Raw genomic sequence first — 55,165 nt, 5'->3', positions numbered from 1 at the left:
CATGTCCTCGCCGCGGACGTTTTCGAACACTTCGACGAAGATTTCTCCGTCGTTGAAGCGTTCGACGCGGGCATCGACCAACCCCTGCTCGACACCGCGGTGCAGGCTCATGCGGCGTGCAATGGATTCGGCAAGCGGAAGGTTTGCGTTCCCAGCGATAAGCTTGGGTTCGTGACGTGTCGGCATCGGCTGAGGTCCCCGGGCAGCAGTGGCAATGTGACAGATTCGTGATGTTGACACCGCTTAGCATGGCCTTACCGTCACGCAAAGATAACAGGGTGGAGAAAGTGCACATGGCCGACATTGACTACTTTTTTGCGACACTGTCGCCCTATTCCTACCTCGCCGGACTGCGGCTGGAGGAGATCGCGGCCAAGCACGGCGCCACTATCGCGTACAAGCCTGTTGACATCATAGCGCTGTTCGGGCGCACCGGCGGCGTGCCCCCCAAGGACCGCCACCCGTCGCGCATCGAGTATCGTGCGCAGGAACTGGTGCGCCAAGCCAAGAAGACGGGCCTGCCGTTCAACCTGCAACCTGCACATTGGCCGACCAACGCAGCGCCGTCCTCATACGCCATCATCGCGGCCATTCAGGATGGATCGGGCGACGTGGGCAAACTGTGCCATTCCTTTCTGCGCGCCTGCTGGGCCGAGGACAGGGACATCGCGCAGGATGACGTGATCCGCGACTGTCTGGCCGGGGCGGGCTTTGACCCGGCGCTGGCCGACAGCGGCCTGCTGATCGGGGCCGAGACCTACGCCGCCAATCTCGAAGAAGCGGTGGACCGCGGCGTGTTTGGCGCGCCTTTCTACATCACGCAAGACGACCAAAGGTTCTGGGGGCAGGACCGGCTTGAGGATCTGGACCAGCATCTGGCGACGCTCAAGGCATGACCAAGGCCAAGCCCGTGCTGCCGCCCGTTCACGTTCGCACTCTTGGGGCGGGCACCCGCATGGCGCTGGCGCTGCATTGCACGATCGCGCATTCCGGTGCGTGGTCGGGTCTGGCGGCCGCTTTGGGCAACCGGGCCACGCTGATCGCACCCGACATGCTGTCGCACGGGCGCAGCCCGGATTGGGACGGGCAGGGAGATTTCTTCGACCTGACCACAGCCCTGTCGCGGGCGCAGCTGAGCGAGCCGATGGACGTGATCGGGCATAGTTTCGGTGCGATGGTCGCGCTGCGGCTGGCCATCGAATGCCCGGACCTGGTGCGCAGCGCCGTTCTGATCGAACCCGTGTTCTTTGCCGTCGCCCACCAAGACGCGCCTGCGCTTGCGGCGCAACACGCGGCCGAGTCTCAGCCCTACAAAGCCGCCCTTGCTGAAGGCGACGCGCCCCGGGCCGCCCGCCTGTTCAACCGCATGTGGGGCACGACCGACCGTAGCCCGCGCTGGCCGGATCTGCCCGAGCGGACCCGAAATGCGATGATCCGGGGTGTTGGCGTGGTTGGCGCGGTCGAGGGGCCGCTGTTCCGCGATACCACTGGCCTGCTGGCCCCGACGGCCATGGCGCGGGCTACGATGCCGATCCTGCTGCTGCATGGTTCGGCCTCGCACCCGATCATGGCCGTGGTCAATGCCGGGCTGCGCGCCCGCTTGCCCGATGCGCTGCAGGCTGTTCTTGAGGGAGCAGGGCACATGCTGCCCATCTCGCACCCGGGCGAGACGGCAGCGCAGATCGAGGCGTTCTGGCGCGCCTAGAGCAGCGCGAGGAACCGGTCGATTTCTTCGGTCGGTGTCGACCAGTCGCAGACGAACCGGCAGGCGAGCATCTCGTCCTCGTCCGGGCCGTCCAGCGAGCCGCCCCACAGGTGATAGACCGCACCGGCCGCGTGCAGCCGCTTGTGCAGGCTGCGGGGAAAGCTGGCAAAGATGATGTTGGCCTGGGGTTCATGCAGAAACTGCGCACCCGCAGCCCGCAGCCCATCGGCCAGACGCGCACAGTTGGCGTTCGCCTTTCGGGCCGATCGCAGCCACAGATCATCGCGCAGATAGGCCGCCATCTGGGCCGACAGATACCGGTGCTTGGAAAACAGATGCGCCCCGCGCTTGCGGCGCAACTCGAACTCCCAGGCCTTGCTTTCGTCGAAGAAGATCACCGCTTCGACCCCCATCAGCCCGTTCTTGGTGCCGCCAAAGCTGACCGCATCCACGCCCGCCTTCCACGTCATCTCGGCCGGAGAGCAGTTCAGCGTGACCAGCGCATTGGTGAACCGTGCGCCATCCATGTGGACGGGCAGGCCGAACTCCTTGGCGACCCCGCACAGCGCCTGCAGCTCGGCCAGCGAATAGACCGAGCCCCGCTCGGTCACCTGCGTGATCGACACCGGGCCACGCTGAGGACCGTGCACGCCGCGGGTCTCTTCTGCGGCGATGGTGCGGCGCAGTGCATCCGGCTGCATCTTGTCGCCGCCCGGAACCAGCGTCAGCTTGGCGCCAGTGTAGAATTCGGGCGCGTTGCACTCGTCCTCATGAATATGCGCGACGGGCGAGCAGAATATGGTCTCCCACGGTTGCGACAGGGTCGCCAGGGCCAGCGAGTTGGCCGCCGTTCCGGTCGCCACCAGATAGACCGCTGCCCCGGGCGCCTCAAAGATGGCCCGAATCCGGTCGCGCACTTCGTTCATCAGATCGTCGGCGCCGTAAGCCATCTGATAGCCCTGATTGGCCTCGGCCAGAGCGGTCAGGACCTCGGGGTGGACGGGCCCGGAATTGTCAGAGGCGAAATGCATCAGGTTGGCTCCTCGATGATGTAGTCTTCCCACTCTTCCTCGGGCGTCTCGAATTCGGACACGGTCAGGCCCTGAACCGAAACGCCTGCGGCGTGGACGCTGTCGGGCGACCCTGACAGCAACGGGTGCCAATCGTACAGGGGCTTGCCCTCCCACAACAGGCGGTAGGCGCAGGTCTGCGGCAACCAGTAAGCGTGTTCGTGAATGTTGTCCGGACGCATGACGATGCATTCCGGTACGAACTGGTGGCGGATGTCATACTGGGTGCAGCGGCAAGTCGCGTCATCCAGCAGCCGGCAGGCGACACGGGTCAGGGCAACCTCGCCGCTGTCCTCGTCCTCGAGTTTGTTCAGGCAGCACTTGCCGCAGCCGTCGCACAGGGCTTCCCATTCACGCGGGGTCATCTTTTGCAGGGGTTTGCGCTCCCAAAAACGTGGGGTCAGCCCGGCGCGGTCGATCGGATCCTTGCTCATGTCGCGGCCAGGATCTTGCGCGCGCGGTCGCAGTCTTCGGTCATCTGGGCGATCAGAGCATCGAGGCCGTCAAAGGTCATCTCAGGGCGCAGGAATTCGACCAAGCCCACCGAGAGGGTCGCACCATAGAGATCGCCGGAGAAGTCGAAAAGGAAGGTTTCGATATTCGGGACCTCGCCATGGAACATTGGCCGCACCCCGACCGAGGCCGCCCCGTGATAGCTGCCGGCATGCGGGCCATCCAGCACGTCGACCAGAACCGCATAGACGCCGAATTTCGGGGGGTGGATTCCTTCGATCGACATATTGGCCGTCGGAAAGCCTAATTCGCGGCCGCGCTGTTCGCCGCCGATCACCTCGCCTTCGATCCGGTGCCAGTGGCCCAGCATGGCCGCCGCGTCCCGCGGGCGACCATCGCTCAGGGCTTGCCGGATCGCGGTGGACGAGACCACGTGAGCGGATTGCTGCATCAATTGGGCGATGGTGACGCCGAACCCCATCTGCCGGCCGAACTGCACCATATCCTGCGCGGTGCCGCTGCGGCCTTTACCGAAACAGAAATCGGCCCCGATCACCACATGGGCCAGACCCAAACCTTCGCAGATCACGTTGCTGGCGAATTCCTCGGGCGTCAGCCCGGCGAGCGCTGCGTTGAACGGCAGTTCGTACAGTTTCTGCACACCCAGCTTCTCCAGCCGGTGCGCACGCGCATTGCCGCGCATCAGACGAAAGGGCGGGGCTTCCGGGGCGAAATATTCGCGCGGGTGCGGCTCGAAGGTCAGAACGCCCAAGGGCGCATCGGGGCATGCCTTCCGGGCCAGATCGATCACCGACTGGTGGCCAATATGAACGCCATCGAAATTCCCGATCGCGGCGCTGGCGCCGCGGTCCTCTGGATCGACATACTTGTAGTCCCGGATGATCTGCATGGGGCTTGCCTAGCGGGACTGTCCACCGGGTTCAAGCGGCAGTTCCAGACCGGGGCTTGGCTGGTCAATAAAACCTGCCGTCAGTCGAACTTCCTCGAGGGGGCCAGAACCATGGCCTCGCCTACCAGGACCTTCTTGCCATCGACCGAGCAGTGGCAGTCCAGCTTGACTCGGCGCTTGGCAAAGTCGATGTCGATCACCTTGACCTCGGCATAGACCATGTCGCCGGGGCGGACCGGCGCAAGGAATTTGAGCGACTGACCCATGTAGACAGTCCCATGGCCCGGAAGCTGTTCGCCGATCACGGCCGAGATCAGACCAGCGGTCAGCATCCCGTGGGCGATGCGCCCTTCGAAAATTGTATCGCGGGCATAGTCGTCATCCAGATGCACCGGGTTCCGGTCGGTCGAGACCTGGGCGAACATCTCGATGTCTTCGTCCGTCACCACTTTGCGCAGGTGCCGGGTCATACCCATTTCGATGTCTTCGATACAGATCGTTCCGCGCGGAAGATTGTCCAACATGTCGCCCTCACTATGCATCGGTCCGGCAACAAAAAATCACCAACGACCCAAGATTGGTAACTTTATTACTTCGCAACTGCAGAAAATCAAGCGTTTTCTGCTTAGCGTAGGCGGCCGATCGTATAGGTTGGGTTAATCTTTTCCTTGAAAATATAATCGCTCAAGGCATCCGGATCCGGCTGGTGCGACGTTTTTGTTTCCGATGCCGCCAGCCCGCCGCTGATGAAAAGGGAATCAATGCCCTCACCCATGGCGCCCGCGATATCGGTATGCGGCCCGTCGCCGATCGCGAGGATCTCGTCGTCTGATATGTCCACTCCCAGCGCGCGAAGGCGGCGCCGTGCCAGATCGTAGATGGGCGGATGCGGTTTGCCGAAATACAGGCTCTCTCCACCCATCTCGGTGTAGAGCTTGGCCAGCGCACCGGCGCACCATTCCCGCACCTCGCCCCGATCGACGACGATGTCAGGGTTGGCGCACAGCAGCTTCAGGCCTTTCTGCTTGGCGTACAGGAAGTCCGGCCGGTTCACGGCCGGATCGGCCATCGGATCGAACGGGCCACAGCAGACGATCCCCTCGGCCTGGTCCAGCGGCACGCGTTCGATGTGGATCGGGTGATCCAGAATTTTCAGTGGCTCGAAAAAGCCCGCGTCCCGATCCCATTCGCCCATGAAATAAACTTTTTCACCAACTGCACCGCGAAACATTGCCGAGCGCGCGGAATCACCGCTGGTCGCGATCGTGTCGTACGCATCCGAAGGAACGTTGAACTGTTTCAGTTGCTCGGCTACGCCAGCTCGCGGTTTTGGTGAATTGGTCACCAAAACCACCTTTCCCCCTTTGCTGCGGTAGGCTTTCAACGCGTCGACGGCCTCGGGGAAGGCGGTGATACCATTGTGCACGCACCCCCACAGGTCCACAAAAAGGGCTTTGTAGCGGTCGGATACCGCGTCGAGAGCAGGGATGATCTGGGTCATGATTGTCTCTTCTGGCTTGGGCCTCGCATCAACCCAAGCCTATGGCAGAGCCGGACCGAATTTGCCAGAGGGGGCTCTGCCCCCGCCGCCTTGGGACGGCTCCACCGGGATATTTGCCGCCAGATGAGGGGCGACACCTTGACTTCATCTGGCCCAAAATATCCCGGAGCGCGAGGCAGAGCCTCGCAAATGAAATGGCACCCGCACAGCGGGTGCCAATCCTTGTGTTTCGGCGAAGTCAGACCTTCAGGTTCGGAATGATCTGCTTCTTGCGGCTCATGATTCCCGGCAGAACGACGGTGTCGCCGTCAACCGAGGCGCCAAAGCTCTTTTCGGCGACGGATTTGACCAAGTCGTTGGGCACCAGCAGGGTGGCCTCTTCATTCAGGATGTCAACGACGAAGAGCAGAACCTGGTCCACGCCATCTTCCTTGGCCACTTCGAGCATCGACTGGGCGAGGCTGTCCTTGCGGTCCAGCACCACGCTCGGCGCGGTGGTTTCCAGAACGGAGACGCGGAACTTGGTGCCGTCGACTTCGTATTCCTTGCTGTCCATGCGGATCAACTCGGCGTCCGAGAAAGACGACACATCGGATTTGGCTGCGAACATTTCTGCGGCGTAGGCCGAGATGTCCAGGCCCAAGTCGGAGGCCAGCTTCTCGGCAACGTCTCGGTCATGTGTGGTTGTGGTGGGAGAGCGGAATTCGAGTGTGTCCGACAGAATGCAGGTCAGAGCGGCGCCTTTGATGGTGTCGGGCATCTTGGCGGCATCGTCGCCCATGAGGTCGATCATGATGGTTGCGGTACAGGCCAGCGGACGCACGGTAATGTCGATCGGGCCTTTGGTTTCAAGCCCGCCGACCAGCTTGTGGTGGTCGATGATGGCCCGGATATCGGCGTTGTTAACGTTGGCCGGCAACTCGGCCGGGTTGTTGGTGTCGACGATGACAACCGGAGCATCGGTCTCGACATCCCCGATGATGCGCGGCTTGGGCAGGTCCCAGCGCTGCAGCATGAAGGCGGCCTCGGTGTTGGGTTCGCCCAGCAGGACGGCCTCGGCCTTTTCGCCTTTGACTTCGTTGAGATACCAGGCCCACAGGATCGGAGATCCGGTCGAGTCGGTGTCGGGGGATTTATGGCCAAATACTTGGATGGTCATTTTGGATTCCTGATGCTGGATGTTTGCGCGCCTTATAGAAGGCGGGGCGGGCCTTGTCACCCGGCAGAAAAGGGCCTGCGACCGTTGGTCTGACGCCCGCCGCGCCTGATCAGAACGGCGCCCGGGTCAGGCTGTACCCGGCGAGTGAGAGTTGGTTCAGCAGCCCGTGCCGCCCGGGCAGGTGTCCGGCGCCAACTGCAACCACTGCGGTTAGGCTGTCAAGCGCCAGAATCTTTTGCATCCAGTTGGCATTGCGCTGGACCAGCATCTGATCTTCGAAACCGGCCCATTCGCGGGCAAACACCTCGGGCGACAGCCCCGAAGCATCGCGCCCCAGAATTTTCGCCAATTGCAGGATTTCGGCGTGTTTCTCCTCGATATACGCGTTGGCCATCGTCGCCATCTGGTCATCTTCGGCCTGCAATGCATCGGCCATGCGAACCAGCGACTGCACCTGGTCTTCCAGGGGGTGGCTCTGGAAGATTGCGATCAGGTCCTCGATCCTTTCCAGGGAATATTGCGGGATCCCTCGCGCCTGCGCCAGTTCGGCCAGGCGCACGTCCATACCGTAGTCGGCGTCGGGCATCTGCAGCATGCAAGGCGGCATGCCCAGCATCATCGAAAGGAACCAGGGCTGCATCTTGGCCGCCATCCACCCAGGTATGCCGCGCGCGGCAAGAGAGGCCGAGATCCGCGCCCAGTCCGATTCGCTCATCATCTCGATCAGGGTGGGGCCGGAGGTGATCAGAACCGGGCTAAGATCCGTCGCCAAGGTCTTTTCAAATTCAGCCATGTCGGATTGGGTGATCTCGAAATAGAATGCGTCGGCCCGGCTCAGCGTCGGGGTCAGCCGCTCGACGATCGGGCCCATGCGCGGGTCGTTGAGGTGGAGTGTGCCGATCAGGTGCAGGACCGTTTCCCCCTTGCGCGCGATCCAGTGGTTGCCTGCGGGAAATGGCGTCCGGCTGACGGCGGCCTCCAGTTCGGCGCGCGTTTCAGGCGCCATGGCCAGCCGCAGATCGTGCCCGTCGCAGTCGGCCTTGCCCACGACAGGGGACAACAGAAACAGTGCAAGCAGGAACAGGCGCATGGAACGATCCGATTGCAGGAAATCTCGCCCGTCCTTAGACCCCGCGCATGCGCCATGCGCAACCCATCCACTGGCATTCCCCGAGATTCCCCGTAGCATGAGCGCATGAACCGCGAGCAGGACCTCTATCCCCCGATCAAAGCGCTTCTCGAGCGCCAGGGCTACGTCGTCAAGGGCGAAGTCGGCGCGGCCGACATCGTCGCCGTCCGGGGCGCTGAGGACCCCGTCATCGTAGAGTTGAAGCTGCGATTCTCGCTGGCGCTGTTCCATCAGGCAGTAGCGCGCCAGAAGATCACCGAGCATGTCTATATCGCCGTTTGCAGACCGACAGGGCGGACGGCAAGGCGCGCGCTGCGGGACAACCTGTCCCTGTGCCGGCGGCTGGGGTTGGGTCTGATGACCGTCCGCGGCGACGGTGCGGTCGATGTCCATTGTGATCCGGGGCCTTACTCGCCGCGCAAGGCCAAGCGCAAGGCTGCCGGCCTGCTGCGCGAGTTCGATCGGTTGCAGGGCGATCCGAATGCTGGGGGCGCCACCCGCCATGGCATCGTGACAGCCTATCGCCAGGACGCATTGAAATGCGCTGCCCATCTGGCCGAAAACGGTGCCACCAAGGGCGCCGAGGTGGCCCGCGCCGCGCAAGTGCCCCACGCCACACGCCTGATGCGCGACAATCACTATGGCTGGTTCGAGAAGATCGAGAAGGGCATTTACGCCCTTTCAGCCGCAGGGCGTGCGGGTTTGAAACACTGGGCCTGCAGTTGGGAAAACGATGACTAATCCGCGCTGGGCGCGGCGAAAAAAATTTTTCATCGGGATTGTTGACAGCTTCCGGGCGACCGCCTAGCTATACGCCGTTAGCACTCGCCGGGTGTGAGTGCTAACGCCTCGCGAAGCCGCGAGGAGGGGATTAACAACCTTTGAGCCTCAAGGAGCTGCAAAGATGGCATTCAAACCACTTCATGACCGGGTGCTGGTGCGCCGCGTGGAAAGCGAAGAGAAGACCGCCGGCGGTCTGATCATTCCCGACAGTGCAAAAGAAAAACCCAGCGAAGGTATTGTCGTTGCTTGTGGCGAAGGCGCCCGCAAGGACAGCGGCGAGCTGATCCCGATGGCCGTTTCCGAAGGCGACAAGATCCTGTTCGGCAAATGGTCGGGCACCGAAGTCACCGTCGACGGTGAAGAGCTGCTCATCATGAAAGAGAGCGACATTCTGGGCATTGTCGAGGCGTCGTCCGCCGCGAAGGCCGCCTGAACGCCTCGGATCATCTGAGACACGCAATTTACCGAAGATACGGAGAGAGACATGTCTGCAAAGGACGTCAAATTCGATACCGATGCCCGCAACCGCATGCTGAAGGGCGTCAACATCCTGGCGGATGCCGTCAAAGTGACCTTGGGCCCCAAAGGCCGCAACGTGGTGCTGGACAAGTCGTTCGGCGCGCCGCGTATCACCAAGGACGGTGTTTCGGTCGCCAAGGAAATCGAACTGGAGGACAAGTTCGAGAACATGGGTGCGCAGATGGTGAAAGAAGTCGCCAGCCGCACCAACGACGAAGCCGGTGACGGCACCACCACCGCAACCGTTCTGGCTCAGGCCATCGTCAAGGAAGGCCTCAAGCAGGTTGCAGCCGGCCTGAACCCAATGGACCTCAAGCGCGGCATCGACATGGCAACCGCCAAGGTCGTCGAAGCCATCAAAGCCGCTGCCCGCGAAGTCAAGGACAGCGACGAGGTTGCGCAGGTTGGTACCATCTCGGCTAACGGCGAAGCTGAAATCGGCCGCCAGATCGCAGACGCGATGCAGAAGGTCGGCAACGAAGGCGTCATCACCGTCGAAGAGAACAAAGGTCTGGAAACCGAGACCGACGTCGTCGAAGGCATGCAGTTCGATCGCGGTTACCTGTCGCCCTACTTCGTGACCAATGCCGACAAGATGATCGCCGAGCTGGAAGACTGCATGATCCTGCTGCACGAGAAGAAGCTCTCGTCGCTGCAGCCGATGGTTCCGCTGCTGGAGCAGGTGATCCAGTCGCAGAAGCCGCTGCTGATCATTGCCGAGGACGTTGAAGGCGAAGCGCTGGCAACCCTGGTTGTCAACAAGCTGCGTGGCGGCCTGAAGATTGCTGCCGTCAAGGCTCCGGGCTTCGGCGATCGCCGCAAGGCCATGCTGCAGGACATCGCAATCCTGACCGGCGGTCAGGTCATCAGCGAAGAACTGGGCATGAAGCTAGAAAACGTCACCATCGACATGCTGGGTTCGGCCAAGAAGGTCACCATTTCGAAAGACGAAACCACGATCGTCGACGGTGCTGGCGAGAAGGCCGAGATCGAGGCACGCGTTGCCCAGATCCGCGCCCAGATCGAAGAAACCACCAGCGACTATGACCGCGAGAAGCTGCAGGAGCGCGTTGCCAAGCTGGCCGGCGGTGTTGCCGTGATCCGCGTCGGTGGCATGACCGAGGTTGAAGTGAAAGAGCGCAAGGACCGCGTGGACGACGCTCTGAACGCAACCCGTGCGGCCGTTCAGGAAGGTGTCGTCGTGGGTGGCGGTGTTGCCCTGGTTCAGGCCGGCAAGGCGCTGGGCGACGTGAAAGGCGCAAACGCCGATCAGGACGCAGGCATCAACATCATTCGCAAGGCCATTGAGGCTCCGCTGCGCCAGATCGCCGAGAACGCAGGCGTCGATGGTGCCGTGGTTGCCGGCAAGGTCCGCGAATCGACCGATCCGGCCTTCGGCTTCAACGCCCAGACCGAAGAGTATGGCGACATGTTCAAGTTCGGCGTGATCGACCCGGCCAAAGTGGTTCGGACTGCTCTGGAAGACGCAGCCTCGGTTGCCGGTCTGCTGATCACCACCGAAGCCATGGTTGCCGACAAGCCCGCCAAGGAAGGCGCTGGCGCCGGTGCCGGCATGCCCGACATGGGCGGCATGGGCGGCATGATGTAAACATTCGAATTCGCCTCGGCGAATTCGACCTCCCGATCAGGGAGCATCTGCTTAAGATGATGCGGGGTCGCCTTCGGGCGACCCCGTTTTTTTGCCGCACGCCGATGCACGCGGCGGACCGGTCGAAAACAGAAGATGTCGCGGGCGAAAGGAATGGGGTAAGTGTCGGCGATGAAACGGCTAAGGAGGGGGCATGCGACTGATTGCTCTGACCACTCTGACCATGTGCGCCTTTGCGGCCAACTCGGTCCTGACCCGGGCCGCCATTGACGATGGCGCCAGCGACCCGGCCGGGTTCGCGGTCGTGCGGGTCATGTCCGGAGCCGTGGTTCTAGCCTGCCTTGTGACGCTGCGCTCTGGCCGGTTGCGGCTGTGGCATCCCCGCCGCATCGTCGGGGCAGGGGCGCTGTCCCTCTACATGGTCGGATTTTCCGCCGCCTACCTGACATTGGATGCCGGGCTTGGGGCACTGATTCTGTTTGGCGTCGTGCAATTGTCGATGTTCGCGGCCAGCAGCCTTAATGGGGCGGCTGCGGATAGGCGGCAGGTGGCGGGAGCGGTGGTCGCGATGGCCGGGCTGACTTGGGTCCTGTGGCCATCGGGCTCTGTTCGGGTGGATCCGACAGGCGCGGCTCTGATGGCTGCCGCGGGGGTCGGCTGGGCCGCGTATTCCCTTGCGGGTCGCACTGAAGGTGATCCGCTGGCGGGTACGGCCGCCAATTTCGTATGGGCGCTTCCGGTCACTGCGACTGTGCTGCTGGCGATCGGTGGCACATGGCACCTGACCCCTTGGGGTTTTGCGTTGGCCGCTCTATCTGGCGGTGTCGCCTCGGGGCTGGGGTATGCTCTGTGGTATCGCATCCTGCCGTTGATGGCCCCGGCTCAGGCGGCGGTCGTGCAACTCAGCGTGCCGGTGATCGCCATCGTCGCGGGGGCGGTTTTGCTGAACGAGGCGCCCGGAGCGCGGCTTATTCTGGGCGCCGGTCTTGTTCTTGGCGGTATTCTGGTGGCGGTCTTGCAGCCGAAAGCCAGCTAGGTCTTTCCTCGGTCGGGATAAAGCATTATCTGGCGGGAATGCGTTTTCTGATCGTCATCCTTCTGTGCCTGGCGCCTTCGCTGGCGCACGCCAAATGCGTGGTTCTTCTGCATGGGCTTGCCCGGACCGAGGCATCCTTTTCGGTCATGGAGGAATTGTTCGAACTGCACGGTTATGACGTCGTGCGCCCGGGCTACCCTTCCACCGACCTACCGATTCCCGAATTGGCGGACCAGACCTTGCCAGCGGCCTTTTCGGCCTGCAACGGCGACACGGCGAACGTGGTGGCGCATTCGATGGGCGGCATCCTGCTGCGCTATTGGCTGCAGGATCATCGCCCGGAAAACCTGGGCCGCGTGGTCATGCTGGGCCCGCCCAATCAAGGTAGCCAGCTGGTCGACGAACTAGGCGATCTCGAGGTGTTCGGCCTGTTGAACGGGCCTGCGGGACTGCAGCTGGGAACAGGCTCCGAGGGCATCCCCCGACGCCTGCCACCGGTGGATTTCAAACTCGGGGTGATCGCCGGGGAAAACTCGTTGAACCCTGTCTTTTCGGCGCTGGTCGACGGGCCGGACGACGGCAAGGTCGCGGTCGAGGAAACCAAGGTCGAAGGCATGGCCGACCACATCGTCTTGCCGGTGACACACACCTTCATGATGAACAACCCGCGGGTCATGGCCCAAGCGCTGCATTTCATCGAATACGGATCTTTCGACCGCAGCATCACCTGGCTGGACGGTGTTCTCGATATCATCGATGAGATCTGCATCGGCCAGGAATGCGGCGAACCCGACTCGGAGCCCACGCGGTGACCGCATTGGAACTGACCTTTACCGGGGCGCAGGTCCTGCACCCTGACTGCGGACTTGTCGGTGACGACCTCTCGATCGCAGATGGCTTGATCCAAGAAGGCGGCGGTGCGCAGGTCGTTGATCTGAACGGCTATCTGGTCCTGCCGGGCATCATCGACCTGCACGGCGACGGGTTCGAGCGTCACATCGCCCCGCGCCGGGGGGCCATGAAGCAGATGGACGAGGGCATCCGTGCCGCCGAGGCCGAGCTGGCGGCCAATGGCATCACCACCGCCGTGCTGGCGCAATTCTACAGCTGGGAGGGCGGCGTGCGCGGCCCTCGTTTCGCCGCCGACGTGTTCCGCGCGATCGCGGCGGTGAAGGGCAGTGTGGTCACTGACCTGATCCCGCAGTTGCGGTTCGAAACCCACCTGCTGGACGATTATGCCCACCTGCCGGGGCGCATCGCCGAGTGGCAGGTGCCCTATGTCGTGTTCAACGATCACCTGCCGCATGACCGTCTGGCGCAGGGGCGCACCCCGCCGCGTTTGACAGGGCAAGCGCTCAAGGCCGGTCGCAGCCCCGAGGCGCACCTGAAGATGCTGCAGGCGATGCATGCCCGGACCTCCGAGGTACCCTCTGCGCTTGATGCGCTGTGCGCGGCGCTGGCCCGGCAAGGCGTGCGTCTGGGCAGCCATGACGACGCGACGGCAGAGGCCCGTTCCCACTGGCGCAAACGCGGCGTGCATATCGCCGAATTTCCCGAAACGCTCGAGGCGGCCGAGGCAGCCAAGGCTGCGGGCGATCACGTCATTCTGGGCTCGCCCAACGTGGTGCGGGGCGGATCGCACAAGGGCAATGTCAGCGCGCTGGACCTGCTCGCCATGGGGCTGTGCGATGCGCTGGCGTCGGATTACCACTATCCCAGCCCGCGCAGGGCGGCGCTGACGCTGATGAAATCGGGGCTGATGGATCTGGCGGGCGCATGGGCGCTGGTGTCGTCGGGGCCCGCGCGGGTACTTGGCCTTGAAGACCGCGGGTCGCTGCAACCCGGCAAACGCGCCGATCTGGTCATTCTGGACGCTGAAACGCAGCGCGTGGCGGCAACCATCGCCGGCGGCCGGGTCAGTTTCCTGTCGGGGGATATCGCCGGGCGGTTCGTCGCCGCGGCGCGCTAGCGTTTGATCCGGTTGAAATGGCCCATCTTGCGGCCCGGCTTGACCTCGGCCTTGCCATACAGGTGCAGGGCCACGTCACGCTGTTGCGCAAGCTCGGGCACGCGGTCCATATCGTCGCCGATCAGGTTCTCCATCACCACATCCGCGTGACGCTGCCCGTCGCCCAGCGGCCAGCCGGCAACGGCGCGGATATGCTGCTCGAACTGATCGACCGCGCAGCCGTTCTGCGTCCAGTGACCCGAGTTGTGAACGCGCGGCGCGATCTCGTTCACGATCAGGCCCTGCGGTGTCACGAACAGTTCGACCCCCATGACGCCGACATAATCCAGCGCGTTCAGGATATTCGCGGCCAGCAGCACCGCGTCGGTCCGCAGGGCAGGGGACAGGCGCGCGGGCACTGTGGTCGTGTGCAGGATGCCGTCGCGATGCACGTTCTCGCCGGGGTCGAAACAGGCCACCTGGCCGTCCAGCCCGCGGGCGGCGATGATCGACACCTCGTGGCTGAAATTCACGAAGCCTTCCAGGATCGCGGGTGCACCCTGCATGTCGGCCAGCGCGGCCCGGGCGTCCTCGGGCGTCTTCAGCCGCGCCTGCCCCTTTCCGTCATAGCCGAAGCGGCGGGTCTTGAGGATCGCCGGCGTGCCGATCCGTTCGATGGCGGCCTGCAGGCTTTCCAGGTCGGTCACATCGGCAAAGGGTGCGGTGTTCAGGCCCAGACCTTGCAGGAATGTCTTTTCGGTCAACCGGTCCTGGCTGACCCGCAGCGCCTCGCGGCCGGGCCGGATGGGGCGGTACAACTCCAGAACGTCCAGCGCCTCGGTCGGGATGTTTTCGAACTCGTAGGTGATGACATCGACGGATTGCGAAAAAGCGGCTAGCGCCTCGGCATCCTCATAGGATGCGGTGGTCACGCGATGCGCCACCTGGCCCGCGGGCGGGTTGGCGCCCGGCTCAAAAATATGGGTCACGAAGCCCAGTCGCGCCGCGGCCATCGACAGCATCCGGCCCAATTGGCCGCCGCCCAGAATTCCGATCACCGCGCCGGGCTGCAAGGGGCTACTCATCGCGGGGCTCCTCGGGGATCGAGTCCGACAGTGCCGCACGCCAGGCGTCCAGCCGGTCGGCCAAGGCTGCGTCCTGCAGGGCCAGAATGCCAGCGGCCATCAGGCCGGCATTGGCGCCGCCGGCCGAACCGATGGCCATGGTCGCAACCGGAAAGCCCTTGGGCATCTGCACGATGGAATAGAGCGAGTCGATACCGGACAGCGCCCGCGTCTGAACTGGAACGCCGATCACCGGCACCCGCGTCTTGGACGCCATCATGCCCGGTAGGTGCGCGGCACCGCCAGCGCCGGCGATGATCACCTGAAGCCCGCGCTGCACGGCGCTCTTGCCGTACTCCCACAGACGGTCCGGCGTACGGTGGGCCGAGACGATTTTGGCCTCGTAGGCCACACCCAGTTCGTCCAGTATCTCTGCAGCGCCTTTCATGGTGGGCCAGTCCGACTGGCTGCCCATGATGATTCCGACCTTGATCTCGCTCATCTGCCCTGTTCCCCGCCTGCGTTAGGAAGCGCGCACTATAGTGAAATCCGCTTGCGTGGCAATGCGGTTGACCGCGCCGGATCAGGCGATGATGTCAGGGGTCAGGCGATCCTCGATCAGCCGGATGATGTCCTTCAGGCGCAGCTTCTGTTTCTTCAGACGCTTCACCGTCAGCTGGTCGGCGGTGCCGGTCGCCTCGAGCGCCTTGATCGCCTCGTCCAAGTCGCGGTGCTGCTGGCGGAACACCTCCAGTTCGACGCGCAGAACCTCGTCGGTTTTCATCGAAATGTCGGTGGGCGCATTCATGGGCGACTCATTCGTGGCTGGTGGTGCGTGACCCACAGAATAGTGCGTTCGGGTGAAATCTCCTAGACCTTGTGGTCGGCCGTATTTCACCCCATATTCTGATGTGTGCGGTTGCCGACTTGGGGCCGCGCATCACGTCGCTTTGACAAAGAAGGACGAGAAAACGTGTCAAAACTTACTCTTGGCTCATACCCGCATCTTCTGGGGTTCGAGCAGTTGGAACGCCTTCTGGAACGGTCCGCAAAGGCCGGAAACGAAGGGTATCCGCCCTACAACATCGAACAGACATCCGATCACTCGTACCGCATCACCCTGGCCGTGGCCGGGTTTTCCGAAGACGACCTGTCGATCACCATCGAGGATCGGCAACTGGTGATCCGGGGCCGTCAACGCGACGACAGCGAGGGGCGCGTGTTCCTGCATCGCGGCATCGCGGCCCGTCAGTTCCAGCGCATGTTCGTTCTGGCCGACGGGGTCGAAGTGGGCGAGGCCATCATGGAAAACGGTCTGCTGCACATCGACCTGACCCGCGCCGTGCCGGAAGCCGTGGTGCAGACGATCAACATCAGGAAAGGGTAAGCCATGAATACACCGTATGAAATCAACACCGAAGGCGATCGGATCGTCTATGTGAAAGCCGTGGACGTGGCCAAGCTGCCGCATGAGGTGCGCGCGCAGGCCGGAGATCTGGAGCATCTCTATGCCGTCCACAACTCGGACGGGCAGCAATTGGCGCTGGTTGCCGACCGCAAGCTGGCCTTCGTTCTGGCCCGCCAGCATGACCTGTCGCCGGTGGCCGTGCACTGACACGGCCCGCGACGGCGCAGTTCAGGCCGCGCGAATGGACATACTCCCACCCGCAGGGCCCGGCCCTGAGCGTAGACCGACAGGGCACGAGGGCACATGAGCTGGTTCGAATTCGATTGGGTGGACGCCTTCAGCGACCGCGCCTTTGGCGGAAATGGCTGTGCGGTCGTGCATGAGGGTGCACATCTGCCCGTTTCGGTCTGCACAGCCTTCGTCCGCGAAACCTCGTTGGTGGAATGCACCTTTACCGGCCCTTCGGACGTGGCCGATGTCCGGGTGCGCTATTTCCTGGCCAGCCGTGAAATTCCCTTTGCCGGTCACCCGACCATAGCCACCGTGGCCGCGATGCGCAGTCGCGGGCTGATCTTGGGCAACACCCTGACCCTGGAAACCGGTGCGGGGATCGTGGGCATCCGTTTGGATGGCGACCAGATCGAGATGACGCAGGTCGCGCCGGAGTTCGGCCCGCATGTCGCGCCCGAGCTGGTGGCGGCCGCCATCGGGCTGCCCGCCAGCGCGATCGTTTCGCCGCCGCAGTTGGTTTCGACCGGGCTGCCGTTCTGCATTACCGTCCTGCGCGATCACGCGGCCCTGCGCGCGGCACAACTGAACCTGGATGCGCTGCGCCAAGTGGCGCAGACGGCGGGCTATTCAGGCGCCGACATGGCCGAACCGTTCCTGGTGACGCTGCAAGGCGCAACCGAGGCGGGCGACACGTTCTCGCGCCTGCTACTGGCCCCGCCCAGCCCGCCGGAAGACCCGTTCACCGGATCGGCCACCGGCGCCATGGCGGCGTATCTGTGGAAATACGGGCTTATGGCCAAGGACAGCTTTGTCGCCGAACAGGGCCACGACATGGATCGCCCGGGGCAGGCCGTCGTCACCCGCGTGGGGCCGCCGGATGCGATGACGGGCATCAAGGTCGCCGGGTGCGGGTTCGTCCTGATGCGCGGCCAGACCGACCTGCCGGACACCCTGCAATGACCGAATCTGCGATCGCGATCCTGCCCTACGGCCACCGTCTGGGGCCGAAACTGACATCGGTGCCGCTGTCCGATCTGATCTGGCCTTTGGGCTGCCCCGAGCGGTTGACGGGCAAGACCGTGGGCGACCTGACACCATCGGACCATCTGCTCATGTATCCCAACTCGACTGTGCATTTGCGGCTGCGGCGCGGCACGCGGGCGCGGATATCTCTGATGATGGGCGAGCCGTCGGCCATCCATGGCAAGCATGACCGGATGCTGCGATGGACCTGGCGGCGATTCTTCCGGGTGTTCACCTTCCACGAGGTGTTGCTGGACAGCTTGCCCAACGCGGTGTTCCTGCCCTATGGCGTGACCCAGGTGCCCGATTGGCGCGACTTGGACGTGACCAAACACCGGTCGTGCTCGCTGATCGCCTCGGCCAAGCGCGATCTCGAGGGGCATCAGCTACGCCATGCGGTGATCGACTGGGCGCGCGAAGCGGGGGCCGATGTCGACATCATGGGCCGTGGCTACAACCCGTTCGAGCGCAAATCCGACGGGCTGGCGCCTTATCGCTATTCGGTCATCATCGAAAACGTGCGCGAGCGGAACTACTTTTCAGAAAAACTGACTGACGCGATCCTGTGCGCGACCGTGCCGATCTATTGGGGCTGCCCGAATATCGGTGATTTTTTCGATACCAAGGGCATGATCCTGTGTAACAGCCAAGCCGATATCCAGCGTGCGATTCAATCGGCGTCCGAAGAGGATTATCAATCACGCCTGCCGCATCTGCGGGCCATACAGGACAAGGCGGCGTGGTTCGGCGATTTCGAAACCCGCGCGGCACAGGCCCTGCGTGACGCCTTGCGCGGCTGACGATCACCTTTGGCGCCGGACCAAAAAGAAAGGCCCCCGGAAACCGGGGGCCTCTGAACTTTGGGGCAGCTCGGATCACGACGCCGCGATCAGCCCCATGCTTTCCAGCTTCAGCAGAACCTGGTGGGCGCAGTTGTCCACGTCCACATTCTCAGTCTCGACCCGCAGTTCCGGGTTTTCGGGCACGTCATAGGGGTCCGAAATTCCGGTGAATTCCTTGATCTTGCCTTCGCGCGCCAGCTTGTACAGGCCCTTGCGGTCGCGGCGCTCGCATTCCTCGAGGCTGGTGGCCACGTGGACCTCGCAGAAGGCGCCAAACTGCTCGATCTCCTCACGCACGGCGCGGCGTGTGGCCGCGTAGGGTGCGATCGGGGCACAAATGGCAATGCCGCCATTCTTGGTGATCTCGGAGGCCACATAGCCGATGCGGCGGATGTTCAGGTCGCGGTGTTCCTTCGAGAAGCCCAGTTCCGAGCTGAGGTTCTTGCGGACGATGTCACCGTCCAGCAGCGTGACGGGACGGCCGCCCATCTCCATCAGCTTGACCATCAGAGCGTTGGCGATGGTCGATTTGCCCGAGCCCGAGAAACCGGTGAAGAAGACGGTAAAGCCCTGCTGGCTGCGCGGCGGATAGCGGCGGCGCAGCTGCTCGACCACCTCGGGGAACGAGAACCACTCGGGGATCTCGAGCCCTTCGCGCAGACGGCGGCGCAGTTCGGTGCCCGAGATGTTCAGGATCGTGACGTTGTCCTTGTCCTCGATCTCGTCCGCGGGTTCGTACTGCGCGCGCTCCTGCACATAGACCATGTGTTTGAAGTCGACCATCTCGATGCCGATCTCGTCCTGGTATTTGCGGAACAGGTCCTGCGCGTCGTAGGGACCATAGAAGTCCTCGCCCTGGCTGTTTTTGCCCGGGCCGGCATGGTCACGGCCGACGATGAAATGGGTGCAGCCGTGGTTCTTGCGGATAAGGCCGTGCCAGACCGCTTCGCGCGGGCCTGCCATGCGCATCGCCAGGTTCAGCAGGCTCATCGTAGTTGTCGAGGCCGGGTATTTGTCCAGCACCGCCTCATAGCAGCGTACGCGGGTGAAATGATCAACATCGCCGGGCTTGGTCAGGCCTACGACCGGATGGATCAGCAGGTTGGCCTGCGCCTCACGCGCGGCACGGAAGGTCAGTTCCTGATGCGCGCGGTGCAGCGGGTTGCGGGTCTGAAACGCGACGATGCGGCGCCAGCCCAGCTTGCGGAAATAGGCGCGCAGCTCGTTCGGCGTGTCGCGGCGGGCTTTGAAGTCGTAATGCACCGGCGGCTGGATGCCGGTCACGGGACCGCCAAGGTAAACCTTCCCGGCCACGTTGTGCAGATAGTTGACGGCCGGGTGCGCCAAGTCGTCAGCACCGAAAACCTTTTCGGCCTCGCGCGACTTGTCCGGGCTCCAGCGGTCGGTCACCGTCATGGTGCCCAGGATCACGCCTTCCTGGTCGCGCAGGGCGATGTCCTGACCCAGCTCGATCTGTTCGGCGAACTCTTCACTGACATCCAGTGTGATCGGCATCGGCCAAAGGCTGCCATCGGCCAGGCGCATTTTCTCGACCACGCTGTCATAGTCGGCTTCGGTCAGGAAACCCTTGAGCGGGTTGAACCCGCCGTTCATCAGCAGTTCCAGGTCGCAAATCTGGCGCGGGGTCAGATCCCAGCTGGTCAGGTCGGCGGCTTCGACCTTCAGCTTCTGTGCGGATTCATAAGAAACATACAGCTCCGGGATCGGGGCCAGATTACTCAACATCGTCATTGCAATACTCTTGTCGCAGTGTGGTTGCTTGGTGATTCAGGTGCGTTCCGTGGGGGCATGTGCCCCGGTCGGTGAGCAAAGTCCACACCGTTTCATGAAACAAAGGAGGATATGCGCGGTTTTTGCCGGTTTTGGAAGAATTTTCCCCGAAAATCTCGCGAACGTAGCCAGATTTCTGCAAATCGCCGACAATCGGGTCAGTCGGCGATGATTTGTTCCGCGGGCGCCAGCAAAGTGTTCAGATCGCTGGCACGTTCAACCGCCAGCGCGGCCAGCGGTTCCGACACGCCGCGCAGCAGGAAACTTCGCAAGGTCAGCGCATCGGTCGCGACCCCCGCCGCGCGCAACACGATCTCCGAGGCCAGAAGCTCGACCCCAAGGGCTTTGGTTTCGCTCTCCAAGCGGCTGGCCACGTTGACCGCGTCGCCGATGATCGTGCGGGCTGCATGACCGGCAGCGCCGATTTCGCCCAGGACCAGATCGCCCAGATGCAGGCCCATGCCGATGCGGATCTCGGGGCTGTTTTCCGCAGCCAGCTTATGGTTGAACCGCTGCAGGGCCCGGCTGATATTTGCTGCGGACTTCAATCCGGCTCGGGCCGAACTGGCCGCATCCGCCGTTTCGTAGACCGCCAGCAACCCGTCGCCCATGTATTTGTCGACGGTGCCCCCGTCGGCGGTGATGGCCGGAACGATCGCATCGAAGAACCGGTTCAACAGAAACACGATGTCGTAGGGCAGTTGCCCGGTAGTGCGCGCCGTAAAGCCGCGCATGTCGAGAAACAGCACGGCCAGTTTCCGTTCCTGCCCCTGGCTGGCATGGGCGCGTTGCCGCCCGCCGTCGGGCCGGAACACCCGGAACACGGTCAGCGGATCCTGGGGGCGGACCTGGCAGGCGAGGCGCGTGCGGTCGGCGGCACCAACGGCCTTCAGGCTGCGCGCTTCGGACGAGCTGGGCGCGGGCAGCCGGTCCGCGCCGTCTTCGACGATCACCCGGCAGGTGGTGCATCGCCCTTTGCCGCCGCACAGGGCGGTATGGGGAACGCCGTTGGCCCGCGAGATTTCCAGCAGGGTCAGCCCTTTTTCCGACACCACCTCGGGGCCGTCCACATAGCGCACCCGGACCGAATGCCGCCTGCGCCATATCTTGCGCCCGAAATGCACCGCGAGCGCCGCGCCCAGCGCCACCCAGAACACCATCAGCACGTTGTCTTTCACGCCGAGCATGGTTTCAAAGGCTTCGGGGCGGGGCCAGTTGTAATGTTCGACATACTGCTCGCGCAGGTCGGGATCGGCGAAATCGGCCCAGATGCGCCTCCCCTCGGTCAGCAGGCCGGCCAAGGCAAAGCCGGGAATGAACACGGCGACGCCGATCAGATAGGGCACCAGCTTGCCCCACCAGCGGGTCAGTCTCAGCCACATGTGCAGCCCGATGCAGCCGTGGATCCAAACCACCAGCATCAACGTGCTCTGCATCCAGATGGCCACGTTGGGCCACATCAGGATGATGATGTAACCCATCTCGTCATTGACGCCGAAAACCTCATGCGCATAGCGCGTGTGCACGATATGCGAGATCAACTGTAGGGGGATCAACAGTCCCAGCACCACTTGCAGGGCTGTTTGAAAAGGCATGCGCAGCGTCCGGCGCCGGGCGATCGAAACCAGGGCAAGCCCGGCATGGGTCAGCAGTGCAGAATACAGCAGAACGCCGCCCAGAACATGCCGGGTGACCTGCTGCCGCGCATCCTGCATCCCGTGCAGGTGGTCGGTGTGAAACAGACCCAGCCCTATATTCAGGAAATGAAAGAAGGCGAAGGTGAACAGAACCAAGCCGCTAGCGATGCGCAGGCGGGTCGTCCAACTGCCCTGCCAAAGAGGGTTGCCCAATCTATCACCCGTTTCTTACGTGCGTGCCGTAAGTCTGCGGCGCGGGGGTACCCCGGGTCAAGCGTAGGGCAAAACGAAAAAAAAACGCGGCACCTGCGTGCCGCGTTTTAGGGGTTATTCCTGTTCGGCCAGGAACCGTTCGGCATCCAGCGCCGCCATGCAGCCCATTCCGGCCGAGGTCACCGCCTGCCGATACACATGGTCGGTCAGGTCGCCGGCCGCGAACACGCCGGGGATCGAGGTCTGCGTGGTGCCGGGTTTGGTTTTGACATAGCCGCCCATATGGGTTTCCAGCACGTCCTTGACCAGCTCGTTGGCGGGCGCGTGGCCGATGGCGACGAACACACCCTTGCAGGGGATCTCGGTGATCTCGCCGGTCTTGACGTTTCTCACCCGCACGCCTTCGACGCCCAGCGGATCCTCGGTGCCGAACACCTCTTCCAGTTCGTGGAACCACAGCGGCTCGATCTTTTCGTTCTTGAACAGGCGGTCTTGCAGTATCTTTTCGGCGCGCAGCTCGTCCCGGCGGTGGATCAGCGTGACCTTGCTGGCGAAATTGGTCAGGAACAGCGCTTCTTCCACGGCGGTGTTGCCGCCGCCGATCACCACGATCTCCTGCCCACGGTAGAAGAAGCCGTCACAGGTGGCGCAGGCCGAAACACCGAAGCCCTTGAATTTCTCCTCCGACGGCAGCCCCAGCCATTTGGCGCGCGCACCGGTCGCCAGGATCACCGCGTCGGCGGTATAAATCGTGCCGCTGTCGCCCTTGGCGGTGAAAGGACGTTTGGACAGGTCCAGGTCATTGATGATGTCACCGATCACCTCGCAGCCCATGGCCTTGGCGTGATCCTGCATGCGCACCATCAGGTCAGGGCCCTGAACCTCGGTGTCGCCGGGCCAGTTTTCGACCTCGGTGGTGGTGGTCAACTGGCCGCCCGGTTCGATGCCCTGCACCAGAATCGGGTTCAGCATCGCGCGGCTGGCATAGATGCCCGCGGTGTATCCGGCAGGCCCCGATCCGATGATAAGAACCTTTGTGTGTCGTGTCTCGGCCATGGAATCCCCACTCGAATTTGCCTGTGCCCGTCGCGGGCGCCGGACCTCGATATAGCGGTGGCATCGCACGGCTTAAAGCCCCTTCCTGTCACGCCTGCGTCAGGCGGGGCGGGCAGGGTCGGCGCGAAAAGAAAATTGCGCAGATGCGAAAGAATATTGCGCGCAGCCTGGGTGCTGATATAAGAACCGAAAAATTCAGGAGCACCGCATGGTCACGACACGGCTGGATGAGATCGACCGAAAGATCCTTGCAGAATTGCAGGCGGATGGGCGCATGACCAATGTCGAACTGGCAAAACGCGTTGGAATTTCAGCGCCGCCCTGCCTGCGCCGCGTGCGCACGCTCGAGGAGGCCGGGTACATCCGCGGCTACCACGCCGAGGTCAACGCCCGCGAGCTGGGATTCGAAGTTCAGGTTTTTGCGATGGTGGGACTGGAAAGCCAGGCCGAGGCGGAACTGCGGGCGTTCGAAGACCGCTGCCGCGACTGGCCGCTGGTCCGGGAATGCCACATGCTGAACGGCGAGGTGGACTTCATCCTGAAATGCGTCGCCCCCGACCTCAGCAGTTTTCAACAGTTCCTGACGGGCGAGTTGCTGACCACGCCCAACGTGGCCAGCGTCAAGACCTCGCTTGTCATCCGCGGCGCCAAGGACGAACCGGGCGTCCCGTTCGACGTGCTGGAAGAACGGATGAACCGGACGGCGTGACCCCGGCCTGCGCCGTTTGCGGTGCGCAAGGCGGCAAGATAGCGGCGATGGCCAACGAAATGGCCCAACTGATCAAGATCTGCATGTTTCCCCCACTTTGATGCAGTTTAAAGTAGTAAGTAGATTGTTCAGGCGATGATCGAGTCCATTTCTCCGTCTCGAGCGCGTTCCATGGCCAGCGGTCCGAAGTCGTTGATTGAATGGACGTGCGCGAACAGATTGAGATAGACCGCCCGCAAGGCGGGGGTCATCATCCGCAAAGCCGTCAGGCCGGGGTGGTAGGTTTCGAACTGCAGGCCGTCCACGTTGATCACCGCATGGCGCCTAAGGCAGATATGGAACAACTCGACTGGGGTCGGCGGCAAGGTCTCGATCACGTTCATGCCGTCCTGGAATTCATCCACTGGGGTCAGCATCGGCTGACCGTTGTTCAGGTGCCGCAAATGCGCGGGTGTGGCCAAAAGGCGTGCCGCGGGCCCTGCGATTACGCCGGATTGCGGTTTTTGCAGCCCGAAGGCGTCGGCCATAATCCGCGTCAGCGGGCGGGTTCGGCCCCGCGCGTCGGGACGCCCCGGGATCAGGGTGACCGACCCTTTCCATAGAACCGTCTGCGATGTCCCGTCATGGGTCAGCACCGTGTCGCCAGGCAGAAGATCCTCAATTGCCAAAGGCCCGTGTTCAGTCTCCAACAGCGACCCGCGGGAAAACGCGCAGAAGGCGTCTTCGAAGACCGGTAGAGCGGGCGCGATATGCCTGGTTTGCGAAATGTCGCCATTTGCCAGCAGGGCGCTGACTTCGTAGCGGCGCAGCTGCGGCCGGGGCGCGTGGCCGGGCTGATCGCCACTTTGCGTCAACGGTGCTGTTTCAATAGCGTTTCTCGCTGCGCGCATCAGAGAATTTGGAAAAGTCATGAAATCTTGATCCTCTCAAATGACCATCTGGGCGATTGCAGCGTGGCCGCATTCGCGTCTGACGGTTCGTATTCCTGTCTCGAGGAGTGATACGTGGCCCGGCAACAACCCGCGCAGGCAGTGCAGAAAATACACGTCATACATTCGGTCAAATCATTGACCCCCCAGACAAACTCGTAAACCGCGGACGAAATTGTCCACGCACTCATGCCCCTGGCACATTTCTCCGCGCATTCAGTGCGCGGACGGCACATCCGGTCGGGGCAGGCCCGAGATGCGCAGGCGACCATGGGCAGGCAGCTTGCCCAGGATCGCTGTCCGGATCAGGACTGCAGTGCCAGACGGCGCGCAACCCTGACGGATCTGCTGGATACCCGTTTCCAGGGCATTTCCAGCTTTTGGTTCGATGTCGCGGCTATGACGCCGCGAAGAAAACGCGATTTCGACTTCATGTCACATCCTGCGCAGTTTTGTGGGGATCACCCGTTTTTGTGGGGGTCACCCGTTTCCCGCTGAGAATTCCGGACCATTGCGGCACTGATATGGCCGCACTGGGATCAATTGGAGATGGGATGTGTTTAGTCTTTACGCGCCTCTTTTTTTATCGGTCAGCCATACGGACGAGGCCCCGCGTCCAAAGCTTTGATAACCGTCCGAAAACTCTTCTGATTCCGCCTTCGATGTTTTCACGGAATTGTGGCGAAAAGGGGGCGTCGGAACAAATTTTCGCCGAAGTCTACAGCCGGATCGCAGAGATCAGTCGCCCGTAATCGGCTTCGCCCGCATGGGTCGCGCGTCGATAGGAATAAAACCGCTCCGGGTCGGAATAGGTGCAGTGGCGCGTCCATTCGGCATGCCCGACGCCGGCCCGCCGCAGCCGGTGCAGCCCAAAGGCCGGCAGGTCGAACAGCATCCGGTCACCTTGGCCATTCGCGAAAAAGCGGGTGTTGTCAGGATCATCGGCGATGAAATCGTCCAAAAATTCGGGGCCTACCTCATAGGCGCGTTGCGAGATCGTGGGCCCGATCACCGCCCGAATGTTTGCTCGTCGGGCGCCCAGCGTCTCCATCGTGTCGAGCGTGGCCTCGAGCACGCCTTCCAAAGCGCCGCGCCAGCCGGCATGGGCGGCGCCGATCACGTTTGCGTCAGGATCGGAAAACAGCACCGGTTGACAGTCGGCGGTCAGTACAGTCAGGGCCAGACCCGGCGTGGCGGTCACGATCGCGTCGGCCTTGGGTTTGTCGCCAAGGATCGGTCCTTCGATCGTGACGACGGCAGGCGAATGTACTTGGTGAACACCGATCAACGCCTCGGGCGCGATCTCCATCGCAGCGGCCACGCGGCGGCGGTTCAGCGCGACCGCCTCGCTCTGGTCCGAGGACCCCAGCCCACAGTTCAGTCCCGCAAATATGCCCGACGATGCGCCGCCGCGGCGGCTGAAGAAACCGTGTCGAACAGGTGAAAGCAAGTCCGAGGTCAGAATTTCCAGTGTCATGGCTCGAGTCCCGGTGGCGGTGCTGCGGGTTTGCGGTACAGGCCCAGCACCTTGAACAGGTTTCCCATTTCCTCGGGGTGCGTCAACCGTCGATGTGCGGCGACCAGCATGTTCAGCGCATCGCCCGTCAGCGGGCCTGCCAAAGTCTGCGCACGCTGGGTGATGCCCAGCCGTTCAAGGAACACGCCTTGCGGCGTCAGCCGGGTATGGGCGCAGCCCGCGGCGCGGGCGGTCTGGGCCAGCAGCTCGAAGTCCACATGGGCCGTCAGATCGGCCTGGCCGGGGCTGGCCAGCGGGTCGGCCCGTTCGTGTCCCTTCAGGGCCTGGAACGTGTCGCCCAGCGAAAGCCAGTCGCCATAGTCGATGATCAGGCCCACGCCGCCATGGGTGCGGATCCGGCGGGCGATCTCGGTGACGACGGGAACAGCGGCGGCACAGAGTTCGACCAGATCGCCATCCCGCGTGTCCTCGAGCCGCGCGGTCAACGCCGGCTGCGCTGCCCGTGCGCCCAGGCCAAAGGCCAGATCGTCGCCCTTGAGCCCCACCAGGCGCTCGCGCCAGCCGTCGCCGTCGCGCAGGAACTGGCGGATGGGCAGGGCGTCAAAGAACTCGTTGGCCACCAAGTATAGGGGCAGGTCCGGCAACGCGCCAACCTGTACGATCCAGTCCGGCGCGTGCCCCGCCAGCGCCTCGGCCTGCAGGCCGCGCAGCACCGGCGACGCCTCGAGCAGCACCACCTGTGCCGCGTCGTGAAACCCCGGCACCCCCTTGGTGGCCCGCAGGATGTCGGCCATCAACGTGCCGCGCCCGGGGCCGAGTTCGGCCAGCGCGAAGCGTTCCGGCTTGCCCTGGTCGATCCAGGCTTGGGCCAGGCACAACCCGATCAGTTCCCCGAACATCTGGCTGATTTCGGGGGCGGTGACGAAATCGCCCTGCGCGCCCAGAGGGTCGCGGGTGGTATAGTAGCCGTAAGTCGGATGCAGCAGGCACTCGGCCATGTAGCCGGCGATGCTCATCGGCCCGTCCTGCCGGATGCGGGCAATCAGATGGTCTCGCAGGTTCATCCCGCCCTCCGGGCGCGTAGCGCGAACCACAGGCCGAGCGCGATCATCGGCAGGGACAACAACTGGCCCATGGTCAGGCCATAGCCGCCGACATGCAAGGCCAGACCCAGCGGGTTGCCGGGCGAGACGAATTGGGCATCGGGCTGGCGAAAGAACTCGACGATGAATCGCGACGCACCATAGCCCGCCAGGAACACGCCCATAACCCGGCCCGGCCAGTGAAACGCCCCGCGCCGATAGACCAGCCACAAAAGAAGCGCGCCCAACAGCAGCCCTTCGAGCGCGGCCTCGTACAGTTGCGAGGGATGGCGGGCGCACAGACCGACGGCTACGTTGGCGCAATCCTGCGCCTCCGTTCCCGGAAAGATCACCGCCCAAGGCAGGTCGCTGGGTCGGCCCCACAGCTCGGCATTGACGAAATTGGCCAGCCGCCCCAGCAGCAGCCCAGGCGGCACGGTGTGCGCGATCAGGTCGGCCAGCGGCAGAATCGACACCGTGTTGCGCCGCGCATACAGATATGCGGCGGTCACCACGCCCAACAGCCCGCCATGGAATGACATGCCGCCCTGCCACACTTTCAGAATGTCCAGCGGATGGCTCAGATAATATACTGGCTGATAGAACAGCACGAAACCCAGCCGCCCGCCCAGGATCACGCCCAGGATGATCCAGGTGATCAGGTCCTCCAATTGCTCGGGGCGCATCGGCGGGGTCTGATGGGGCCACAGGGCCGGGCGCCGCAGCGCCATCAGCGCCATGCGCCACGCGATCAGGATGCCGGCGATATAGGCCAGCGCATACCACCGCAGCGCGAATTCCACCCCGAAGGCGGAAATCGAGAACAGCTCGGGCGACAAATCGGGAAAGTTCAAAACAGCCTGCATGTGCGTCTCATTGCCCGGGGTTCGCGGGGCAAGTCAACCTTGAGCCCGCGCCCCTGATCCCCCATATAGGGGTCAACCGCGATACCGGAGAAGTGACATGCAGACCCGCAACAAGTTTCTGGACGATATGTCCCAGCTGATGACCAACGCGATGGGTGTGGCCCAGGGCGCGCGGGAAGAGGCCGAGAATGCGATGAAGTCGCTGCTCGACCGTTGGCTGGCCGATCGCGATTTCGTCACGCGTGAGGAATTCGACGCCGTCCGCGCCATGGCCCAGAAGGCGCGCGAAGAGAACGCCGCGCTCGAGGCGCGCATCGCCGCGCTGGAGGCCAAGCTGGACAAGTAAGCCAGGTCGGGGCGCTCCGCGCCCGAATCCCTGGTCAAAAACTTCGGAAAAAACGCTCCTTTTCGCAGGGTCCGGGCCGGGATCCTGCGGTGAGGTGAATCTTGCCGTCAGTTGAGCATAAATCAAGACAAACCTGCGATTGCCGCCAATATTTTGATCGCCGTTGCCATCCATCCACAACTTATTGCTGTTATCCCCAAGTTTGGGGGTTGTCAGAGTCCGGCCTGCAGCGCACCATATTTAGTACAGGCCAAAGGGGGAAGCCCGGCTTGTAGAGCAGGCAACTAGCGCTGGGGCGCTGCCAGCCCCGAAATGCTAGATTTTCAGTGAGGTGGCATCATGGCCCTGTCCGAGCATTTTCTGGAAGAAGACCTTCATCCGATCGACATTGTCGAACATCTGGCCGAGCATCACGACTGGGATTTCGACCGGATCGGCGACGACCAGATCGCCATGGCGGTCGAAGGCCAGTGGCGCACCTACTCGATCACCCTGGCTTGGTCCAATTACGACGAAACGTTGCGCATGGTCTGTTCGTTCGAGATGGAGCCGCCATCCGACCGGATTGGTGATCTGTACGAACTGCTGAATCACATGAATGATCAATGCTGGGCCGGGGCCTTCACCTATTGGGCCAACCAGAAGCTGATGGTCTATCGGTACGGCTTGGTTATGGCGGGTGGCCAGTCGGCCAGCCCCGAGCAGATCGACACGATGATCACCGCCGCCGTCCTCAGCGCCGAGCGCTACTATCCGGCGATCCAGCTGGTGACCTGGGGCAACCGCAGTGCCGAAGAGGCGATGCAAGTCGCCATTGCAGAGGCTTACGGCCGCGCGTAAAGCTTTGCCCTGAACCGCAAAAGCAGGGGAGGGGCGATCATGGACATGTCACGCGTCGCAGATCAGGGGCTGGTGCTTCTGGGATGTGGCAAGATGGGGTCGGCCATGCTGGCCGGCTGGCTGGACCACGGATTGCCCGCCGCCTCGGTCTGGGTGGTCGACCCGAACCCCTCGGATTGGCTCAGGGCGCAGGGGGTCAACCTGAACACTGCGCTGCCCGAATCCCCAGCGGTGGTTCTGGTGGCGGTCAAGCCGCAGATGATGGGTGATGCGCTGCCGGCGATCCAGGCGCTGGGCGGGGGCGGCAGCCTGTTCATCTCGGTCGCCGCGGGGACCCAGATCGCCAGTTTTGAAAAAGCGCTGGGCGCGAATACGCCGATCGTGCGCGCCATGCCCAACACGCCGGCGGCGATCCGGCAGGGCATCACCGCGCTGATCGGCAACAATCATGCCTCGGAGGACGACATGATCTTGGCCGAGGGCCTGCTGTCGGCCGTAGGCCAGACGGTGCGCCTTCAGGACGAAGGCCAGATGGATGCGGTGACCGGTCTCAGCGGTTCGGGTCCGGCCTATGTGTTTCACCTGATCGAAACCATGGCCGCCGCCGGTCAGGCCAACGGTTTGCCCGCCGATCTGGCGCTGCACCTGGCCAAGGCCACGGTGGCCGGGGCCGGGGCGCTGGCCATGGCGGCCGAGGAAGACCCCGCGCAGCTGCGCATCAACGTCACCTCGCCCAACGGCACCACGCAGGCCGCACTCGAGGTGTTGATGGACCCGGAAACCGGCTTTCCGGCGCTGCTGAAGCGCGCCGTCACCGCTGCCACTGAACGCTCGAAGGAGCTGTCGCATGAGTGAGATTTCCTTCGACGATTTCCTCAAGGTCGATATCCGCGTGGGCGAGGTGATCCGCGCCGAACCTTACCCCGAGGCGCGCAAGCCCGCGATCAAGATGTGGATCGATTTCGGTGAAGAGATCGGCGAACGCAAGACTTCGGCCCAGGTCACCGCGCATTACAAGCCGGAAACGCTGGTGGGCAAACAGGTGCTGGCGGTCGTGAACTTTCCGCCGCGCCAGATCGGCCGGTTCATGTCCGAGGTTCTGGTGCTGGGCCTGCCTGACGAAAACGGCGAGATCGTTCTGATCGGACCCGACGGCAAGGTGCCGTTGGGCGGGCGGATGCACTGATGAAATTGTGGATCACCCGCCCCATGCCGCCTGCGGTCACCGACCGCGCCCGCACCGAGTACGGCGCCGAAATCCGCGACAGCACCGCGCCGTTGGACCCCGACGAGTTGCTCTATGCCCTGCGCGCGTTCGACGTTGTGATCCCGACGTTGGGCGACCTGTTTTCCGCCCGCGTGTTCGAGCAGGTGCCCCAGCCGCGCTGCCGGCTGCTGGCCAATTTCGGCGTGGGCTTCAACCATATTGACGTGGCCGCCGCGCGCGCGGCCGGGGTGCAGGTCACCAACACGCCCGGCGCGGTGACCGACGCCACCGCTGACATCGCAATGACCCTGCTTTTGGCCACGGCGCGCCGCGCGGGCGAGGGCGAACGGTTGGTCCGGTCGGGTGCGTGGCAAGGCTGGCACCCGACCCAGATGCTGGGCCATCATGTGACGGGCAAGCGGGTCGGCATCGTCGGCATGGGCCGGATCGGGCAGGCCATTGCGCGGCGCTGCCATTTCGGGTTCGGCATGCAGGTCGCCTATCATTCGCGCAGCCCGAAGGCGCTGGACTTTCCCGCGGACTGTGCTTCTGATCTTTCTGGGCTTGCCTCGGCAGTCGATTTCCTGGTGATTGCGGTCCCCGGTGGGGTCGAGACATTCCACCTGATCGACGGCGCGGTGCTAGCGGCGATGCGCCCCTCGGCCATCCTGATCAACATCGCTCGCGGCGAAGTGGTGGACGAGACCGCGCTGATCCATGCGCTTCAGGCGCGTCAGATCGCCGGGGCGGGGTTGGATGTCTATGAGTTCGAGCCCGCCGTGCCGGAGGCCCTGCGCGACATGGAAAACGTGACCTTGCTGCCGCATCTGGGGACCGCGACCGAAGAGGTGCGCACCGACATGGGGCACATGGCACTGGACAACGTGGCGGCCTTTGTTGCGGGGCGTCCGCTGCCGAACCCGGTCTAGGCGCCCACAGCCTCACGCCAGTGTCTGCGGCACAGCGAGACATAGGTCTCGTTTCCGCCGATCTGCACCTGCGCGCCTTCGGTAATGGCGCGGCCATTTTCGTCCTGGCGGATCACCATCGTGGCCTTGCGCCCGCATTTGCAGATGGTGCGCACCTCGCGCATTTCATCCGCCAGCGCCAGCAGGGCGGCCGAGCCGGGAAACAGCTTGCCCTGGAAATCCACCCGCAACCCATAGGCCAGCACCGGCACGTTCAGGTCATCGACCGCGCGCGCCAGTTGCCAGACTTGGGTTTCGGACAGAAACTGCGCCTCGTCCACGAAGACACAGGCCACCGGCCCTTGGTCCAGCCGGTCGCGAACCATTGCGAACACGTCATCCTCGGGGCGGAACGTGTCGGCCTGGGCCGAAATCCCGATCCGCGAAGCGATGCGCCCCATCCCTGCACGTCCGTCGATGGCGGCGGTCATCAGATAGGTGTCCATGCCACGCTCGCGATAGTTGTGCGAGGCCTGCAGCAACACTGTCGATTTGCCCGCGTTCATGGTTGAGTAGTTGAAGTACAGCTTGGCCATGGCCCGGGTCTAATCGGACGCGTCGGCGCGGGCAAGCGGTCAGTTCCGGCCGCGATGCCGGGGGAAGGTCGACGCCGCCGTTGCGGTTGCAGAGGCAGAGCTTGGCTCTTGGGGATGGATTACCTCGTGCACGCAACAGCGACACCGCCGGTCGCAATTCGACCGAACCTTTCGCAAAGCCAATCAGATTGGCTTTGCTTGTACTCATTACCGGCTGAATATTGCCGCCACTCACTCAGATATCCCTTGGTTCTTCGAGGGATGGCAAACTTATGGCATTTCAAAGATTATTCCTGTATGGGAATTATTCCTACCCTTTCCCCGGAGTGGACAGCCGGGAGGGCAATGTCGAAGACTCGGGGAAGAACATGGCGGATATCGGGCCTTATCTGAAGAAACACACCGAAGCCCTGGTCAAGGATGTCGGCATCGAGGCGGCATGCGAGATCACCGGAAAGTCGAAGGCAACTCTGGGCCGGTATTATTCGGACAATCCCGAGCACGCCGACAGGTTCATGCCCGTCGATGCGGTGGCCCGGCTCGAGGCGGTCGCGACCTATCCGCATGTGACCTCGGCGCTGGCCGATCTGAAGAACATCACCCTGTCCTATGACGAGCGAAATTCACAGCGCAGCCGCACGGGCGGTGTCAACTCGGACGTGATCGCGCTCAGCCAGCGTTTCGCTATGCTGATGACTGAATACCAGTCGGCGATCGAGGATGGGATCATTACCGTGAACGAGGCCAAGCGCCTGCTGAAGGAAACCTCGATGCTGCAGCAGGTGCTGATCGAAATGAAGCTGCATCTGGAAGAAGAAAGCGTCAGCTAACGTCCGTCTGGGCAGGTTGCGCCCGACACCTTTCATGCCTGACGTGACGGAGCGGCTCGTTTGGACCGACCTTGGCGGAACGGCCCCTCTAGGCGTGGCGTTTGACGAGGACGGACCCCACCGAATACCCCGCCCCAAATGAACAGATCAGGCCGATGTCACCATCCTGCAGGTCGTCGGAGTATTTGGAGAACGCAATAATCGATCCGGCCGACGAGGTGTTGGCATAGTCCTGCAGGATGTTGGGCTGTTCGCCCGGCTCAGGTTCGCGGCCCAGGACCTTCTTGCCGATGAAGTCGTTCATCGTCTTGTTGGCCTGATGCAGCCACAGGCGCCTCAGATCGCTGCTTTGGATGCCTTCGGCGGCCATGTGGTCGCTGATGTGCTTGCTGACCATCGGCAGCACTTCTTTGAACACCTTGCGTCCGTTCTGCATGAACTGCATGTCGCGGCGATCCTTCAACCCGTCGGGCCGGGTGCGCCGCAGAAAACCGTTGTTGTTGCGGATGTTGTTGGAAAACTCGGTCGCGCAGCGGGTCGACAGGATCTCGAAATGCGGGCCTTTGGCATCCTCGATCCGTTCGATCAGAGTCGCCGTGGCCACGTCGCCGAAGATGAAGTGGCAATCCCGGTCGCGCCATTCCAGGTGCCCCGAGCAGATCTCGGGGTTGACCACCAGCGCCGCCCGCACGGACCCAGACCGGATCATGTCGGCTGCCGCCTGGATGCCGAACGTGGCCGAGGAACAGGCCACGTTCATGTCGAACCCGAACCCGGTGATGCCCAGCTCTTTTTGGATTTCGATGGCGATGGCGGGATAGGCCCGTTCATGGTTCGACGCGGCACAGATCACCAGATCGACATCCGCCGCCGTCCGCCCCGCTTGGGCCAGCGCCTTGTTGCAGGCGTCCAGTGCCATCTCGGTCATGATGCCCGGCTCGTCATCGCTGCGCTGGCGCAGCAGGGGGTGCATCACCTCGGGGTCCAGCACGCCGGTCTTGTCCATGACGTACCGGTTCTCGATGCCGGATGCCTTGACGATGAACTCTTCCGAGGAATGCTGCATCGGCTCCATCTCGCCGGCGGCGATGGCCTCGGCATTGGCGGCGTTCATCTTGTCCGCATAGGCGTTGAAGGCTTTGACCAGCTCGGCGTTGGTGATGACGTTTTCGGGCGTGAAAACACCGGTACCGGTGATTGCGGGCGTATACATGTCGGGTCCTGAACGTTTCGGATTCGCCCAAAATGCAGTCACAACGCCCCCAGATCAAGAGAGGTTGACCCAAGGGAATCAAGCGTGGAAACCAAACTTTAACTTCAAGTCTTGAATAGTTCATTAGTTGAAGTATATGACCGCCTGATCCGTGCGGAGAAGAACATGACGACAGAAATCGGCCAGCGGCTGTCCAGCCTGACGCCCGAGATCCAGGCGATGATGGGCGTCTATGCGTTGTACTGGAAGCTGGAAGAAAGCTTTGCCAGCATCGAAACCGACCTCAGTCAGCAGGAATGCCACATGCTGGTCAAGCTGGACCAGCCCAAGCGCATGGGCGTGCTGGCGGCTGACATGCTGACCGTGCCGTCGACGATCACCGCCACGGCGGACGCGTTGGAGCGCGCAGGCTATCTGACCCGTCAGTCCGACCCCAGCGATCGCCGGGCCTGGCTCCTGGTGCTGACCGACAAGGGAACCGAGACCCGTAACATGCTGGTTGCCACCGCCGGAGAGCTTTTTCGCAGCGCCTCTGGCCTGAACGACGCTGAAACCGCCGAATTTGCCCGACTTGCCTGCAAGATCCGTACCAACATTTTGAAAACGGGAATACCCGAGGGACTGACGAAATGAAGCTGCTGACTTCTCTGGGTCTTGCCCTGGCCTTTGTGGCCACGCCGATCGCCGCGCAGGAAGCGGTGAAACCCGTGAAACTGATGGTGGTGCAGGAAACCGCCCCTGGTTTCTCGCGGCAATTCTTCGGCCGTGTGGCTGCGCGCCAGACCGTGGACCTGGCGTTTCAGGTGGGCGGCCAGATCTTGGAACTGCCCGTCAACGAAGGCTTCGAGGTTCCCAAGGGCGGCCTGATCGCCCGGCTGGATCAGGAGCCGTTCGAGCTGGCGCTGGATCGCGCCAAGCTTCAGAAGGAACAGGCCGACCGCACGCTTGCGCGCCTCTCGCGTCTGCGTGGCACCACCGCCAGCGAGGTCGCCGTCGATGATGCCGAAACCGCCGCGCAACTGGCGGCCATCGCCGTGCGCGACGCCGAATACAACCTGGAACATGCCACCCTGACTGCGCCATTCGATGCACTGGTTTCGCGGCGCGAGGTCGAGAATTTCACCACCGTTTCGGCCGGCACCCCGATCGTGCGCATCCATGACATGTCGGAACTGCGCATCGAGGTGGACGTGCCCGAAATCCTGTTCCAGCGCACCAGCCAGGAGGATGGATTCACCATCACCGCGAAATTCCCGGCCAGCGATCAAGTGTTCCCGTTGGAAATCCGCGAATTCGACGCCGAAACATCCAGCGTCGGTCAGACCTTCCGCATCCAGTTCGGCCTGACGCCGCCCGAAGGGCTGCGGATACTGCCCGGATCATCGGTCACGGTGAACGTCAAAGTCGATGACAAACGCACCGGCATCATCGTGCCCCCCACCGCCATCGTGTCCGACGCCGAGGGCAATCTTGGCGTGATGGTGTTTTCGCCCGTGGGCGCCGACGAAGGCACCGTCAAATGGGTTCCGGTCACGGTCGAGCCCACCCAATCGGGCGACGTGCGGGTGCTGACCGGCCTTTCGGATGGGGATGAGATCGTCGTCGCGGGCGGCGCGGTTCTGACCGTCGGGCAGACCGTCCGGCGTTTTGCCGGCTTTGCCAACTGAAGGGGGCGACGATGAATATCGCACGCGCCTCGATCGACAGGCCGATCCAGACTTGGCTGATCATCCTGGTCACCTTGCTGGGCGGCATCTGGGGCTTTTCCGCGCTGGGCCGGCTGGAAGACCCGGCCTTTACCATCAAGAACGCCGTCATCATCACCAGCTATCCCGGCGCAACCGCCGAGCAGGTCGCAGAAGAGGTCTCGGAGCCGCTGGAATCCGCCATCCAGCAGATGGGCGAGGTCGATGTCATCACCTCGGTCAACCGCCCCGGCCAGTCGCTGATCGAGGTCGAGATCAAATCCACCTATGACGGGTCCGAACTGCCCGACATCTGGACCCGCCTGCGGGCCAAGGTGCGCGATGCGTCGCGCGGTCTGCCCTCGGGGGTCAGCGCGCCGTTCGTCAATGACGGGTTCGGCGACGTGTTCGGCCTGTTCTATGCCGTCACCGCCGAAGGGTTCACCGACGCGGAAAAACACGAACTGTCCACCTTTCTGCGCCGCGAATTGCTGACGGTCGAAGGCGTGGCCGATGTCGAGGTGCAGGGCCTGCCGGACGAGGCGATCTTCATCGAGCCTGACCTTGCCATTTCGGTCAACCAGAACGTTCCGCTGACCGCGATCAACGAGGCTATCGCCAACGCCAACTCGGTTCAGGAATCGGGTACCCTGCGGGCCGAGGATCACCGCACCACGATCCTGACGGCGGACGGGTCCGACAGCGTGTCGGAAATCGCCGGGCTGTCGGTCGGCTCGCAAGGGCAGGTGATCAACCTGTTCGACATGGCCAATGTCTATCGCGCCCGCCAGACCGATCCCGACATCCTGATCCGCTTCAACGGGGTCGAGGCATTCACCCTAGGCATCGCCGGCCTGTCGACCGAGAACATCGTCGAGGTCGGCAAACGCGTCGACGCCAAGCTGGCCGAACTGGACGTGGAAATCCCCGCCGGGGTGGAGATTCTGCCCATCTACCAGCAGCATGTGGTGGTCGAGCAGGCCTCGAACGATTTCCTGGTCAACCTGGCCATGTCGGTGGCCATCGTGGTGGTGGTGCTGGGCATCTTCATGGGCTGGCGCGCGGCCGTCGTCGTAGGATCGACCTTGCTTTTGACGGTGGTGGGCACACTGCTGTTCATGGCGGTGTTTTCCATCGAGATGGAGCGCATCTCGCTGGGCGCGCTGATCATCGCGATGGGGATGCTGGTCGACAACGCCATCGTGGTGGCCGAAGGGATGCAGATCGCGATGCTGCAGGGCAAGAACTCGCGCGATGCCGCAGACGAGGCCGCCTCCAAGACCCAGATCCCGCTGCTAGGGGCCACGGTCATCGGCATCACGGCCTTTGCGGGAATCGGGCTCAGCCCGGATGCGACGGGCGAATTCCTGTTCTCGCTGTTTGCGGTGATCGGCATTTCGCTGCTGCTCAGTTGGGTTCTGGCGATCACGGTCACGCCGTTGTTGGGGCACTATTTCTTCAATCAGGGTAAAGAGGGAGGGATCGACGCATACAGTGGCCTTCTGTTCCGCCTTTATGGCGCGACGCTGGCCTGGGCGCTGCGGTTCCGCTGGCTGGTGGTGGCCGGGCTGGTGGGCATCACAGTGGCCTGTTATGCGGGTTTCGGGCTGATGAAGCAGCAGTTTTTCCCCAACTCGAACACGCCGCTGTTCTTCGTGCATTACAAGCTGCCGCAGGGCACCCCGATCGACCGAACGGCCGCCGACATGGCCGTGTTCGAGGACTGGCTGGCCCAGCGTGACGACGTGGTCTCTGTTGCGACATTCGTGGGGCAGGGCGCGACGCGCTTCATGCTGACCTATTCGGCCGAAAAGCCGAACCCCAGCTATGGGCACATGATCATCCGCACCGAAACGCTCGAGGACATCCCCGCGCTTCAGGCCGAGCTTAAGGCCTTCGGTTCGGCCCGGTTCCCCGAGGGCGAGTTCCGCACCAAGCGCCTGGTCTTCGGCCCCGGCGGCGGCACCCCGATCGAGGCGCGGTTCTCGGGCAGCGATCCGGTCGTGCTGCGGCGACTGGCCGACGAGGCGGTGCGGCGCATGTCAGAGGCATCTCCCAACGCGCTGGACGTACATCACGACTGGCGCGAGCAGGAATTGGTGCTGCAGCCGATCTATGCGACCGAACGCGCCCAGACCGCCGGCGTTGCCCGCGAGGACATTGCCGCGACGCTGCAATTCTCGACCGATGGCATCACCGGCGGCGTGTTCCGGGAGCGCGACCGTCTTATCCCCATCATCCTGCGCCGTCCGGCGGACGGAGACTATTCGATCGTCGATCAGGTGGTGTATTCGGACCAGTCCCAGAAATTCGTACCTATCGAGCAGATGGTGGACGGGTTCCAGTACAAGGCGCTCAACACCCTGGTGCACCGGCGCGACCGGGTGCTGACCATCACAGTGGGCGCCGATATCCCCGCCGATCTGACTGCCGCGGAAGTGCATGCCGAGGTGCGCGATGCCATCGAATCGATGGACCTGCCGCTGGGCTACAAGCTGGAATGGGGTGGTGAGTTCGAGGATTCGGGCAAGGCACAGGCGAGCCTGGGCAGGCAACTGCCGCTGAGCCTGCTGATCATGGTTCTGATCTCGGTGCTGCTGTTCAACGCAATCCGGCAGCCGATCATCATCTGGCTGCTGGTGCCGATGTCGGTGAACGGTGTGGTGATCGGGCTGTTGGGTACGGGGCTGCCCTTTACCTTCACCGCGCTTCTGGGTCTGCTCAGCCTGTCGGGTATGCTGATCAAGAACGGCATCGTGTTGGTCGAGGAAATCGACCTGGTCCGTGCCACCGGCAAGCCTCTGCGCGAGGCGATCATCGAGGCCTCGGTTTCGCGACTGCGTCCGGTAATGCTGGCGGCGATCACCACGATTCTGGGCATGGCGCCGCTGCTGACCGACGCCTTCTTCGTGTCGATGGCGGTCACAATCATGGGCGGCCTGGCCTTTGCGACGGTCCTGACCATGGTCGCTGCGCCGGTATTCTACCTGTTGTTCTTTTCACGCGAAGAACAACGCAGGCTGGCGGCGCAGGCGGCATAGATCGTAATCGAAAGGACCTCGGGTGCATTGCAAGCGCCTATCGAGGGGAGGTCGGACGGATCAGCCGGCCTTCGGGCTGGCTGATTTCAGCGCGACATCAAGCTTTGCGTATTGGGTGCAAACGCCCAGCGACGTCTGGCAATAATTTCGGGATCGCGCGAGGCCCCGTCGACTGGAATAACGCCGCAATCGGGGGCGAAAGGTTGGACCAGAGCAGACCAGCCAAGACCGCCTCATTCACGAAAAAAACCGCAGGTGGCCGGACAGGTACTTCATGGATCAACCTCCTGCAGTTGTTTCTTTATTTAGATGCAGGAGAGTTCTCGGTTCTCGGGGACAAACGTCAGGTTATGCTCCCCGCGCGCTCTCTGCTTTGAGGTCACTGCGCTTTGCGCCTTCCCATGACGGGTTCCAGACGGGCCATCTGCTCGTCGCTCAGCCGGAATCGATCTGACATGTTCACCGCTTGCTTTGGGTGCGATGAATCATGTTGCACGGCGGAAATCAATGGGTCCCGAGCCTAAGGGGAGGGGGTATCTGAAATTAGCCAAGGACTGGCAAGTTGCCCACCAAACCGAAGGCCAACACTTTCGCAGTCAGCCAATGCTCGGATGCTCAGTTTCACTTTATCTCGATGATGAGTTGGCGGGAGATAAAACGGCTTGGCATCCATCCTACTCGGCCAACTCGGTGTGCGTTTCTTGATAATCTATCGACGGGAACCAGCATCCCATACATCGCTTCGGCGTCCTTGAGCGAAGGTTGCCCAGGCGCCCAGTTTTCCAATGTCAAATCCGAACCTGAGCGCCAGCGCCATCCCAACGGAGTCTTGGTCAACCCGATCGCGGGCCCGTAATTGTTTTTTATGCTCGACGCTTGAGCAGTCCAAAGTTTTTGATCGAAACGAACCATATCAACTACGAACTCTTCTTCCTCCTTCGTTTCGATTTCGACGAGTTTGCCACCGACTTCTCTGAGATACGCGTCCAGGTCAGGTTCTCCGATCGTGGTACCGAGATCTACGGCCACGTACAGACTCCCTTGGAAAAAACCGTAGATTAGGGGCTTTCGCTTGAAAGTGCGGACGACTCTGGCAAGCCTAGCATCGTTTTCCAGAATCCCTATTGCCTCGGGATCAACAGGTCGAGCTATCGCCCCCGAAGTGGAAAAAAGGCCGGATGCGGGGGTGTCGCTGTCAATTTGGCCAAGGGCGGCCAAGGTCGCACGCGTTGGCAGTCCTGTCTTCGGCAAGCCCAGCGCAAGTTGAACCTTCTCGATCGCCCCGATGGTCCGTGGACCGATCTGACCGTCAATTTGCCCGATATCGTTCCCCCTGGATTTCAGTGCCCACTGCATCTCGGACACCAGCTTCTTGGGCAGATCGAGCATTTCCAAGCCGAGCCTTCGCATTTCCGCATTCATGACTTCACCGTCTCGGATCGTGCGATACCGTCCGTAGGCTCGGGCTTGAAGATCGTCAAAGAGGGCCTGCTCTTCGCGCACAATCGCGCTTTTGGATAGCCTTCCGGCCGGGAAGCGCTCAAAATAGAGTGCCCAGCCGCGTGGAGAGGCAATTTTTTCGGCAGCAGCATAGGCGGTCAGTTCATTCTGAATGTTAGAGGCCGATTTTTCAACGTCACTCTTGGGTGGTGCGGCGGCAGTACGGGTGAGTTCTTCGTGCTTGCGCACAGCCAAACGAACCAGGGGGTGTGCCTCATGAACACCAAACCGTTCCAGAAAAGTTTGCCAGGCACCTATAGAGCCATCTTGATCCGCATCAGCGAAACCCGCTGCGATTTCTTGTCCAATGGAGGGCGCTTCCGGAACTGGAGTCATTGCTGCGACCTGAACCTCTGGCACCAGAAAAATGTCCTCGCCCGGAAGCGAACCGTAGGTAAACGGCTCTTGATACCCGTCGGTTGACCGATAAACGGAATCGCGGATCTTGCGAAACATCTTTCCAATCTCAAGCCCTGGCTCCTCGATATGGGCAAGAAGCGCCTCGGCATAAGGGCTGTTTCGCCCCTCGCCATCCAGCGCCAAGGTTCCACCCCGTGCCGAGTAGCCCACCAGTACGCCACCGGGATCAATCCGCCCAAGGCCCTGCCCGACCGAGCGGGTCGCCGAGGTTCGGAGCATGTCGGTCAGGAACGGGTTATTTCTGCACGCATCCACCAGGACGACCTTGAGAGCCGACGTATCGGCCACCGCATTGATGACCGCATCCAGCCTGATCGCCTCGAACTCTACGTCCCGGTCGCTTCGGAGTTCGGCGTTTACAGGGATCAAGTAGTTGGTCTTGTCGATTTCCACGCCATGACCAGCGAAGTAGACAAACACCATATCCGCGTCTTGAGCTGTTTCGGCAAAATCCCGAATCGCAAGACGCATCTCGCGATAATCCAGATTGAGGCCGGATGTTACTGCAAATCCGATTCTTTCTAGTGCCTTCGCGATGTCCTCGGCGTCATTGGCCGGGTTTCCGAGGTTGCTGACGAACTCATAGTCGGAATTGCCGATCACAAGTGCGACGCGTTTTTCCGCCGCAGCCACCGATGGAAGGATGGAAGCGAGTAGCAAAAACCATGCGGCCAGACGAATAAATTGTCTCTTCCTGGCTGAAGCCTTCGACAGAAACTCGAGTCTCATCTTTGCTTTCCCGTTTCAAAGTCCTGCCGATTGCAGAAGCTGCGTGAAACCGCTGACATCCTGCACGCGGACACGACCCGAAAAGTCGATATCGGTCAGGTATCCAAGCGCATCGAACCAGATGCCTGCTGATGCCGCCTCTGCTGCGTTCCCAAGGCGCGGTCCGCTACGCTCGATCAGGCTGGTTGCTCGCTCTACGACTTCGCGCGTTTTGCCATCGGCCAGATAGATCGTGATCGCATGGATTCGCCCCGGCTCCAGATCTCTGTCGCCCCTTGCCATGTCGAGCCCGTAGAGTCCGGGGCGGAAACGTGCGTTTTGGGCTGTCCCGGCAACCCGCACCCCTTCCTCCAGCAAGGTGACCTCGGCTTGCATGATACCATCAAATGGTTCCGTCAACTCCCAGACGACAAGAGGGCGGCTTTCAGAAGATAATCCACCTCCGTCGGGAGCAATCACACGAACCCGCTTGCCAGAAACCTCGAGATCTCGGGTGCCCGCGCCAACGCGGTCGGCTGGCACGCCCGAGGCCGGAGGAACGAAAACAACTGTAGTTTGCTCTTTGGACTCGTTAGCCTTCTTTGATTCCGCTGTGACCGAGGCTGCGCCGACAAAAAACGTCGCAACAGCCAAAGCAGGAATAACCAAGAAGTCGAGTTTCATCGAAACACCCGATGTCGGTTACCGAATTAGTCCCGCGATCGTATAAATCCGATGGGTTGTCGTTTTGTCGTCATGCAGAAGAGTGCCTGCGGGCGAGCACTCAGCAAATCCATCCAAAAGGAGCATAAATTCTTCGCTGCAGCATATCGTAACAGGCTGAATTTGTCGACCTTCCAGCGTCTTGGCATAAGCTTCGATACGAGCCGCAACATTGACCGCATCCCCGACCAGATTGTAGCGCATCGAGCCCTTTCGCCCGATCGTCCCGCCAAAAACCAGCCCGCTGTGAAGCCCAATCCTCATGGCATATGGCCAGCGAACACCGTCTGCCGAGTTGAGTCGTGCAACCGTCTCGCGCATTTTGAGGGCGCAAGCGCAGGCTGCGCGGGCATCATCGGTCAGTTCTTTGCCGCTCTCGCGGGCCAGGGGCGCACCGAAGGCAACCAAGATGCCATCACCGGTGAACTTCTCGACAAATCCACCGTGGCAAGCGGCATCTTCGCTGAGAGCGTCAAGCAGCGTACCAATCCAAGCAAGGTAGGCATCAGGTTCAGCTTTGCCGCCCACCGTCGTAGCGCCGACCACATCGGCGAACAGCAAACTCACCTGCAATCGCCGCGGGATCGTTTCGCCCTTGGAGAGTATGGATGCCCGCTGGTTCCAGATTTCCTGCGCCAGTTCCGGCGACAACTGGCTTTCAAAGAGCTGAGACATGACGCGACGTTGTTGCCGCGCACGTGAAGCCACAAAGATGAACGTCAGCACAAAGGCCGTGATCCACGCGGCGGTAACCGGCACAGCGGGCAACCAGAGGTGCCAGTTCAACGAGAATGTCATTCCTCCCAACAGTCCAAGGGCCCCGGCTCCGCCAAGCAGGATTGCCAAGACCGGGTTCCGGAACAGGACAACGATCCCCGAAGCCAACACACTGGCAGCAACAACCATGAAGCCCTGGATCCAATGTGGTAGGTCCGTTATCGGGCGCAGTCCGTTTTGCACGTGGTCAATCAATTGCTGGACCAATGCCGCGTGAACCTGAAGCCCGTAGACATATTGAGTTCCAGAATTCCTGTTCAGCGGTGTAACGAAATGATCCTTGATCGAATCGCTGATTAGTCCGATCAGAACCACTTTCCCCCCCAAATCGGTTTCGCCTTCCAGCAATTCCCTAGCGGACAGCATCGGTGCCACAGGCAGGCGCTGGGCAAAATGAGCCATGATTTGATAGCCACTTGCGTCCAGCCTGGCATAGCTGCCGAAATCCGAGTTCAAAGGCGGCACGGGTATGTTGCCCAGCTTCAAAACCTGGGGGTTGTCGGGCCACGGGGTCAGTTCGGCGATGCCCAAAGCGGAGAATGCGAGTTGGAGTGAAAAAGAGTATTTCAACGTTTGGCCATCGTTCACCAGAAGCAGCGAGCGACGCGCCACGCCGTCACGGTCGACTGGCACATCGGCAAATCCGAATGAGCCCCTTTTCAAAGAGACATCTGGCGGCGTGATAACGAAGTCGCCTGCATTCCCCAGCTTGCCGATCGTCGTGACACGCGGATTTTTCAGTACCGCTTCCAACTTAGCGGCACCAGGTTCGACCGGGCGCTCGCGAAGGATGTCCACACCCACCACTTTCGCGCCTGCCCCCAAAGCGGCATGTATTAGCTGGGCTAGTTGCTCATCACTGATCGGCCATCCCCATTTAGCGAGTTCATTGTCGCGGACGGCAACTATTGCGACGTCGGGCGTGAGATCGGACGATGCAGCTTGTGAAGTGGCAAAATCATAATGGGCGAGTTCAACAGGCTCGAGAATGCCTGTGCCGCGCGCCAGCAACGTCAAGCCCGAAACAATTGCAGACACGCAAGTAACAAGAGACAGCCCTGCTATTTTCGAGAACAACGTCAACTGCATAATCTAATTCGGCCATTCAAACTCAAGCCAAGACTACAACAGTTTTGCAATGCTGCTAACCGACTTGAGCTACTGGCTAATCCTTGGACGGTGTCTGGCGTGTTTTTGGCTTCTCTCTCTCTCTCTGCTCCTGACGATCGGGTTGATTTTCGTCTTGTCTCAGGCAATGGATCATCGCTGGAGGTTTTACGCCAAGGGCGGAATGGGCGCGCGTGCGGTAGAAAAACCTGACCCACTTTAAGACACCGGCCCGGCCTCTGACCTGGTTCGACAGGCGTGCAGGTAGATGCATCGCTCCGCAAAATGCCCCCGAAACCATGGCAGCAGATGAGATGTCGGCATCAGAGTTCACGCGCTTTTTGCGGCGCGCGTTCCGCAACCTTGTTGATCACAGTGTCGACGGCTCGATCCACTTCATCTGCATGGACTGGCGTCATATGGGCGAGATACTTGCAGTGGGTCAGGCGGTCTGCGACGATCTCAAGAACCTGATTGTCTGGGTCAAGGACAACGGGGGTATGGGCACCTTCTACCGCTCACGGCACGAATTGATCATTGCCTTCAAGAGAGGGGACGCGCCGCATATCAACACTTTTGAATTGGGGCAGCACGGGCGCTACCGGACCAATGTCTGGCAGTATCGCGACGTCAACACCATGCGGGCAGGGCGCATGGAAGAACTGGCGCTGCATCCGACCGTAAGGCCCGTGCAGATGATTGTCGATGCCGTCCGCGATGTGTCCGGACGCGGTGACATCGTGCTCGATGTCTTTGGCGGACCCGGCTCGACGTTGATCGCGGCTGAGAAAACCGGCCGGCGCGCCTATCTCTGCGAGTTTGACGAGATCTATTGTGATCGCATCATTGCCCGCTGGGGGGCCTGTGCCAGGGACGAGGCGGCGCAGGTTCTCTGCGGCTGGACGCCAGCGGTGACAAACAAGGCGATGGAGGCGGCGGAATGGGCAGCGACAAGGACAAGCGCGGGCTCGTGGCCCGACCCGGCTATGACGTGGGATATGGTAAAACGCCGAAAGACGCCCGCTTCAAACCGGGCAAGTCTGGTAATCCGAAGGGGCGGCCTCGGGGACCAAAGAACAAACGTCCGGGCATGCATTAGGAACGTATGAAAGATATCATTCTCGATGAGGCATACCGCGACATCACGATCCGGGAAAGGCACCGCAGCGTGACAATCCCCATGGTGCAGGCGGTCATGCGGTCTTTGGCTGTGAACGCCGTCAAGGGCCAGCACCGCGCGCAGCGGCTCTTCTCACAGTTGCTGGCTGAGGTGGAAAGCTCCCGCAACATGCTTCACGCTGAATATCTGGACAAGGCGCTGACCTAAAAGATCGAATGGGAGAAGGAACTGCGCAGGGGCGCAGAAGCCGGGATAAAAACCATGGATAAGCAAATTCCGCATCCGGATCACATCAAGATCGACTTCCGAACTGGTAAGGTGCGCATTGTCGGACCAATGACCAAAGGAGAGAAAAAGGAATTGGACGACTGGCGTAGAAAACTCTCTGACCTCCGTGCCAATATCGACGATCTGCGTGAGGCGATGGTCCACGAGACCGACCCAGATGAGATCGCAGAGCTCGAACGCCACACCCGGATAGGTGAAGAGCTGTACGAGCGGACCAGCACCGCTTTGGCAGTGGTCGAGCAACCCACTTCGGAGTGAACACGAGGCCAAAGTGCCCAAGTGCTTTACGCCGACTTGCTTCGAGTGAAGAGTATACCGATGAGGAGAAGGGAGCGAGACTATGGCCTTTCCTGAAGCAATGGCAGCAATCCAAAAACACATCAGGGCGGCAGACGCACTCGCTGCGCTGGGCGCAAGAATTGGGGCGGCCTCAGGCCACCTCCGACCAAATGATACTCTTACCTCGAAACTTGACGCTGTCGTCGACGCGTTCGAGCCCGACTTGCTGGACGGCTTGACGGACGAAGAACTGGACGCGCTGTATGGGTTTGTCAGGGCAGCCATGCGCCAAATGCTGCATCTACTAGAACTACCCGACGACGGCAGCTTTGGTTGGTCGTTCGACGACCCCGGCATTCTCGAAACTCAGGGACGTTCATCCCGGCTCGTGACGAAATTGCTGACCGAGTACGCAGCAAAAGAGCCGGAATTCGAGGCCACCCTGTCAAACGCTCCACGGTTTCTTGATGTTGGGAGCGGCGTCGGATGGATTTCTCTTTCCATGGCCCAGCAATGGCCATCGCTTACCGCAATCGGCATAGACATCCTCGGGCCTGCTCTGGACCTTGCCGCTAATAACCTGGAACAAACAGGGCTAACCGATCGCGTCACCTTCAGAAACGAGAACGTCGTCGACCTGAAGGAAAATGCTGCATTTGACGTTATCTTCGTACCGGTCATTTTCCTTCCCGAGGCCATCATTGACCAGACCTTCAAGAACCTTCAACAGGCAATCAAGCCGGGGGGATGGCTGTTTGCGGCCGCATATCGCGTGCCAGAGGATCGCAAGTTGGCTGCTCTCAATGACCTGCGGACGACAATTTCAGGAGGTCGAGCCTGGAGCGACAAAGAACTGGCGACTATGGCGGAGAACGCCGGGCTTGTTTCGGTTGGAGATATCGCCGCTGGATCGCCACTTCATCTTTGGGCGTCCCGCCGTGAAACCTAGAGTGAGCCAGTGAGCGCTTTGTCCGCGCAGCAGACGCTCACGAGAATACTGCGAGCGTCCGCACCGAGCCCAAAGCAGAACGTTAGAATTTCTCAGTTTGCCACGCAGCAACAGATAAGCTGCCGAACTCAGCGAAAACTGGAGTAGTAACAATCAGCGTTGAAACCTGTTATTTTGCTGATTGTTTCGAGACGGCCCTTTGATCTGTAAGCTGACGCTGTTGTTACATCGTAGCCATATTCCCGCTTTAAGATGATCGGTAAGCCAACAGCGAATTGATGCATGTGGGGGATTTCTGCGTTTGGGTCCTTGATTGCATTTTTCGGGGATTTTTGCAGGGCGCGCTCCCGAAAATCAGAGTAACTCCGCCCACCATTCACCGTTTGATTGGCAAGGTTCTGAAACCTTGGACCAAGTTTGGCGTCCTTGAAAAAGTCGGTGCCGAAACTTCTAGCAACTAGCGCGTAACCATAGGCGCTTTCTGCTCCCAGAGTGTGATACCAATAGCCGCGGTAGCCGCGAAATGAGTTTTCTTTCAGCATGCCTTGGGCATCTATCTTTTTGATGAAAGAGGAGCGGCGCTTGCGTATTTCGCTTTTGGCGAGCCGTGCATCACGTTTCCACCTAGCGTAGGCAAGCACGCCCAAACCATAGTCTCCAAATTCATACAATCCGTCACTTTGCGCGCCGTTTGACGCCAGTGGGGAAATGAATTTCTTGTAGATCTTGTCAAAGTACGTATCCAGAATTCGTTTCTGGTCTGGTGTTGCGTACTCCTCAAGCACAATGGCCGAATACAACATTGCAACGCCAGTATACCCGGTGTGTTGCACAACATGCAGTGGACATGGTCGGTCGCTTCGGCCACCTTTCCAGCACTCCACTTTTTTTGCGCTATTATATGATGGGGCATTAAGCAGGGCGTTCGCTTGCGCAAGATTGACCAGAGTGCCCAAGATTTTTTTGCCGGCCGTGGCGTCACCTTTTGCCGCCGCGCCATATGAAACTTCTAAGAGCTTTGTCCACCTTTTGGAGAAGGCATCGTGGTTGACGTTCAGAGAATTGGTGCTCGTCATGCTCGCCGAACTTAGTGCTGAAATCATCTTAAGGTCACTGTTCAGGCGAGATGAAGAAAAAAACTTCGAGCATGCAGAGCCTTGCAGGCGTTCAGCGAAGAAGTCCGTTGGGAACGTCACGTTTTGCGCGCTTGCCGACGTCGAAATGATCGACGACGCGACAAAAACGGATAAGATCCAATGTCTAAAGAAAAATTGCATTATGCTTCTTCAGGTTCCCCGTACTCAAAGAATTGGAATGTATTGATACTTACAACGTCAAAGGCCCGCTTTTTTTCATTTAGTACTATCCACGCGCTCAACTTCCAAAATATACCCTCGTGCTGATCCGGCGCCATTTGCATCGTCCCAATACGGTGAAGGCTGGTGAACGTAATTGTGGAACCGAACGACGTCCGAGTTCCCACCATGATTGTTTGGCTGGCCTTCTGACCAGTTCGAAAACGTAACCGGTTCGCCGCTGACCAGCGCCCACCCACCGTCTGGCTCAATGGCCCCTTCTTCCTGATATGTGCCGATCCAAGGTCCGAAAGCTTGCCCATCCTGATGCATATCCCACAAGCGCTCATCGTTCTTAATGAGTTCGAAAACAAAACTGTTCTCCGCTTCGGATGTAATGGAGGCTAAATAGCCACCCCTCTTTTTGGCATCTGCAACAGCTGACTGCCAGGAACTGCCCCATGTCAAAATTGCATAATAGGAATGTTCATTCCATTCGCCTGATGCAACAACGTCAGACATCTGGGGCAGTGGAGGTGCATCCAGGTTGCTTTCAGACGTCCACGGCGGCGACCCACCAGAAAGCGTTGTAGTGCTGTCACGAGCAGTTAGAACATACACAAGACCCAAGCAGGCAGCAGCGAAAAAGGCACCTCCCGCGGCCAGAATGCGCAGCTTGTTTTCTTTGCGCGCACTGACATCTTGGATGCCCTCAACGTTGTAAGCGCGCACCGGACGATCAATGTTTCTTAGTCGCTTGGTTCCCATAGCACGGAACCCAAGGGACAGCTTGCCTTGTATCTGGTCGTGTACCTCGCCAGACAAGCAGATCCCACCGGGTTCAGCGAGGCTTTCTAGTCGAGCGGCCACATTTACGCTGTCACCTAAAATGTCACCATCTTGAAGGATCACGTCTCCGACATTTATCCCGATGCGAAACTGAACTTGTGAAGACGACGGAACCGAGAGGTTGCGTGTCCGAATTGCTTCCTGAATTTCAACGGCACATCGCACCGCTTCGACAGAGCTCGCAAATTCAGCAATAATGCTATCGCCAGCGGTGTTGGCAATCCGACCACCAAAGTTCTCAATAAGCGCATCAGTCACTGATCTATGCTCTAAGAGCATTTTAGCAGTGCCTTCTTCATCGACGCTGGTAAGACGACTATATCCGGCCACGTCGGCAGCCAGTATGGCTGCAAGACGTCTTGCAATCTTGTTAGTACTCGCTTGCGTTTCGTTATCTTGCGGCAAAATTCATTTTCTTATGATGCAATGGTAAGTGTGTTACGTTCGCGACTGACGCTTACAAAAAATACCGAGACCAAATCGAAAATCTAGCGCTTTCTTATTTCCAGCTCCCGCAGTTTTCCAATGATAAGGCGTTCGTCTAACTTTTTGCTTCAAGGTGAATGCCAGCTAAGTCCGCTGAGCTGACCTATGTCGCGTTGATCAGCCCCACCTGAGTGGTCCAGTTTGACTGTTAGTGCATAGTCGGCCTCTGGTCCATCGGGACGACGGTTTCCGGGGCCGGTGGGCGGTAACCCAGGGCGCTGATCGTGCGCCCCGATGTTCCCTGTTCCGGCGACTAGCGCTGGCGGGGGAAAGCGCCGGTCGACCGTTCAACGCGCTGCCGTCTGATTGAACTGCGTGAACATGCATGCAAGATGGAATGATCTTGCAAGGAAGCATGCCGATGACCGAGACCCCAAGACTGTTCCAGCCCCTCAGGATTCGGGGCGTCGAAACCCGCAACCGTGTCGTCATCTCGCCGATGTGCCAGTACTCGGCGCATGAAGGGCACATGGATGACTGGCATCTTGTGCAACTCGGCCGCTTCGCGATTGGCGGCGCCGGCATCGTCTTTACCGAGGCGACCGCCGTGCAAAAGGCCGGGCGCATCACGCACGGGTGCCCCGGGCTTTGGGCCGACAGCCAGATTCCGGGTCACGCAAGGATTGCACAATTCGCGCTGCGGAACGGTGCCATTCCGGCACTCCAGCTTGGGCATGCGGGGCGCAAAGCAGGGATGCAGCGGCCGTGGTTCGGCAATGGCCCTCTGAACGACGCGGATATCGCCCGCGGCGACATGCCCTGGACGCCGGTCGGGCCAAGCGCGATACCTGTTGCCGATGGCTGGCCCGTTCCGCATGAGCTGCCGGTGTCCGAGATCAAGGCCCTGATCGACGACTACGTGTCCGCGACGCACCGCGCGCGAGAGGCCGGCTACAGGATAGTCGAAATTCACGGCGCCCACGGTTACTTGCTGCACAGCTTTCTGTCGCCGCTCTCGAACAGGCGCAAGGACGCCTATGGCGGGGATTTGACCGGGCGCATGCGGCTTGCCCTCGAAATCGCCGAAGCGGTGCGCGGCGCCTGGCCGGAAGACCTGCCCTTGTTCTTTCGCACCTCGGCGGTCGACGGGTCGCCCGATGGGTGGAGCCTCGAGGACACTGTTGTGCTGGCGCGTGCGCTCAAGGACATTGGCGTCGACGTGATGGATTGTTCCTCAAGCGGCATCGCCGGGGCCGCAACGGCAAGCGGCTCGCAAAAGCGGCAACCGGGTTTCCAGGTTCCCTATGCTGATCGCGTCCGTAACGAAGTCGGCATGGCAACGATGGCCGTGGGCCTGATCACGCACCCTTTGCAGGCCGAAAACATCCTTGCAGACGGGGCCGCGGATCTTATCGCCATCGCGCGCGAGGCGCTGGTCGATCCGCAATGGGCGCTGCATGCCGCCAGAGATCTGGGCCACGACACGGACTTTACGGAATGGCCCGTACAATCGGGCTGGTGGCTCGCCAGCCGTCAAAGGACATCGGATTTCTATAAGCCTTGAAGTCGTGAACTTCTCGTTGGTGAGCGCCTTCTGGTTCACAAAAAGGAGCTTTCGGAGGGGCTGCATATCTTACCTTGCCGATGAACCGTTTTGGTTATGCAAAAGCACGGAGCAAGATACTGAAGTCGCTAGCCGTGTTGCCCGGGGTGATAACGCATGGTGCTAGGTCAGCGCTTCGCTATGTGGGATGTCGCATGCCACCCGTTCGGGGCTCAGGCAAGGTAGGAATCTGTATTGGTTACAGTCGCGTAGCTGCCGTTCAGCGCCCCCATAATAGTGGCGTGAACAAATTCGGCCGGCACTGTAACGTTCCCAAAAGAGGTTTCTTTCGCGCCGCAAGCATCTTCTATGACGGTCACATCGAACCCGAGGTCGCGTGCTGCGCGTGCCGTCGCGTCGATACACATCTGTGACATCGCTCCGCAAATCGTGACGCTGGTTACCCCCGCATCGCGAAGCAGAGCTTCCAACCCGGTATCGTGAAAGCTGTTGGGTCTGTGTTTCAGAACTGTCGTTTCATCACCTTGCGGTGAGACTGTATCATTGATCCTTGCGCCATCCGTACCTGCGACGAAGAACGGCCCACCTTGCGGCATTTCATGGTGCACATGGACAATCATATCCTTTTTCGTCCGGGCTGCCTTCAGGAGCCGTGCTGCATTGACAGCAGCCTCTGCCATATTGGCAACGGGCCATTTTCCACCTTCGAAATAATCATTCTGGATATCCACAAGTATTAGAGCAGTCTTCATGCTTGGGCCTCTTCCTCGGCAGGTTGCGTGCAATAAGCAAGGCATGATGCAACGAAGTTGCCTGCGGTCAAGCCTGACGCTGCCGTGCGATCGTGTTCTGGTTGTCGAACACCATGTGGATCATCTCGGGCGTTTCGGTCAGCCGTGTACCGTCCATAGGCGTTGTGCCTTACTTTTCGGAATGCGCCATAAGAGAAGTTGCTGATAGGCAAATCGAGATCGCGCCCAGTAAGTGGTAGAGGTTTCGGTTCATATCCCAGCCCCGTCATAGAATTGTTGGCGACCGGCGCGGAGTGGCCGGTCGCTGTGCTCCGAGGTTCAGTTCGGCATCATCGCGCCAATTGCGTACATGCCGTCCGATCCCTTCACGAGAATAAGCGTAACCTCGTCGCCCGCGGCAATCTCACCCATCATTTGGGCGTTATCGAGAAGCGGCAAATCCATCGTCATCGCTGGCCAGCCGATCTCCGGGATTGGGTCGTGGCTGACATTGGCCATGCCGTCGCCGATCGAGTTAACGACGGCCTTTGCGTGTACGGCGCCTTCCATCTGTTCGGAGGACATTGGCATGTTGGAATGGTCCATATTGCCGTGGTTCATCTGAGCGAGGGCCGGCAGGGTCGTGAAGGCCAGGAGGCCGAGCGTTGCAGTCAGTTTCTTCATTGTAAACTCCAGGAGTTCAGGTTGCAGTTTCTATTATTCGGCAGGCGCTGAATGTTCAGGCCGCAGAACGAGGGGGCCGATCTCGCGGTTGACACGGGGCAGTGCCAGCGTCTTCCAAATCACGAAGATCGAAGGGATGACGAAAAGGGTCAGCAGGGTTGCGGTGACCATGCCGCCGATCATCGGGGCCGCAATCCGCTGCATGATCTCGGAGCCGGTGCCGGTGCCGTACATGATCGGGATGAGCGCCGCGAAAATCGTTGCCACCGTCATAACCTTGGGCCGGACCCGCAGAACCGCACCTTCGAAGACGGCCTCCTCGATGTCGTCCCGAGTCAGCTTTCGGTTCTCCGCCTGTGCGAGCTTGCGGCGCTTCTCCCAAGAAAGATTGAGGTAGAGAAGCATCACGATGGCGGTCTCGACCGCGACCCCCGCGAGCGCAATGAAACCGACGAGCACTGCCACAGAGATGTCGAAAGCGAGATACCACAGGAACCAGACGCCCCCGGCCAACGCCAACGGCAGGGCCGCGAGGATGATGCTCACCTCGATGATCCGGTTGAAGGCCATGAAGAGCATCAGCGTGATGATCAGAAGCGTCGCAGGGGCCACGATAGTGAGCCGCTCTTGCATCCGTTCGATGTATTCGTACTGGCCAGACCAGGTGAGCGAATAGCCCGGTGGCAGGGCGACTTCTTCGGCTACTCGCGCACGGGCCTCAGCGACATAGCTGCCGAGATCGCGCCCTGCGATGTCGATGAAGACGAAGCCGGTGCGCCGGGCGTTCTCGGACCGGATCATCCCCGGACCGTCCACGATGCGGATGTCGGCAAGTGCCGCGAGCGGCACATGGGCACCCGAGGGTGTGACCACCGGCAAGGTTTCGAGCCGCTCGGGGCTGTCCCGCCAGGACTGCGGGTAGCGCAGATTGATCGGGAACCGTTCTAGCCCTTCGACGGACTCCGACACCTGCATGCCACCGATTGCCGTCTGAACAACCTCCTGCACGTCCCGGACGCTCATCATGTAACGGGCGGCCGCCTCCCGTCTCACGTCAATCTCGATGAAGCGCCCACCGATGGGTCGTTCCGCATAGGCCGAGGCGGTGCCGTCTATCCCTTTTACCGCTTCTTCAACGGCGACACCGATTTGCTCGATGACGTCTAGATCGGCGCCTGAGATTTTCACGCCGACCGGCGTCTTGATCCCCGTCGCCAGCATGTCGATCCGGTTCTTGATCGGCTGGATCCACACATTCGTGACGCCCGGCACCTGAACCACACGGTCAAGTTCGTCGCGGATCCTCTCCATCGTCATTCCGGGGCGCCATTCCTCCTCGGGCTTCAGCTGGATCGTGGTTTCGATCATCGTCAGCGGCGCCGGATCGGTTGCCGTGTCCGCGCGTCCGAGTTTGCCGTGCACCGTCTCCACCTCGGGGATGGTTGCGATCAGCCGATCAGTTTGCTGCAGGACCTCGCGCGCCTTGCCGATCGAGACACCGGGGTAGAGCGACGGCATGTAGAGAAAGTCACCCTCGTTCAGTTCCGGCATGAACTCCGAACCGAGGCGCTGGAGCGGATACCACATCGAGGCGACGACCGCGGCGGCCAGAAGCGTCGTGGCCCAGGGCCAGGCGATGGCTGCGTCCAGGAATGGGCGATATGTCCAGACAATGATGCGATTGAGGGGGTTCTTGCGTTCGGGCAGGATCCGACCGCGAATGAAGTATCCCATCAGCACCGGCACCAGCGTGATCGACAAAATCGCCGCTGCCGCCATTGCATAGGTCTTGGTATAGGCCAGCGGCTTGAACAGCCGTCCTTCCTGATTTTCCAGAACGAAGACCGGAAGGAAGCTCACCGTAATGATGGCAAGCGAATAGAAAAGCGCAGGTCCAACTTCTAATGCGCATTCCTGCACGATCCGCCAACGGTTCTCAGCCGTCAGCTTCTCCTTTTCGAGCCGACGGTGCATCGCCTCGATCATCACGATGGCGGCGTCGACCATTGCGCCGATGGCGATGGCGATGCCACCCAGCGACATGATGTTGGCGTTCACGCCCTGGGCCTTCATCAGGATCAAGGCCGCGAAAATGCCCAGAGGAAGCGACAGTAGGATCACCAGCGACGAGCGCAGGTGCAGAAGGAACGCGGCGCAGACCAGCACCACCACGATGAATTCCTCGGTCAGCTTCTTCTGCAGGTTCTCGATGGCCCGTTCGATCACCCCGGAGCGGTCGTAAGTCGTGACGATCTCGACGCCCTCGGGCAGGTTTGGGCGCAGTTCTTCTATCCGAGCCTCCACCGCCTTGATCGTGGCCAGTGCGTTGCCGCCCCAGCGCAGGATCACAACGCCGCCCACAGCGTCGCCTTCGCCATCGAACTCGCCGACGCCGCGTCGCATCTCCGGCCCGAGCCGGATCTCGGCCACGTCGCCGAGCGTCAGCGCGGCACCTCGCTTATTGACCATCAAGGGCGCGCTGGCGAGGTCCGAAAGCTCGTCAATGTAGCCCGACGAGCGGATCATGAACTCCGCTTCGCCCATCTCGATCACGCTGCCCCCGGTCTCCCTGTTTGCGGCCTGGATCGCTCCGCGCAGCTGCGCGAGCGTGATGTCATAGGCTCTGAGCTTGTTTGGATCGACGACAACCTGGTACTGCTTGACCATCCCGCCGATGGTGGCGACTTCAGAGACGCCTTCGACTGCCTGCAGCTCGTATTTCAGGAACCAGTCCTGAAGCGTGCGGAGCTGCGACAGGTCATGGTTCCCGGTGCGGTCGATCAGGGCATATTGGTATATCCACCCTACGCCCGTCGCATCCGGGCCGAGCTGCGGGGAGACGCCCTCGGGAAGACTTCCGGTAATTTGGCCGAGATATTCCAGCACCCGCGAGCGCGCCCAGTAAAGATCAGTGCCGTCCTCGAAGACA

Annotated in this window: 55 protein-coding genes (2 of these 55 only partly in view); 27 read left to right on the top strand and 28 right to left on the bottom strand. The window is 61.3% G+C overall.

Features of this window, described 5'->3' with window-relative positions; translation table 11 throughout:
* Positions 1–186, bottom strand: the beginning of a protein-coding gene (locus AC2FMD_RS15405; RefSeq protein WP_496678622.1) for a ribose-phosphate pyrophosphokinase. The gene continues 834 nt to the left of window position 1, outside the view; only the first 186 of its 1,020 coding nucleotides appear in the window; its start codon is at positions 184–186; its stop codon lies off the left edge, out of view.
* A gap of 107 nt (positions 187–293) precedes the next feature.
* Here AC2FMD_RS15405 and AC2FMD_RS15400 point away from each other — a divergent pair, with 107 nt between their 5' ends.
* Positions 294–896: a 2-hydroxychromene-2-carboxylate isomerase gene (locus AC2FMD_RS15400; protein WP_496678620.1), complete on the top strand. Its 603-nt coding sequence runs from the start codon at positions 294–296 to the stop codon at positions 894–896.
* Positions 893–1,705: an alpha/beta fold hydrolase gene (locus tag AC2FMD_RS15395; RefSeq protein WP_496743558.1), complete on the top strand. Its 813-nt coding sequence runs from the start codon at positions 893–895 to the stop codon at positions 1,703–1,705. The genes AC2FMD_RS15400 and AC2FMD_RS15395 overlap by 4 nt, the downstream gene beginning before the upstream one ends.
* Here the strand turns inward: AC2FMD_RS15395 and AC2FMD_RS15390 are convergent.
* The 7 genes from AC2FMD_RS15390 to AC2FMD_RS15360 all read right to left on the bottom strand — a co-directional run bounded on the left by AC2FMD_RS15390 (position 1,702) and on the right by AC2FMD_RS15360 (position 7,888).
* Entirely contained in the window at positions 1,702–2,736 is a 1,035-nt protein-coding gene (locus AC2FMD_RS15390; RefSeq protein ID WP_496678616.1) for a threonine aldolase family protein, read from the bottom strand. The genes AC2FMD_RS15395 and AC2FMD_RS15390 overlap by 4 nt on opposite strands.
* Positions 2,736–3,209, bottom strand: a complete 474-nt coding sequence (locus AC2FMD_RS15385; RefSeq protein ID WP_496678614.1) for a YcgN family cysteine cluster protein — start codon at positions 3,207–3,209, stop codon at positions 2,736–2,738. Before AC2FMD_RS15385 ends, AC2FMD_RS15390 begins: the two co-directional genes overlap by 1 nt.
* Complete coding sequence (locus AC2FMD_RS15380; RefSeq protein WP_496743556.1) at positions 3,206–4,138, bottom strand: bifunctional riboflavin kinase/FAD synthetase; 933 nt, start codon at positions 4,136–4,138, stop codon at positions 3,206–3,208. Before AC2FMD_RS15380 ends, AC2FMD_RS15385 begins: the two co-directional genes overlap by 4 nt.
* Positions 4,139–4,218: 80 nt before the next feature.
* Positions 4,219–4,662 (bottom strand): MaoC family dehydratase, encoded by a 444-nt coding sequence (locus AC2FMD_RS15375; RefSeq protein WP_005981529.1) that lies wholly within the window; start codon positions 4,660–4,662, stop codon positions 4,219–4,221.
* A 101-nt stretch (positions 4,663–4,763) separates the two neighbouring features.
* Entirely contained in the window at positions 4,764–5,639 is an 876-nt protein-coding gene (locus AC2FMD_RS15370; RefSeq protein WP_496795218.1) for a TIGR01459 family HAD-type hydrolase, read from the bottom strand.
* Positions 5,640–5,877: 238 nt separating this feature from the next.
* The gene (locus AC2FMD_RS15365; protein WP_496795217.1) at positions 5,878–6,798 is read right to left on the bottom strand and encodes a manganese-dependent inorganic pyrophosphatase; all 921 of its coding nucleotides are present in this window, start codon (positions 6,796–6,798) and stop codon (positions 5,878–5,880) included.
* Positions 6,799–6,907: 109 nt separating this feature from the next.
* Positions 6,908–7,888, bottom strand: coding sequence for a TraB/GumN family protein (locus AC2FMD_RS15360; protein WP_496795216.1), 981 nt, complete (start codon positions 7,886–7,888; stop codon positions 6,908–6,910).
* Between the two features lie 105 nt (positions 7,889–7,993).
* On the opposite strand from AC2FMD_RS15360, the gene AC2FMD_RS15355 reads away from it, so the two are divergent.
* From AC2FMD_RS15355 to AC2FMD_RS15330, 6 genes are all read left to right on the top strand, one after another.
* On the top strand, positions 7,994–8,668 hold the full coding sequence (locus tag AC2FMD_RS15355) for a DUF2161 domain-containing phosphodiesterase (RefSeq protein ID WP_496795215.1): 675 nt from the start codon (positions 7,994–7,996) through the stop codon (positions 8,666–8,668).
* Positions 8,669–8,831: 163 nt separating this feature from the next.
* The gene (locus AC2FMD_RS15350; RefSeq protein ID WP_496678603.1) at positions 8,832–9,143 is read left to right on the top strand and encodes a co-chaperone GroES; all 312 of its coding nucleotides are present in this window, start codon (positions 8,832–8,834) and stop codon (positions 9,141–9,143) included.
* A gap of 51 nt (positions 9,144–9,194) precedes the next feature.
* On the top strand, positions 9,195–10,838 hold the full coding sequence (groL, locus tag AC2FMD_RS15345) for a chaperonin GroEL (RefSeq protein ID WP_496678602.1): 1,644 nt from the start codon (positions 9,195–9,197) through the stop codon (positions 10,836–10,838).
* A gap of 193 nt (positions 10,839–11,031) precedes the next feature.
* Positions 11,032–11,874, top strand: coding sequence for a DMT family transporter (locus tag AC2FMD_RS15340; protein WP_496743070.1), 843 nt, complete (start codon positions 11,032–11,034; stop codon positions 11,872–11,874).
* Between the two features lie 38 nt (positions 11,875–11,912).
* Positions 11,913–12,686, top strand: a complete 774-nt coding sequence (locus AC2FMD_RS15335; RefSeq protein WP_496743068.1) for an alpha/beta fold hydrolase — start codon at positions 11,913–11,915, stop codon at positions 12,684–12,686.
* Positions 12,683–13,843, top strand: a complete 1,161-nt coding sequence (locus AC2FMD_RS15330; protein WP_496743066.1) for an alpha-D-ribose 1-methylphosphonate 5-triphosphate diphosphatase — start codon at positions 12,683–12,685, stop codon at positions 13,841–13,843. The genes AC2FMD_RS15335 and AC2FMD_RS15330 overlap by 4 nt, the downstream gene beginning before the upstream one ends.
* On the opposite strand, the gene AC2FMD_RS15325 is transcribed toward AC2FMD_RS15330, so the two are convergent.
* The 3 genes from AC2FMD_RS15325 to AC2FMD_RS15315 all read right to left on the bottom strand — a co-directional run bounded on the left by AC2FMD_RS15325 (position 13,840) and on the right by AC2FMD_RS15315 (position 15,694).
* Positions 13,840–14,907 (bottom strand): 5-(carboxyamino)imidazole ribonucleotide synthase, encoded by a 1,068-nt coding sequence (locus tag AC2FMD_RS15325; protein ID WP_496711261.1) that lies wholly within the window; start codon positions 14,905–14,907, stop codon positions 13,840–13,842. The two genes, AC2FMD_RS15330 and AC2FMD_RS15325, sit on opposite strands and share 4 nt — an antisense overlap.
* Positions 14,900–15,388 carry a 5-(carboxyamino)imidazole ribonucleotide mutase gene (purE, locus tag AC2FMD_RS15320; RefSeq protein ID WP_496711260.1) on the bottom strand — a complete coding sequence of 163 codons (489 nt, stop codon included), beginning with the start codon at positions 15,386–15,388 and terminating at the stop codon, positions 14,900–14,902. Before purE ends, AC2FMD_RS15325 begins: the two co-directional genes overlap by 8 nt.
* Positions 15,389–15,469: 81 nt before the next feature.
* Positions 15,470–15,694, bottom strand: coding sequence for a YdcH family protein (locus AC2FMD_RS15315; protein ID WP_005981552.1), 225 nt, complete (start codon positions 15,692–15,694; stop codon positions 15,470–15,472).
* A 165-nt stretch (positions 15,695–15,859) separates the two neighbouring features.
* Between AC2FMD_RS15315 and AC2FMD_RS15310 the strand changes: the two genes are divergently transcribed.
* From AC2FMD_RS15310 to AC2FMD_RS15295, 4 genes are all read left to right on the top strand, one after another.
* On the top strand, positions 15,860–16,273 hold the full coding sequence (locus AC2FMD_RS15310; protein ID WP_149776452.1) for an Hsp20 family protein: 414 nt from the start codon (positions 15,860–15,862) through the stop codon (positions 16,271–16,273).
* A 3-nt stretch (positions 16,274–16,276) separates the two neighbouring features.
* Complete coding sequence (locus AC2FMD_RS15305; protein WP_496678593.1) at positions 16,277–16,501, top strand: DUF1150 family protein; 225 nt, start codon at positions 16,277–16,279, stop codon at positions 16,499–16,501.
* A 96-nt stretch (positions 16,502–16,597) separates the two neighbouring features.
* On the top strand, positions 16,598–17,485 hold the full coding sequence (locus AC2FMD_RS15300; protein WP_496743063.1) for a PhzF family phenazine biosynthesis protein: 888 nt from the start codon (positions 16,598–16,600) through the stop codon (positions 17,483–17,485).
* Positions 17,482–18,348, top strand: a complete 867-nt coding sequence (locus AC2FMD_RS15295; protein ID WP_496678591.1) for a hypothetical protein — start codon at positions 17,482–17,484, stop codon at positions 18,346–18,348. The genes AC2FMD_RS15300 and AC2FMD_RS15295 overlap by 4 nt, the downstream gene beginning before the upstream one ends.
* A gap of 75 nt (positions 18,349–18,423) precedes the next feature.
* Here the strand turns inward: AC2FMD_RS15295 and AC2FMD_RS15290 are convergent, their stop codons facing one another.
* The 3 genes from AC2FMD_RS15290 to trxB form a co-directional block, all read right to left on the bottom strand.
* Positions 18,424–20,142, bottom strand: coding sequence for a bifunctional sulfate adenylyltransferase/adenylylsulfate kinase (locus tag AC2FMD_RS15290; RefSeq protein ID WP_496743061.1), 1,719 nt, complete (start codon positions 20,140–20,142; stop codon positions 18,424–18,426).
* Positions 20,143–20,339: 197 nt separating this feature from the next.
* Complete coding sequence (locus AC2FMD_RS15285; RefSeq protein ID WP_496743059.1) at positions 20,340–22,031, bottom strand: adenylate/guanylate cyclase domain-containing protein; 1,692 nt, start codon at positions 22,029–22,031, stop codon at positions 20,340–20,342.
* 114 nt (positions 22,032–22,145) lie between these two features.
* Positions 22,146–23,087, bottom strand: coding sequence for a thioredoxin-disulfide reductase (gene trxB / locus AC2FMD_RS15280; RefSeq protein ID WP_496687241.1), 942 nt, complete (start codon positions 23,085–23,087; stop codon positions 22,146–22,148).
* Positions 23,088–23,295: 208 nt separating this feature from the next.
* Here trxB and AC2FMD_RS15275 point away from each other — a divergent pair, with 208 nt between their 5' ends.
* A complete protein-coding gene (locus AC2FMD_RS15275; protein WP_005981568.1) occupies positions 23,296–23,796 on the top strand; it encodes an Lrp/AsnC family transcriptional regulator in 501 nt (166 codons plus the stop codon).
* 128 nt (positions 23,797–23,924) lie between these two features.
* On the opposite strand, the gene AC2FMD_RS15270 is transcribed toward AC2FMD_RS15275, so the two are convergent.
* From AC2FMD_RS15270 to lgt, 4 genes are all read right to left on the bottom strand, one after another.
* Positions 23,925–24,707 carry a Hint domain-containing protein gene (locus AC2FMD_RS15270; RefSeq protein WP_496678586.1) on the bottom strand — a complete coding sequence of 261 codons (783 nt, stop codon included), beginning with the start codon at positions 24,705–24,707 and terminating at the stop codon, positions 23,925–23,927.
* 736 nt (positions 24,708–25,443) lie between these two features.
* Positions 25,444–26,202, bottom strand: a complete 759-nt coding sequence (gene pgeF, locus AC2FMD_RS15265; protein WP_496743057.1) for a peptidoglycan editing factor PgeF — start codon at positions 26,200–26,202, stop codon at positions 25,444–25,446.
* Entirely contained in the window at positions 26,199–27,266 is a 1,068-nt protein-coding gene (locus AC2FMD_RS15260; protein ID WP_496795214.1) for a class I SAM-dependent methyltransferase, read from the bottom strand. The genes pgeF and AC2FMD_RS15260 overlap by 4 nt, the downstream gene beginning before the upstream one ends.
* Positions 27,263–28,150 carry a prolipoprotein diacylglyceryl transferase gene (lgt, locus tag AC2FMD_RS15255; RefSeq protein ID WP_496743053.1) on the bottom strand — a complete coding sequence of 296 codons (888 nt, stop codon included), beginning with the start codon at positions 28,148–28,150 and terminating at the stop codon, positions 27,263–27,265. Before lgt ends, AC2FMD_RS15260 begins: the two co-directional genes overlap by 4 nt.
* Before the next feature lie 97 nt (positions 28,151–28,247).
* Between lgt and AC2FMD_RS15250 the strand changes: the two genes are divergently transcribed.
* The 5 genes from AC2FMD_RS15250 (at position 28,248) to AC2FMD_RS15230 (ending at position 31,472) form a co-directional block, all read left to right on the top strand.
* Positions 28,248–28,496, top strand: coding sequence for an accessory factor UbiK family protein (locus AC2FMD_RS15250; protein ID WP_005981581.1), 249 nt, complete (start codon positions 28,248–28,250; stop codon positions 28,494–28,496).
* A gap of 339 nt (positions 28,497–28,835) precedes the next feature.
* A complete protein-coding gene (locus AC2FMD_RS15245; RefSeq protein ID WP_496687251.1) occupies positions 28,836–29,336 on the top strand; it encodes a type III secretion system chaperone family protein in 501 nt (166 codons plus the stop codon).
* A gap of 39 nt (positions 29,337–29,375) precedes the next feature.
* Positions 29,376–30,191 (top strand): pyrroline-5-carboxylate reductase, encoded by an 816-nt coding sequence (gene proC, locus AC2FMD_RS15240; RefSeq protein WP_496711252.1) that lies wholly within the window; start codon positions 29,376–29,378, stop codon positions 30,189–30,191.
* Positions 30,184–30,522: a tRNA-binding protein gene (locus AC2FMD_RS15235; RefSeq protein WP_496678576.1), complete on the top strand. Its 339-nt coding sequence runs from the start codon at positions 30,184–30,186 to the stop codon at positions 30,520–30,522. Before proC ends, AC2FMD_RS15235 begins: the two co-directional genes overlap by 8 nt.
* The gene (locus AC2FMD_RS15230; RefSeq protein WP_496795213.1) at positions 30,522–31,472 is read left to right on the top strand and encodes a 2-hydroxyacid dehydrogenase; all 951 of its coding nucleotides are present in this window, start codon (positions 30,522–30,524) and stop codon (positions 31,470–31,472) included. Before AC2FMD_RS15235 ends, AC2FMD_RS15230 begins: the two co-directional genes overlap by 1 nt.
* Here AC2FMD_RS15230 and AC2FMD_RS15225 read toward each other — a convergent pair.
* Positions 31,469–32,047, bottom strand: a complete 579-nt coding sequence (locus AC2FMD_RS15225; protein WP_496678572.1) for a thymidine kinase — start codon at positions 32,045–32,047, stop codon at positions 31,469–31,471. The two genes, AC2FMD_RS15230 and AC2FMD_RS15225, sit on opposite strands and share 4 nt — an antisense overlap.
* A gap of 368 nt (positions 32,048–32,415) precedes the next feature.
* Here AC2FMD_RS15225 and AC2FMD_RS15220 point away from each other — a divergent pair, with 368 nt between their 5' ends.
* Entirely contained in the window at positions 32,416–32,877 is a 462-nt protein-coding gene (locus AC2FMD_RS15220; RefSeq protein WP_005981593.1) for a hypothetical protein, read from the top strand.
* Between the two features lie 88 nt (positions 32,878–32,965).
* On the opposite strand, the gene AC2FMD_RS15215 is transcribed toward AC2FMD_RS15220, so the two are convergent.
* Positions 32,966–34,090: a beta-ketoacyl-ACP synthase III gene (locus AC2FMD_RS15215; RefSeq protein WP_496711250.1), complete on the bottom strand. Its 1,125-nt coding sequence runs from the start codon at positions 34,088–34,090 to the stop codon at positions 32,966–32,968.
* A gap of 165 nt (positions 34,091–34,255) precedes the next feature.
* Here AC2FMD_RS15215 and AC2FMD_RS15210 point away from each other — a divergent pair, with 165 nt between their 5' ends.
* Genes AC2FMD_RS15210 through AC2FMD_RS15200 form a run of 3 tightly spaced genes read left to right on the top strand, consistent with a single transcriptional unit; the run spans position 34,256 to position 38,816 of the window.
* On the top strand, positions 34,256–34,723 hold the full coding sequence (locus AC2FMD_RS15210) for a MarR family winged helix-turn-helix transcriptional regulator (RefSeq protein WP_496795212.1): 468 nt from the start codon (positions 34,256–34,258) through the stop codon (positions 34,721–34,723).
* Positions 34,720–35,757 carry an efflux RND transporter periplasmic adaptor subunit gene (locus tag AC2FMD_RS15205; protein WP_496743049.1) on the top strand — a complete coding sequence of 346 codons (1,038 nt, stop codon included), beginning with the start codon at positions 34,720–34,722 and terminating at the stop codon, positions 35,755–35,757. The genes AC2FMD_RS15210 and AC2FMD_RS15205 overlap by 4 nt, the downstream gene beginning before the upstream one ends.
* An 11-nt stretch (positions 35,758–35,768) precedes the next feature.
* Positions 35,769–38,816 (top strand): efflux RND transporter permease subunit, encoded by a 3,048-nt coding sequence (locus AC2FMD_RS15200; RefSeq protein WP_496743047.1) that lies wholly within the window; start codon positions 35,769–35,771, stop codon positions 38,814–38,816.
* Between the two features lie 621 nt (positions 38,817–39,437).
* Here the strand turns inward: AC2FMD_RS15200 and AC2FMD_RS15195 are convergent.
* From AC2FMD_RS15195 to AC2FMD_RS15185, 3 genes are read right to left on the bottom strand one after another with little or no spacing between them, the layout of a single operon-like run.
* Entirely contained in the window at positions 39,438–41,465 is a 2,028-nt protein-coding gene (locus tag AC2FMD_RS15195) for a caspase family protein (RefSeq protein ID WP_496743045.1), read from the bottom strand.
* Between the two features lie 15 nt (positions 41,466–41,480).
* The gene (locus AC2FMD_RS15190) at positions 41,481–42,128 is read right to left on the bottom strand and encodes a hypothetical protein (RefSeq protein WP_496687264.1); all 648 of its coding nucleotides are present in this window, start codon (positions 42,126–42,128) and stop codon (positions 41,481–41,483) included.
* 18 nt (positions 42,129–42,146) lie between these two features.
* Positions 42,147–44,033: a CHASE2 domain-containing protein gene (locus tag AC2FMD_RS15185; RefSeq protein ID WP_496743044.1), complete on the bottom strand. Its 1,887-nt coding sequence runs from the start codon at positions 44,031–44,033 to the stop codon at positions 42,147–42,149.
* A gap of 317 nt (positions 44,034–44,350) precedes the next feature.
* On the opposite strand from AC2FMD_RS15185, the gene AC2FMD_RS15180 reads away from it, so the two are divergent.
* The 4 genes from AC2FMD_RS15180 (at position 44,351) to AC2FMD_RS15165 (ending at position 46,687) form a co-directional block, all read left to right on the top strand.
* On the top strand, positions 44,351–45,160 hold the full coding sequence (locus AC2FMD_RS15180; protein WP_496743042.1) for a DNA-methyltransferase: 810 nt from the start codon (positions 44,351–44,353) through the stop codon (positions 45,158–45,160).
* Complete coding sequence (locus AC2FMD_RS15175; RefSeq protein WP_496743040.1) at positions 45,157–45,378, top strand: DUF5681 domain-containing protein; 222 nt, start codon at positions 45,157–45,159, stop codon at positions 45,376–45,378. The genes AC2FMD_RS15180 and AC2FMD_RS15175 overlap by 4 nt, the downstream gene beginning before the upstream one ends.
* 54 nt (positions 45,379–45,432) lie before the next feature.
* Entirely contained in the window at positions 45,433–45,717 is a 285-nt protein-coding gene (locus tag AC2FMD_RS15170; protein ID WP_496743039.1) for a hypothetical protein, read from the top strand.
* 82 nt (positions 45,718–45,799) lie between these two features.
* Positions 45,800–46,687 (top strand): SAM-dependent methyltransferase, encoded by an 888-nt coding sequence (locus AC2FMD_RS15165; protein ID WP_496795211.1) that lies wholly within the window; start codon positions 45,800–45,802, stop codon positions 46,685–46,687.
* Positions 46,688–46,815: 128 nt separating this feature from the next.
* On the opposite strand, the gene AC2FMD_RS15160 is transcribed toward AC2FMD_RS15165, so the two are convergent.
* Positions 46,816–47,964 (bottom strand): hypothetical protein, encoded by a 1,149-nt coding sequence (locus AC2FMD_RS15160; protein ID WP_496743033.1) that lies wholly within the window; start codon positions 47,962–47,964, stop codon positions 46,816–46,818.
* 75 nt (positions 47,965–48,039) lie between these two features.
* Positions 48,040–49,236 (bottom strand): adenylate/guanylate cyclase domain-containing protein, encoded by a 1,197-nt coding sequence (locus AC2FMD_RS15155; protein ID WP_496795210.1) that lies wholly within the window; start codon positions 49,234–49,236, stop codon positions 48,040–48,042.
* A gap of 442 nt (positions 49,237–49,678) precedes the next feature.
* Between AC2FMD_RS15155 and AC2FMD_RS15150 the strand changes: the two genes are divergently transcribed.
* Positions 49,679–50,821, top strand: coding sequence for an NADH:flavin oxidoreductase/NADH oxidase (locus AC2FMD_RS15150; protein WP_496743030.1), 1,143 nt, complete (start codon positions 49,679–49,681; stop codon positions 50,819–50,821).
* Between the two features lie 212 nt (positions 50,822–51,033).
* Here AC2FMD_RS15150 and AC2FMD_RS15145 read toward each other — a convergent pair whose 3' ends face one another.
* The 3 genes from AC2FMD_RS15145 to AC2FMD_RS15135 all read right to left on the bottom strand — a co-directional run.
* Positions 51,034–51,573, bottom strand: a complete 540-nt coding sequence (locus AC2FMD_RS15145) for a cysteine hydrolase family protein (protein ID WP_496687276.1) — start codon at positions 51,571–51,573, stop codon at positions 51,034–51,036.
* 318 nt (positions 51,574–51,891) lie between these two features.
* Positions 51,892–52,236: a copper-binding protein gene (locus AC2FMD_RS15140; protein ID WP_496743029.1), complete on the bottom strand. Its 345-nt coding sequence runs from the start codon at positions 52,234–52,236 to the stop codon at positions 51,892–51,894.
* Positions 52,237–52,269: 33 nt separating this feature from the next.
* Positions 52,270–55,165, bottom strand: partial view of an efflux RND transporter permease subunit gene (locus AC2FMD_RS15135; protein WP_496795209.1) — the 3' portion only. It continues 284 nt past the right edge of the window; only the last 2,896 of its 3,180 coding nucleotides appear in the window; the start codon falls outside the window, past its right edge — the gene reads right to left on this strand; the stop codon is at positions 52,270–52,272.

It is taken from the genome of Ruegeria sp. BHSC276, from assembly GCF_059612945.1.
The sequence above is the reverse complement of the archived record's forward strand: the minus strand, read 5'-3'. Positions and strand labels throughout refer to the sequence as shown.

Excerpts from the sequence above, each read along its gene's own strand:
- AC2FMD_RS15400 (WP_496678620.1), top strand. The coding sequence starts at position 294 with ATGGCCGACATTGACTACTTTTTTGCGACACTGTCGCCCTATTCCTAC.
- AC2FMD_RS15395 (WP_496743558.1), top strand. The coding sequence starts at position 893 with ATGACCAAGGCCAAGCCCGTGCTGCCGCCCGTTCACGTTCGCACTCTT.
- AC2FMD_RS15390 (WP_496678616.1), bottom strand. The coding sequence starts at position 2,736 with ATGCATTTCGCCTCTGACAATTCCGGGCCCGTCCACCCCGAGGTCCTG.
- AC2FMD_RS15385 (WP_496678614.1), bottom strand. The coding sequence starts at position 3,209 with ATGAGCAAGGATCCGATCGACCGCGCCGGGCTGACCCCACGTTTTTGG.
- AC2FMD_RS15380 (WP_496743556.1), bottom strand. The coding sequence starts at position 4,138 with ATGCAGATCATCCGGGACTACAAGTATGTCGATCCAGAGGACCGCGGC.
- AC2FMD_RS15375 (WP_005981529.1), bottom strand. The coding sequence starts at position 4,662 with ATGTTGGACAATCTTCCGCGCGGAACGATCTGTATCGAAGACATCGAA.
- AC2FMD_RS15370 (WP_496795218.1), bottom strand. The coding sequence starts at position 5,639 with ATGACCCAGATCATCCCTGCTCTCGACGCGGTATCCGACCGCTACAAA.
- AC2FMD_RS15365 (WP_496795217.1), bottom strand. The coding sequence starts at position 6,798 with ATGACCATCCAAGTATTTGGCCATAAATCCCCCGACACCGACTCGACC.
- AC2FMD_RS15360 (WP_496795216.1), bottom strand. The coding sequence starts at position 7,888 with ATGCGCCTGTTCCTGCTTGCACTGTTTCTGTTGTCCCCTGTCGTGGGC.
- AC2FMD_RS15355 (WP_496795215.1), top strand. The coding sequence starts at position 7,994 with ATGAACCGCGAGCAGGACCTCTATCCCCCGATCAAAGCGCTTCTCGAG.
- AC2FMD_RS15350 (WP_496678603.1), top strand. The coding sequence starts at position 8,832 with ATGGCATTCAAACCACTTCATGACCGGGTGCTGGTGCGCCGCGTGGAA.
- groL (WP_496678602.1), top strand. The coding sequence starts at position 9,195 with ATGTCTGCAAAGGACGTCAAATTCGATACCGATGCCCGCAACCGCATG.
- AC2FMD_RS15340 (WP_496743070.1), top strand. The coding sequence starts at position 11,032 with ATGCGACTGATTGCTCTGACCACTCTGACCATGTGCGCCTTTGCGGCC.
- AC2FMD_RS15335 (WP_496743068.1), top strand. The coding sequence starts at position 11,913 with ATGCGTTTTCTGATCGTCATCCTTCTGTGCCTGGCGCCTTCGCTGGCG.
- AC2FMD_RS15325 (WP_496711261.1), bottom strand. The coding sequence starts at position 14,907 with ATGAGTAGCCCCTTGCAGCCCGGCGCGGTGATCGGAATTCTGGGCGGC.
- purE (WP_496711260.1), bottom strand. The coding sequence starts at position 15,388 with ATGAGCGAGATCAAGGTCGGAATCATCATGGGCAGCCAGTCGGACTGG.
- AC2FMD_RS15315 (WP_005981552.1), bottom strand. The coding sequence starts at position 15,694 with ATGAATGCGCCCACCGACATTTCGATGAAAACCGACGAGGTTCTGCGC.
- AC2FMD_RS15305 (WP_496678593.1), top strand. The coding sequence starts at position 16,277 with ATGAATACACCGTATGAAATCAACACCGAAGGCGATCGGATCGTCTAT.
- AC2FMD_RS15300 (WP_496743063.1), top strand. The coding sequence starts at position 16,598 with ATGAGCTGGTTCGAATTCGATTGGGTGGACGCCTTCAGCGACCGCGCC.
- AC2FMD_RS15295 (WP_496678591.1), top strand. The coding sequence starts at position 17,482 with ATGACCGAATCTGCGATCGCGATCCTGCCCTACGGCCACCGTCTGGGG.
- AC2FMD_RS15290 (WP_496743061.1), bottom strand. The coding sequence starts at position 20,142 with ATGACGATGTTGAGTAATCTGGCCCCGATCCCGGAGCTGTATGTTTCT.
- trxB (WP_496687241.1), bottom strand. The coding sequence starts at position 23,087 with ATGGCCGAGACACGACACACAAAGGTTCTTATCATCGGATCGGGGCCT.
- AC2FMD_RS15275 (WP_005981568.1), top strand. The coding sequence starts at position 23,296 with ATGGTCACGACACGGCTGGATGAGATCGACCGAAAGATCCTTGCAGAA.
- AC2FMD_RS15270 (WP_496678586.1), bottom strand. The coding sequence starts at position 24,707 with ATGACTTTTCCAAATTCTCTGATGCGCGCAGCGAGAAACGCTATTGAA.
- pgeF (WP_496743057.1), bottom strand. The coding sequence starts at position 26,202 with ATGACACTGGAAATTCTGACCTCGGACTTGCTTTCACCTGTTCGACAC.
- AC2FMD_RS15260 (WP_496795214.1), bottom strand. The coding sequence starts at position 27,266 with ATGAACCTGCGAGACCATCTGATTGCCCGCATCCGGCAGGACGGGCCG.
- lgt (WP_496743053.1), bottom strand. The coding sequence starts at position 28,150 with ATGCAGGCTGTTTTGAACTTTCCCGATTTGTCGCCCGAGCTGTTCTCG.
- AC2FMD_RS15250 (WP_005981581.1), top strand. The coding sequence starts at position 28,248 with ATGCAGACCCGCAACAAGTTTCTGGACGATATGTCCCAGCTGATGACC.
- AC2FMD_RS15245 (WP_496687251.1), top strand. The coding sequence starts at position 28,836 with ATGGCCCTGTCCGAGCATTTTCTGGAAGAAGACCTTCATCCGATCGAC.
- proC (WP_496711252.1), top strand. The coding sequence starts at position 29,376 with ATGGACATGTCACGCGTCGCAGATCAGGGGCTGGTGCTTCTGGGATGT.
- AC2FMD_RS15235 (WP_496678576.1), top strand. The coding sequence starts at position 30,184 with ATGAGTGAGATTTCCTTCGACGATTTCCTCAAGGTCGATATCCGCGTG.
- AC2FMD_RS15230 (WP_496795213.1), top strand. The coding sequence starts at position 30,522 with ATGAAATTGTGGATCACCCGCCCCATGCCGCCTGCGGTCACCGACCGC.
- AC2FMD_RS15225 (WP_496678572.1), bottom strand. The coding sequence starts at position 32,047 with ATGGCCAAGCTGTACTTCAACTACTCAACCATGAACGCGGGCAAATCG.
- AC2FMD_RS15220 (WP_005981593.1), top strand. The coding sequence starts at position 32,416 with ATGGCGGATATCGGGCCTTATCTGAAGAAACACACCGAAGCCCTGGTC.
- AC2FMD_RS15215 (WP_496711250.1), bottom strand. The coding sequence starts at position 34,090 with ATGTATACGCCCGCAATCACCGGTACCGGTGTTTTCACGCCCGAAAAC.
- AC2FMD_RS15210 (WP_496795212.1), top strand. The coding sequence starts at position 34,256 with ATGACGACAGAAATCGGCCAGCGGCTGTCCAGCCTGACGCCCGAGATC.
- AC2FMD_RS15205 (WP_496743049.1), top strand. The coding sequence starts at position 34,720 with ATGAAGCTGCTGACTTCTCTGGGTCTTGCCCTGGCCTTTGTGGCCACG.
- AC2FMD_RS15200 (WP_496743047.1), top strand. The coding sequence starts at position 35,769 with ATGAATATCGCACGCGCCTCGATCGACAGGCCGATCCAGACTTGGCTG.
- AC2FMD_RS15195 (WP_496743045.1), bottom strand. The coding sequence starts at position 41,465 with ATGAGACTCGAGTTTCTGTCGAAGGCTTCAGCCAGGAAGAGACAATTT.
- AC2FMD_RS15190 (WP_496687264.1), bottom strand. The coding sequence starts at position 42,128 with ATGAAACTCGACTTCTTGGTTATTCCTGCTTTGGCTGTTGCGACGTTT.
- AC2FMD_RS15185 (WP_496743044.1), bottom strand. The coding sequence starts at position 44,033 with ATGCAGTTGACGTTGTTCTCGAAAATAGCAGGGCTGTCTCTTGTTACT.
- AC2FMD_RS15180 (WP_496743042.1), top strand. The coding sequence starts at position 44,351 with ATGGCAGCAGATGAGATGTCGGCATCAGAGTTCACGCGCTTTTTGCGG.
- AC2FMD_RS15175 (WP_496743040.1), top strand. The coding sequence starts at position 45,157 with ATGAAAGATATCATTCTCGATGAGGCATACCGCGACATCACGATCCGG.
- AC2FMD_RS15170 (WP_496743039.1), top strand. The coding sequence starts at position 45,433 with ATGGATAAGCAAATTCCGCATCCGGATCACATCAAGATCGACTTCCGA.
- AC2FMD_RS15165 (WP_496795211.1), top strand. The coding sequence starts at position 45,800 with ATGGCCTTTCCTGAAGCAATGGCAGCAATCCAAAAACACATCAGGGCG.
- AC2FMD_RS15160 (WP_496743033.1), bottom strand. The coding sequence starts at position 47,964 with ATGCAATTTTTCTTTAGACATTGGATCTTATCCGTTTTTGTCGCGTCG.
- AC2FMD_RS15150 (WP_496743030.1), top strand. The coding sequence starts at position 49,679 with ATGACCGAGACCCCAAGACTGTTCCAGCCCCTCAGGATTCGGGGCGTC.
- AC2FMD_RS15145 (WP_496687276.1), bottom strand. The coding sequence starts at position 51,573 with ATGAAGACTGCTCTAATACTTGTGGATATCCAGAATGATTATTTCGAA.
- AC2FMD_RS15140 (WP_496743029.1), bottom strand. The coding sequence starts at position 52,236 with ATGAAGAAACTGACTGCAACGCTCGGCCTCCTGGCCTTCACGACCCTG.